Origin of the sequence: Halorubrum persicum (assembly GCF_002727125.1) — an archaeon.
Taxonomy (GTDB): Archaea; Halobacteriota; Halobacteria; order Halobacteriales; family Haloferacaceae; genus Halorubrum; species Halorubrum persicum.
Window position 1 is genome coordinate 1 of the sequence record NZ_NHOA01000033.1, and the last position, 55781, is coordinate 55781.

Sequence of the window (55781 nt, forward strand, 5' to 3'; positions counted from 1 at the left end):
AGTCTCGTGGGCTCGGCTTGCTCATTACCGGAGGAAGCGGACGAGCGCGTAAAGCCGTGTCGTCATCGCCGCTCGCCGCCGGCGCTCCGCGGGTAACCGGCGCCCGCGAGGACCGCCGCGCCCCCGATCCCCGCGCCGACGGCGTTGACGGCGGCGTCCCCCCACGCGAACGACCGCCAGGCGATCGGCGCCTGGACGAGTTCGACGCCGAAGCCGACGGCGACGGCGACGCCGATGCCGACCGCGGCCGCCGCGACCGATTCTCGTCCCGATCCGATCGCTGCTCGGGTCGCCAGCGCGGCGAGGACGGCGTACCCGACGAGGTGGAACGGGGTCGTGAACCCGATCCACGCGGGAAGCGCGACCCCCGAACCGCCGCTCCCGGACCCGACAGCCGGGACCGGGACGAGCGACGCGATGACGACGAGCGCTGCGAACGCGGCGGTGGACCGCCACGAGCCGCCGAGCCGCTTTCGACCGTGGCGGTCTCGCTTCCGCCGTGTGGCCGCGTCGTCGGAGTCGTTCACGCTTTCGGCTCGGTCCCGATCGGGTTAATCCCTTCTCGACGCCGTCGCGGCCGACCGCCCCCAGAGCATCGATCCGCCGACCGAACACGCACCGCAGCCGGGAGGAGGACCGGATCTTCCCGACGCGCTGTAACCGATCTTGGTTGCGTGACCGAATTAACAACTAACACGGTACGGCCCTAATATAATGAAAGAGCATTACATGACTGAAATGGGCGGCTACAGAGACCGAGTTGCACAGATCGATCTCGGGGATGGAACGGTCGAGTACCGCGGGATCGACGACGACGACGCCAAGAAGTACATCGGCGCGCGCGGGCTCGGCGTGAAGTACGTCTTCGACAAGGGGCCCGACGTGGACCCGCTGGGGCCGGAGAACCGACTGGCGTTCATGACCGGTCCGCTCACGGGCACCCAAACCGTGATGAGCGGTCGGATCGCCCTGGTGACGAAGTCCCCGCTGACGGGGACGGTCACCGACTCCCACCACGGCGGCTGGTCCGGGGCCCGACTCAAATGGTCCGGGCTCGACGGCCTCCTACTGGACGGCGCGAGCGACGAGCCTGTCTACCTGTTCGTCGAGGACGGCGAGGTCGAGGTACGCGACGCCGCCCACCTCTGGGGACAGGGCGTCCACGACACGATCGACCAGATCGGCGAGGAGGTCGACGGGAAGGTCGGTCGGAACGTCTCCGTGATGGCGATCGGGCAGGGCGGCGAGAACGAGGTGCGCTACGGCTGCGTCATCAACGAGGACGACCGCGCCTCGGGTCGCGGCGGCACCGGCGCCGTGATGGGCTCGAAGAACGTGAAGGCCGTCGTCGTCAAGAGCGGCACCGACATGCCGAAGCCGGCCTCCCCGGAGACGTTCCAAGAGGGGTACCAGCAGGCGATGGAGGTCATCCGCGAGTCCGACGTGACCGCGCCCAACGAGGGCGGGCTCTCGATGTACGGCACCAACGTCCTGATGAACGCGACGGAGGAGATGGACGGCCTCCCGACGAAGAACGCGAAGTACACCTCGACGGAGGCGTACCACGACGCCGAGGGCACCGACATCGAGGCGGAGCGCGTCTCCGGCGAGAACGTCCGCGAGAACATCCTCGTCGACGAGCCGACCTGTCACTCCTGTCCGGTCGCGTGTAAGAAGGAGGTCGACGTCGACGTCACGCACAAGGGCGAGGACATGAACGTCCGCACCGAGTCGTACGAGTACGAGTCCGCGTGGGCGCTCGGGCCGAACTCCGGCCACTCCGACCGCGACGAGATCGCGCTGATGCTCCAGCGCTGTAACGACCTCGGCATCGACACCATCGAGGCCGGCAACATGATGGCGATGGCGATGGAGATGAGCGAAGAGGGGAAACTCGACGACGTCGGCCACCTCGACTGGGGCGACTCCGAGACGATGATCGATCTCCTCGACGAGATCGGCCACCGCTCCTCGGACCTCGGCGACCTCCTCGCGGAGGGGCCCGAGCGCATCGCCGACGCGAAGGACGCCCACGGCAACAAGCTCTCGGTCAAGGGCCAGACGATGGCCGCCTACGACCCGCGCTGTATGAAGGGGATGGGGATCGCGTACGCGACCTCCAACCGCGGCGCCTGCCACCTGCGCGGCTACACGCCGGCCGCCGAGATTCTCGGCATTCCGGAGAAGGTCGATCCGTACGAGTGGGAGGGCAAAGGCGAGCTCACCGCCACCTTCCAGGACCTGCACGCCGTCTCCGACTCCTTCGACATCTGCAAGTTCAGCGCGTTCGCGGAGGGGATCGAGGAGTACGTGCTCCAGTACAACGGCATGACCGGCCGCGACGTCACCGAAGACGAGCTGTTCGAGGCCGGCGAACGGGTGTACAACCTCGAGCGCTACTACAACAACCTCGTCGGCTTCGACGGTGCCGACGACACCCTGCCGAACCGCTTCATCGACGGGCACCCGGACGCCGTCCCCGGCACGGGCGCCAGCGAGGGGCAGCTCTGCGAGCTCGACGAGATGAAGGCGGAGTACTACGAGACCCGCGGCTGGGTCGACGGCGTCGTCCCCGACGAGAAGCTCGAAGCGCTCGGGATCGACATCGGCCCCGGCACCGGCGTCTCCGCCGGCGACTCCGCGGCTCCCGCCGACGACTGACGACGGTCGCGTCGCCGCCGCCGCTCCGTTTCGCGCCCGTTTTTAGTATCTCGCCCCGATAGCGGAGGGTATGCCGCACGACCCGCTCTCGCCCTCCGACGCCCTTCGAACGCCCATCGGCGCGGCGTTGGCCGCCCTCTCCCTCCTCGCGCTCACGTACTCGGTCGTGATCGTCGCAGAACTCCTCCTCGGCGTGCTGATCGGCGTGGGTCTACCGGTCGGACTCTACCTCAGCTACCGGACGCTCGCCGTCTTCGACTCGATCGCCGACGCCGCCCAACGGGTGGCCGACACCCGCGAGCGCGAAGCCGACGGCGCGTCCCGGGTCGGCTCCGCGACCGAGCGCGAACCCGACTCCGACCGCGACTCCGCCCCGTCGCCGCCGTCGGACCGGGTCAGGGAGCGCGAGCGATAGGGCGCGACCGCCCGTCGATTCGGTCTCCGATTCGCTTCCCGCTCAGAACTCGAAGCCGACGGCGTCGCGGTGGGGCCGAATCGGACTCATCGGGTACGGCGGCGACGCCTCGGGGTCGTTGAACGGCCGAGGGGCCACGTCGTTCGGTCCGTCCGGGTAGAAGAGCGCCGCGAGCGTCTGGATCGCGGTCCGGCCGCTGGCGAGTTCGAACTGACCGCCGCCGTACAGGTCGATCCCCTCCGACCGACAGTGCGCGATCGTCTCGAACAGCGATTCGAGCGTCCCGAACCGGGAGGGCTTGATGTTACACCACCCCGGCTCGACGGGGAGCGATTCGAGGCTCTCGACCCCGTCGATCGGGTAGTCGAAGGAGAGTCGGTCGGCCTGCGGCTCAACGAGCGGGCGCGTCTCGGGCGTGAACCCGGGGTCCTCCACGACCGCGGCCGGGAACGCGGCGAACACGTCGCGGTACAGCTCGGGGTCGGGCTCGACGTCGACGTCCGTGTCCTCGTACCACCCTTTCAGATCGAGGATCCGGACCGCGTCGGTTTCTCTGAGCGTGACGAACGCCTCCTCCGGCCAGTCGGGCGTCGGGTCGAGCTTGAACTCCAGGTCGTCGTCGAGCGCGAGGAGCTCTTCGACCCGGTCGGTCGTCGGCGGCTCCCCGAGGCGCGTCGAGACGACGAACCGGACCGGCTCGGGCTCGATCCCGAGCCGCTCGCCGAGCGACACTCCACGCTGTCGGAGCGCGAGATCGAGCGCGGCGCTCTCGACCGCCCATCGCCTGTAGTTGCGGAAGTACGCTCGTTCGGGGGGTTTGTGCGCGAACAGGTCGATCTCGTCGAGGCGCGCCGACAGCTCGTCGATGGTCCACTCCCCCTCGATGTCGATGGGGTCGGTCCCGACCAGCGCGGCGTGGTCCTCGGTCTCGTACGTCACGTCCTCGCCGCGTCCGACGACGCCGTCGCCGGCGAGGCGGAACTCGGTGGTCGTTCGCTCGAACCCGCTCGTGGTCTCGCCGGTGTACCGGCGGCGCTCAACCGACTCGATGGTCACGGTGAGGTCCGCGATCCGCTCGTACGCGCTCATGCCCGACCCGACGGTCCGGGAGGACTTAAACGGGGGACGCCGCTGGCGGCGTCAGGCCGTCTCTCCGGATCGGCGCCGGAGCGTGGCGACCCGCGTCGCGAGCGCCCAGAACAGGGGGATCACGGTGAGCGCGACCGCGCCGGCCGCCGCGACCTGCAACACGGTCGTCGTGAACCACGGCTCGGCGTCGGCGTATGGGATCGAGGTGTGGGTCACTTCGCCGATCACCGGGACGAAGTAGTCCATCAACAGGTCGACCGTGTACCACGCGGTCGCGACGCCGACCGCCTTCAGCGGGAAGTCGGTGATCCGGTGGAGCACGAACGCCTGCACGACCATCCCGAGGTGGCTCACGAAGAGGAACGCGTACATCGCGGGGCCGGAGTTCGCGAGGAACGCCGGCCAGAAGACGACGAGGACGTACGGGGTCCAGAGCCCGAGCTTGATGTTCCCGAAGAAGGCGAGCGTCGCGAGCGTGTCGCTCGAGCGGCCGACCCCCCACGCCGCGAGCGCGAGCGCGATCAGCAGCGTCGCGCCCGGACTGTCGGGGATGAACGGCCACATCTCGACCGGAAGCTCGCGGAACTGGAACCGGTAGTACCAGAAGCCGAACGCGGTGCCGAGCAGGTTGATGGCGACGATCACCCAGATCAGCCGGAAGGCGATGTCCTCCAGCGGCTTCGGGAGCGGGGCGAGCCACCGCGGCAGCGACTCGCGGTCCGGGGGATCGCGGCCGAGCGCGCCGACGATATCCATACGGTCGGCTCGGACCGGGCGGTCAAAGCCGTGGCGGTCGCGGAGCGGACGGCCGCGAAGCGACGGCGGCCGCGGGGCGGTCGGTCGCGGAGCGGGCAACTCCGGACGAAAAGGGCTATGCGTCCCCGGCGGGAAGGCGACGGTATGCGCCCGCGAACGCTGCTCGCGCTGCTCCTCGTCGTCCCCCTCGTGGACGCGCTGTTCCTGATCGTCGTCGCGACGCGGCTGGGGTGGGCGGTCACGGTCGCGCTCGTCGTGTTGACGGCCGTCCTCGGGATGCTCCTCCTCCGCGCCGAGGGGCGCGCGACGCTCGCACGGGTTCAGCGCAAGCTGGCCCGCGGCGAGCCACCGACCGACGAACTGCTCGACGGTGGCCTCCTGATCGCCGCCGGCGCGTTCCTGCTCACGCCGGGACTCGTCACCGACGCGGTCGGCTTCCTGCTCGCGCTCCCGCTCTCGCGGGTTCCGATCCGGATGGCCCTCAAAAAATACGTGGTCATCCCGTACCTCGACAGCGAGACCAACGGCTTCACCACCGGCAACGTCTACATCGGGGGGTTCCCCGGCGGCGACGGTGACGGTGACGGCGCCGGTGCCGGGTTCACGATGGGCGGCGGCGCGTTCGGGGGGAACTTCGACGCCGACGATTTCGACGGCGACGGCTTCGACGAGGGTCAGTTCGACGGCACCGACGACTTCAACGGCCAGCGGTCCGCCGGTGACGGCGCCGGGAGCGACTCCGACGGCGACCGCTTCGACGACCCGGACCACGCGGACGACGTCGTCGACGTGGACTTCACAGTCGAAGACGAGGAGACCGATCGAACCGACTGAGGCGCCGCCGTTCGCGGGCTGTCCCCGCCGCGTGAGCCGTTTCTCCCGTGATCGAAAACCGGCTGACTGCGGTCGATTCGCGAAAGGAAACCCTTAAAATCCTACCAGCGCAACGATTGAATGCGCTCACCTGGGCCAATAGCTCAGTCAGGTTGAGCGCTCGGCTGATAACCGGGAGGTCCACGGTTCAAATCCGTGTTGGCCCACCTACAACGTCCACGGTCTTTGGCCGTGGCGTGTTAGGGGCCGGGAACTCCCCAGCCACCTAATTCGGTTGTTCTACTCCACTAGAGACTCCGCTAGCGTGTCTCGTTCGTGTAGGAATCACGTCGGTAGTCTCGGTCGCCTTCCGTCGGCGGTACCGATGTGACCTCGGAGCGGGGGTACTCAGATCTCACCGTCGCCGGAGCAACTGCGCCCAGTGTGACGCACACGCCCCGAGCGACGTCCGGTGTACTCTGGGAGACTTCGGATGGCTGTCCGCGGCTTGTGTGATAGCCGGCAGTCACCGATGCTTGTCGATCCACCCTGTCGTCGGGCTCCGTCTCTTTGAGCCCCCTCGAAGGTGAGAGTAAGCCGAACGTTTCGGAGATCCTGACGGCTGGTTCCGCGATGATTCAGCAGTTCGGTACCAGTCGTTGGTTGGGTACAGCGAGAAAATAAAAAAGCGACCGCGACGGAAACGCTAACTTAGTTACTGAAGTCGACGGTCTGCTGGAAGATCGTGTTCCCACTCGGGTCGTGGATGATGCGAACCGTCTGTTCACTGCTGTAAGTGTCCGCACTCACGTTTGCCTCCCTACTCTGTCCGGTCTGCCAACTACCCCCGTTAAACGGGGTATCTGTTCTGTTACCGGCAACGGAGACGCTCAGATCGTTGGCTTCGATCGACTGACCGCCCGTTTTCGTGAACGTGATGTTATTATTGCTCACACCGTCCACGGTGAACGACGCCTGCGGTGCAGTATCGTTCAGCGAGTCGCCGAGTCCGAGCACGAACGTCCCGATGACGGCGGCCAGGATTACGGTAATTGCGACCATGAGGATGACCCCGATAACGGGACTCACACCACGGTCGTCCTTGCTGAATAGCTTGCTTGATTTCATGTTTGAACCCAGCTGGGGCCGAGGCGCGATCCCGAATCTCTGTGGGGACGCGTCCGTCGGGTCACTGGCTAGTTTAGCTTAAGTCACTCTGATATTTATAAACGTTGACCCAAATCTCATAGGTGAAAACCCACCAACCGTATTCATCGGCGATCCGGTTACATCGGCGTAATATCTCTGCGGCCTAACTCTCGTCCGGACCTGTGAGGGGCCGAGTGTCTCCTGACTCTTCGTTCGTGTCGAGAACTCGAACCGTAGCGGTCGCTCGGAGGTGAAGGTGCTTGCGCTCACCGGCGAACGCGGGGCCCTACGATGTCGATCGGCGCCGGGATCGTCGCTCGTTGTATTCGCCTTGCTGGTGGGGCGACTCAGGCCCGAACGTCGATATCCGCGAGTTCCCGCGCGAGGTGCTCGGCGATCGACACGTCCGCCTCCTCGACGAAGCGCGCGACCTCCTCGCCGCCGGCGGTCTCGACGACGACCGTCGGGATCAGCCGGATGTCGTACTCGTCGACGCCCTCGCCCTCCTTGCCGTTCGGCCCCTTCGTCACCGGGAAGTCCTCGATCCGGTCGTCGGGGACGCCGGCCGCGTCGAGCGCCGCGCCGAAGTCCGGGAGCTGTCGTTGGCAGTCGCCACACCAGTCGCCGCCCCACACCTTGAACCGGTAGTCGTCGGCCGCGAGCGCGTCCAGTACGGCGGGGTCGATCTCGTCGGCGTCGCCGGCGTCGGGAGCGAGCGTTTCGAGGGTCATACGCCGTGGTACGCCGGCGACGCATGTAAACGCCGCGTCGGTGGCAACGGGTCGGCCCGCCCTCGCCGGACACGACTCGCCGGACACGACTCGCCGGAGTCCGCTGGGCATTTGGGTGCCGCCCCCGTGGGTCGCCCATGGACGATGACGTGTTGGACGGGCTCGGATCGCCGCTCGTGCGAGTCGACTCGCCGTCGGAGACGACCGTGGCGGCGAAGGTCGAGTCGCGCAATCCGGGCGGCTCCGCGAAGGACCGCCCGGCGCTGTACATGGTCGAGGCCGCCGAGGAGGCCGGCGAGCTGACGCCCGGCGACGGGATCGTCGAGCCCACCTCCGGCAACACGGGGATCGGGCTGGCGATGGTCGGCGCGGTGAAGGGGTACGACGTGACGCTCGTGATGCCGGACGGGAAGTCGATCGAGCGACGGCGGCTCATGCGCGCGTACGGCGCCGACGTGGATCTCGTCGACGGCGACATCTCCGACGCCAAGGACCGCGCCGACGCGCTCGAACGCGACGAGGGGATGGTCCAGCTCCGGCAGTTCGACAACCCCGCGAACCCGCTGGCCCACTACGAGACCACCGGCCCGGAGATTCTCGATCAGGTGGCCGACCGCACCGTCGACGCCCTCGTCGCGGGCGTCGGCACCGGCGGCACGCTCACCGGGATCGGGCGGCGGCTCCGCGAGGCGTTTCCCGACGTGCGGATCGACGCGGTCGAGCCGAGCGACAACGCCGTCATCTCCGGCGGCGAGCCCGGTGTCGACGAGTTCCAGGGGATGGGTCCGGGGTTCGTCTCGCCGAACCTCGACACCGACCTGATCGACCACGTGCACACGGTCGACATCGAGAGCGCCGAGACCGAGTGTCGCCGGCTCGCCCGCGAGGAGGGGCTGCTCGTCGGCCAGTCCTCCGGCGCCTCCAACCTCGCGGCCAAAAACGTCGCCGCCGAACTCCGGGAGTCGGGCGCGTTCGCCGGTGATGAGCCGCTCGTCGTCACCGTCTTCTGGGACAGCGGCGAGCGCTATCTCACCGCCGGTACCTTCGACGAATAGGCGCCACTCCACCGTCTTAGCCCCCCGTCAGTGACCGATCGCGAGGTGGCTCTGTAGAGTTGTACAACATTTATCTGTTGACAGGTGTCACTCCGGATGTGGATTCCGTCGCGTCGCCCTCCGCCCCGACGGGTGGGATCGAACGCCTGTCGGCTTGCACTCCCCCTGCCGCAGCGCTCCGCGCTCGCGGTCCGTCGCCGCCGTTTCACCATCAGTATCAATGTCACCGCGCCCTCCTGCCGACGATACGGACGAACCGTCATCAGACGAGGACCAATCCGATCGGCCGCCGACCGATCTGACGCAGCGGACTCCGGCTCGGTCGTGGGTTCTGCTCGGTGTCGTCGGACTCGTCATCATCGCGATCGGGTGGTTCTTTCGACCGTGGCTTCACGGCCTCGTCTACACCCTGTACACCACGCCGCTGTTGCTGCTCGGCGTCGCTGCTGGCGCCCTCGCCGCGTGGGCCACCGCACGGTCGGGCGATCGGATTGCGACCGTCGTCAACGCAGTCGCCAGCGACGAGCAGACGATTACGCCGCTCCGTGTCGGGATGGTCACCTTCGTGCTCGTGGCGTTCGCGCTGCTGCCCGTCGCAAACGCGGTGGCCGGCGTGACCCTGAGCGACCAGACGATGGGAGAAACGGCCACCGTTGAGCGACTCGACAACGTCGATGCGGACAACCCGCGGATCGTCACGCGGGCGGTCGCGGATCGGTACGCCTCGAACACGCTCAACCGACCACAGTACCGGGTCGGCGAGACCGACATCAGCGTGGTGAACGGCACGCCCTACTGGGCGGCCCCGCTCGCCCCGGATGGACTGTTCAACATGATCACGAAGGGGCAGCCCGGGACCGTTCTCGTCGACATGACGACACAGGGAGCGAACGTGCGGTCCGTCGACGGCGAACTCGAAACCGGCGTCGGAACCATCTTCTACCGGAACTACCGGTGGGAGCTCCTCAAATCGCAGTCGTACCTCGTCGACTACGGCGACCCTAAGATGGTCGTTCACGACGGCACCCAGTACATCGTCGTCCCCTACTCCGAGCCGCAGTTCCACCTGACGCCGCTTCCGCACTCCACGCCGCGGTGGGGCGGCGTCGCCGTCATCGATCCGAGCGGCTCGATCGATACCCTCTCACCGAGCGAGGCGGCGGACACCCCCGTTCTCGACGACCAGCAGCTGTTCCCGGAAGACCTCGCGCTCCGAGCGGTCGGAGCGACGAAGTACCGCAACGGGATCGTCAACACCTACACGAGCCACGAGGACGAGATCGAGATCGCACCGCTGCCCGGCGACGAGAACGACCAGCCGTTCTTCGTCCTCTCCGAGTCGGGCCCGCAGTACGTCGTCGCCGTCGAGCCCTACGGCGATGCGCAGGGTCTCCAGGAGCTGTGGACGATCGACGGGCAAACGGGCGACTTCGAGCGGTACGTGCCGAGTGACTCGCTGTTCGGTCCGCAGCGAGCGGCGGACCTCGTGCGGCAGTCGGCGCCCCAGACGGACTGGGACCGGTTCGACCCGGCCGAACCGATCCTCACGGTCATCGACGACCGAGAGTACTGGCAGGTGCGCGTCGTCCCCGAAGACAACAGCGGGATCGCGTACGTCGCGTTCGTCGACGCCCGGTCCGGCGATGTCGACTCGTTCGCCGAAACCGACGCGATCACCGCGTTCCTCAGCGGCGAGACGCCCGCCGAGACCCAAACCGAAGCGGGACCGAACGGAACGGATGCGAAGGTCCCCGCGGTCGTCGTCCGACGCGTCGCTGCAAACGGAACGGTGATCGAGACCATGGAGGTGTACGACGACGAATCGGTCGAGGTCCGGACGCCGACGAACGCGTCAGCGTCTGGTACCGGGAACGCCACCACCCGAGCGGTCGCGGGTTAGGCCGCGGCGCGTGGCTCGCCGATTGACGGCGGGTACGCCGTCTCCGAGCACTCAACGGCCCTCGACGACACACCTGATCCGGACGTTGATTACTCTCCGTCCCCCAGATCGGTCGTGAGAACCCATCCCGAATCGTTCTCCGGTGCGCCCGGCCCCGGAGCCGACGCCGACGCGAGCGACCGCCGGTTCGACGGGCCGTGGCTGCGGTTCCTCGCGGTCGCCGCCGCCGGCTGGACGCTCCTCTACGCGATCGACTGGGCGTTGCTCTCGGCAGGCACCCCGACGGGCGCCGCCGTCGCGTTCGCCCACGGCTACCTCCTCGCGCCGCTCGCGACCGCCGCGATCCTCCTCGACGCCCTGTCGCTCGACGAGCGCGGCGTCGCCGACCTCGGGCTCTTCAAATGGCTGTACGCGCTGGTCGCGCTGCTCGCGCCGCCGGTCGCGATCGTCTACTACGCGCACCGCGAGTGGCTGAAGCCGGGGGACCCGTCCCTGCTCGGAGGGCCGTGATGGCGGAGGACGTGGCCGTCGGCACGGTCCGCGACCTCGTCACCGCCTCCGAGAGCGGTGCGCCTCCCGAACTCCGGGACACGGTCGAGGTCCGCCCCCACGGGATCGCGGGAGACCGCTACCACCGCGGTGGGGGCACCTTCCAGCTCGACGCCTGCGCGGTCACGCTCGTCGCCGCCGAGGCGCTCGATGCGGTGCGCGAGGAGACCGGCATCGACGTCTCCGACGGGCGCCACCGACGCAACGTCGTCGTTGCGGGGTTCGGCGCCGGAATGGACGACCTGCTGGACGCGACCGTCGCGGTCGGCGAGGCGCTCCTCCGCCCGACCCGCCGGCGCCCGCCCTGTGCCCACGTCGAGGAGCTAGCGGGTGCGGACGGGCTCGCCGCGGCGCTCAAACGGCGCGGCGGGCTCTGCTGTGACGTGCTCGAACCCGGTCGCGTCGCGGTCGGCGATCGGGTCGAACTGCGGGAGGCCGACCCCCGGACCGCGGGCGCAGCGATCGCGGAGCGACTGCAGTCGCGCTCGGCGGACGGGACCCGCTCCGCCGATTCGGACGAGTCGACCCGTTCCGACCCGCACGGGGAGTAGGCGCCGGCGTCACCGGCCGGAACCGAAAGCATTGAGCCCGGACCGGCCGGACGAAACGACAGTGACGGTCGGATGAGCTGGCAGTACCGGCACACGGTGCTGTCGCTGTGTATGCTCGCCTTCCTCGTGACGTACTTCGCCCGGCTGGCTATCAGCCCCGTCGTCCCGCTGATCGTCGACGACTTCGCGGTGTCGAACACCGCCATCGGAGTCGCGCTCTCGGGGATGTGGCTGGCGTACGGCGCGGCCCAGTTCCCGAGCGGCGTGCTCGCGGACCGACACGGCGAGCGACTCGTGATCCTGGTCGCCGTCGGCGGCACCGCGGCGATGAGCGTCGTGCTCGCGCTCGCGCCCGTCTTCCCCGCGTTCGTGCTGGCGGCGGTGCTGTTGGGGCTCGTCGCCGGACTCCACTACGCGGTGGCGACGACGCTGCTCTCCCGGACCTTCGACGACCTCGGGACCGCGATCGGGCTCCACTCGGTCGGCGGCCCCCTCGCCGGGCTCGTGGCCCCCGTCGCCGCCGCGTGGGTCGGGGTCCGGTTCGGGTGGCGCCCCGCGGTCGCGCTGGCCGCGCTGGTCGGCGTGCCGGTGTTCCTGCTGTTCGCGTGGCGCGTGCGCCCGACGGAGCCGCGGCGCCCGGACCAGCCGATGCGGGAGCGGTTCGCGCTCGCGCCGCTCGTCGAACTCCTCTCGCGCCCCAGCGTCCTCCTCCCGCTGTTCGTCGCGATGACCGGGACGTACGTGGTCCAAGGCGTGATGTCCTTTCTCCCGACGTTCCTCGTCGAGTTCCGCGGCTACTCGCCGTCGCTCGCCGCCGGGGTGTTTTCGGCGTTCTTCGTCGTCCGCGCCGTCGCGCAGGTCGGGCTCGGACGGCTGTCGGACCGGGCGGGCCGCGACGTCGCTATCGGCTCGGCGATGCTGGCGGGCGCGGTCGGGATCGCCGCCTTCGTCTTCGGTCCGGGACTCGCCGGCGTCGCGGTCGCGGTGCTGCTGGCCGGCTCCGGCGCCAGCTTCTTCTCGGCGATCGATCCGCGGTTCATGGACGCGCTGAGCGACGCGGAGCGCGGCGCCGGGTTCGGGCTCGTCCGGACGGTTTACACCGTGATCGGCTCCGCGGGCTCGTTCGGGGTCGGGCTCGCCGCCGACCTGTTCGGGTGGGGCGTCTCCTTCGGGATCTTGGCGGTGTTGTTCGGGACCACGTTCGCCGCGCTCGTCGCGAACTGGGCGCTCGGGACGGGATACTGACCCGGTACGCGCCGGTCTGAGCGCCGGTACGCGACCGGCCTGAATGTCGGGACACCCCCGGCCGAACACCCGTGCGACGGCGTCGCACGCGACCCGAAACTACGAGTCGATCCGGGACGAATCCCGGCTGTGCACGACTACCACGTCCATTCGAACTACTCGGACGGCGCGTTTCTCCGCCGGATGGTGGACGCCGCCGCCGAGGCGGGAGTCGACGGGGTTGGGATCGCCGACCACTGCAACGTCTCGCCCGACCCGAGCGCGGAGCGGTTCAAGCGCGCGCTCGGCTTCAACCTCGACCTGACGTACGAGCGGCGGCGCGAGGCGATCGAGGCGCTCCGCGGGGACCCCGCCGTCGAGGTCGACGTGTTCGACGCCGTGGAGATGGACTACGATCCGGACCACGAGGCGGCGATCGCCGACTTCCTCGGCGAGGCCGGGTTCGACTACGCGATCGGGAGCGTCCACGACCTCGACGGCGCGAACGTCCACACGCGCTCGCACTTCGCCGACAAGCCGGCGGGGGAACGGCGGGCGCTCGTCGACCGGTACTTCGAGAAGCTGGTCGCGCTGGTCGACGCCGAGCTGTTCGCGATCGCCGCGCACCCGGACCTGATCGAGCGCAATCCCCACCTCCGCGGGTTCGCGACCGAAGACCACTACGCGGCGGTCGTCGAGGCGTTCCGCGACTCGCGGACCGTTCCGGAGATCAACGCCGGCCGCCTGCTCGACGACTACGGTGAGTTCCACCCGGCGCCCGCCTTCCTCGACCGGCTCGCCGACGCCGGCCTCCGGGTGAGCGTCGGAACCGACAGCCACGACCCGGATGTCATCGCGCCCCGGATCGACGAGATCGAAGCGGAACTCGATCGCCGCGGGCTCGACCCCGTGCGGGTGGACGAGGTAGCCGCGGACTGAGCGACGCCTGGGGTTACGCGTCGGTGGTCTCGCCCGGGTGTGCTCGATGGGTGACCGGCCCGCCTGCGCCCGCCCGATCAGTGAACCGTCCGGTCGTCGTCGGTGTCGATCTCCTCGATCGGGTCGGCGTTGCCGAAGTCGGGCGTCGGGCCGTCACCCGGATCCGCCCACTCGACCGCGTTCCGGAGCACCTGCCGCACGTCGTCGTCGTGGTAGATCGGGTACGTCTCGTGTCCGGGGCGGAAGTAGAACACCCGCCCGTTCCCGCGACGGTAACAGCAGCCGGAACGGAACACCTCGCCCCCGGCGAACCAGGAGTTGAACACGAGCGTGTCCGGCGCTGGAACGTCGAACCGCTCGCCGTACATCTCCGTCTCGCCGAGTTCGATGTACTCGCCGATCCCGTCGGCGATCGGGTGACTCGGCTCGACCGCCCACAGTCGCTCGGTCTCGGCGGCCTCCCGCCACTTGAGCGAGCAGCTGGTGCCCATCAGCCGCCTGAAGACCTTCGAGTAGTGTGCTGAGTGGAGCACCAACAGGCCCATGCCGTCGAGGACCCGCTCGTGGACGCGATCGACGACCGCGTCGCGCACCTCGTCGTGGGCCGCGTGCCCCCACCACGTGAGCACGTCCGTGTCGTCCAGCACGTCCTGGGTGAGCCCGTGGTCCGGCCCCGCGTCGAGTGTCGCGGTGCGGACCTCGTGACCGGCCCCGCGGAGCGCGTCCGCGATGACCGCGTGGATCCCGTCGGGGTACACGTCGGCGACCGCGTCGCTCTCGCGTTCGTGCCGATACTCGTTCCAGACCGTGACGCGTGCCATGCGTTCGCTCCCCGCCGAACCGACTTGTAGGCTCGTATCGGCGCCGAACGACCGGAACACCCGCGGCGGGCCGGTGATCGAGAACGCGGGCCCTCAGAGGCGACCCCTCGGGGGCCGGTGGTGTCGGCTTCGTCGGCTCCCTTCGTCGTCCGCGTCGCTCGCCCCGGCTGTCACGTCACTCTCGCCTCGTCACCCCCGCCCGGTCACTCCTCCGGCCACTTGATCGAACACCCTCGCGAGGGGCGGTCGGGGATGTCGACGGCCTCGCCGGCGAGCACGGCGTCGACGGCGTCGCGGACGTAGTACTCGGTCGGCTCGTCGTCCGGGTTCAGCGCGTCGTCGAGGCGGCCGTGATACCGAAGCCGGAACGCGTCCCCGTCGCGGCCGAACAGGAACGGGTCGGGGGTACACACCGCGCCGTACGCGTCCGCGACCTCGCCCGTCTCGTCGCGGAGGTACGCGTCGTACGCGATCGTCCCGTCGGCGACGCGGTCGCGCATCGCCTCGAAGGAGTCGTCGGGGTACTCGTCGGCGTCGTTCGGATTGATTCCAACGACCGCCAGATCCTCGTACTCGGTCGCCAGATCGTTGAGGAGGTCGAACTTCGCCTGCGCGTACGGGCAGTGGTTACACGTGAACACCACGAGCAGGGCGTCCGCGTCGAACGAGTCGAGCGTGTACGTCTCGCCGTCGGTGCCGGGTAGCTCGAACGGCGGCGCGGCGTCGCCGCGATCGAGGTCCGAGTCGGATTCCGTTGCGACCATACGCGCCCCTTCGGGTGCCGGCCGCAAAACCGTTCCGCGGAACCGTTCCGCGAGGCCGACTCCCTGAGGTGTTCAGCGGCCTGCCCCGCCCCACCGTGCGGCGGCTCCCGCCGCGATGTGGGCGACGACGACAGCGCTCAGCACGCATCCCGCGACGACGGCGCACACCGCGATCGCGAGAGACCACTCTCGGAGCACCCGGCCCGTCGACCGGATCGCGGCGAGGGTCGCGACCGCGAGGAGCGCGCCGAGGGTGACGCCCGGGATGAGCACCGGGGACGAGGGTCCCTGCGGCGCAGAGCCGGTTCGATCGCGTCCCGCTCCTCGTCGGGAGCGGGAGCGTTCCCGAGCGTCCGGTCCCCGCCGTCGCTCCGGCGCGTATCGCCCCCGGTCTGCCGGATCGTCTCGCGGTCGCATGGGGCGGGTGGCCGCGGCATCGGTCCTAAATCGTCACCTCGTCGCGTTCGGACCACCCCGCGCCCGCCCGAAACCGGCCTGAGTCGTCGTCACGATCGCGGCACCCGACGCCCGGCCGCCGACGGTTCGCGATCACCGGTGACTCGTGGGTTTTAGGGTGGGGAACTCGTACCACGGGTATGTCCACCCGGGAGCCGTCATACCGAACGCTCCGGCTGCTGTGCGCGAATGCGGTCGGCATGGCCGGGTTTCTGCTCGCGTTCGCCGTCGCCGGGGAGTTCGCCGTCGCGCTCGTCGCGGCGCTTCTCATGGCGGCGATCGGGTACGCCGCGTCCAGCGCCGTCGTCGCGTACGCGTCGGCGTGACGGACGAGGCGCGAAATCTAAAATGGAAATAATTACTATATCACCTATTCGATGCGTAAACGGATGACGACACGGGACGGTCACAGGACGGACGCGCTCGCGGCGGACCTACAGTCAGATCCGGTGCGGGTGCTGCTCGTCGCCGATCGCCCGGAGGTGGGGGACCGTGCGGCGACGGCCATCGAAACTCACGCCGACCGGTTCGCGGTGACGACAGCCGCCGACGCGGCCGAGGGCCTCAGTGTCATCGACTCGGGCGAAGTCGACTGCGTCGTCAGCGGCTACGACCTGCCTGGAATGGACGGCGTGGAGTTCCTCAGAACCGTCCGGGACCGAGTCGGCGACCTCCCGTTTCTGCTGTTCACGGCCCACGGATCGGAGGCCGTCGCGAGCGAGGCGATCGCCGCGGGCGTCGACGAGTACCTGCCGGTGGGCGGTGGCACCGACGGCTCCGCCGACCCTGCCCCTCTCGACACCAGCGATCTCGAGCACGCCGACGGCCCTTACGCGACGCTCGCCTCCCGCATCGCCCGCGCCGTCTCTCGATCGCACACCGAGCGCCGGGTGACCGAGCACCTCGATCGGATGACGGACGCGTTCTGCGGCATCGACGAGTCGTGGCGGCTCACGTATCTCAACGAGCGGGCGGCGGAACTGGTCGAGCGCGACGCCGAGGACCTGCTCGGGGACCGGATCTGGGACCGCTTCCGGGCGCTCCGCGGGACCGAGGTCGAATCGCAGTTCCGCGACGCGATGGCGTCCGGCGAGCCGACCACCTTCGAGTTTCACTTCCCCGGGCCGGACCTCGATCTCGCGATCGACGCGTACCCCTCCGACACCGGCCTGTCGGTGTACTTCCGCGACGTGACCGAGGAACGCGAGCGCGAGCGCGAGCTCCAGGAGCTCTCCGAGCGGTTCCGACTCGCGGTGGAGGGCGCCGACGTCGGGGTCTGGGACTGGGACATCAGGAGCGGCGAGGTGCGGTTCGACGAGCGGTGGGCCGGCATGTTGGGATACGACCGGTCCGAGATCGCCTTCGAGCTCTCGGAGTGGGAAGAGCGTGTCCACCCCGACGACCTCGAGGAGACGTGGGCGGCGCTCGAGGAGCACTTCTCCGAGGAGACGGCGTATTATCAGTGCGACCATCGGATGGAAGCGAAATCTGGCGACTGGAAGTGGATCCGCGACCGCGGGCGCGTCGTCGAGCGCACCGACGACGGGGAGCCGGTTCGCGCCGTCGGGATCCACATCGACGTGACCGAGGAGAAGGAGCGAGAGCGCGACTTGGAGCGCTACCGGCGGATCGTCGACGAGCTCCCCAACTCCGTGGCCCTGTACGACGCCGACCGGCGATTCGCGGTCGTCAACGACCGACTGACGAGGGTGTACGAGACAACTCGCGAGGAGCTCATCGGTCGGCCGAGTCCCCTGTTACAGCAGCTCCGCGAGGACCGAGACGACGACCCGTTCGCGGAGCTGGTCGCGGGAGAGCGCGAGGCGCTGTCCGGAACGGTCGAACTCGACATTCCCGAGCGCTCCGACGCGATCATCGACTTCTCGCTGCGCCGGCTTGCCATCAACGGTGAGTTCGACGGCGTGATCAGCATCACCCGCGACGTGACCGTGGAGCGCCGTCGCCAGCGAGAGCTCGAACGAACCTCCGCGCGGCTGGAGGCCCTCTACGAGGACTCGCCGGACATGATCGACATCCACGACGAGGCGGGCGAGATCGTCGACGCGAACCCGGTGATGGCGGCCGAACTGGGCTACGACCGCGAGGAGATCGTGGGAATGGACGTCTGGGATATCGACGCGGAGCTGGACCAGTCGGAGGGTGTCGACCTCTGGCAGTCCATCGAGATGGGCGAGACGCGCCGGACAGAGACGACGTTCCGACGGGCCGACGACACCACGTTCCCGGTCGAGGTCCAAGTTCGCCGCGTCGACGTTCAGGGCGAGGATCGCTTCCTCGCCACCAGCCGCGACATCTCGGAGCGGAAGGCGTACGAACGCCGGATCGAACGCGAAAACGAGCGGCTCGACGAGTTCGCGAGCATCGTCTCGCACGACCTCCGAAACCCGCTCAACGTGCTCTCCGGATACCTCCGGCTCGCCCGCGAGACCGGCGACGAGTCGTACTTCGACCGCTGTGGGACCGCGCTCGACGAGATGGAGCGGCTGATCGAGGACGTGCTCACGCTCGCCCGACAGGGCGACACCGTCGGCTCGGTCGATCCGGTCCCTCTCGCCGAACTGGCGACCCGACACGCGAACGACGTGCTCGGATCCATCGACGGCTCCGAGAGCGGCGGAGACGGATCTGCGGGGGCGATCGAGGTCGTCGTCGAGACCGAGGGAGAGGTGCTCGCGGACCCCGGGCGGACCAAGCGACTGCTCCAGAACCTCTTCCGAAACGTGGCCGAACACGGCGGGGACCGCGTCGTCGTCGGCGACCTTCCGGACGGGTTCTACATCGAAGACGACGGCCCCGGGGTCCCCGAAGACCGGCGCGAGGAGGTGTTCGAGAGCGGCCACACCACCTCCGAGTCGGGGACCGGATTCGGACTCGCCATCGTCGAGCGCATCGCGGAGGCCCACGGCTGGGACGTGACGCTGACCGAGGGTGACGACGGGGGCGCACGCTTCGAGTTCACGGGCGTCGACCGACCCTGAGGACGCTCCGCGGCGCGGTTCTGCGGCTCTCGAGTCGGCGTCGTCGATGCAAAAAAATTGTCGACCTGCTGCGTCGTTCGCGCCGCCGGCTCAGAACGCGCCGGTGTAGACGCTGATGTCGGCGTGGAGCTCGTCGCGCAGCGCGGTGTGGACGTGACAGATGCCCTCGGCGCGCTCGGCGATGTCGGCCGCGGTCTCCTCGTCGAGGTCGGCCTCGACGTGGACGTCGAAGGCGATGGACTCCAGGTCGTCGTCGTCGTCGAGCGCTGCGCTCGCGTCGATCTGGACCTTGCCGAGCTCCTCCTCGCCGCGCTGGCTCCCGCCGACTCGGAACGCGGGGAGGTAACAGGAGGCGTACGTCGCGACGAGCGCGGCGTTCGGGTTCGGCCCCGTCTCGTCGGTCGCGTCGATCTGCATGTCGAACTCGCCGACCTGACTCGTGCAGGCGTACCCTTCCTCGGAAACGGTGGATGTCTCGATGTCTGCCATGGTCGTCTTCCGGTTCGGTCTCGCGAGGATAAAGGTTACCGGCATCGGCACGCCGGGCGCGCTCTGCCCGGCGCGCTCGGTCGGCCGCTCGGTCAGTCGTCGCCGCGCACGTCCGCCGCCGGTCCCGTCGCGCCGCGGAGGTCAGCCTCGATCGCCTCGAGCGTTCGGCCCCTCGTCTCGGGGACGGTCCGGTAGGTGAAGAGCAGGGCGACGACGCTGCACGCGCCGAACAGCCAGAACGTCGCCGGGGTACCGATTCCGTCGAGCAGCACGGGGAACGACAGCGCCACGGCGAGGTTCGCGAGCCAGTTGGCGACGGTCACGAGCCCCATCGCGCTCCCCCGGACCGCGAGCGGGTAGATCTCGGAGATGAGGAGCCAGAACACCGGCCCGAGTCCGATCGCAAAGAACGCGACGAACGACACGAGCGTGAGCGTCGCGAGCCAACCGACCCCGCCGGTGGGGTCGGCGAACTGGAAGACGAGGCCCGCGACGGCCAGCGACCCGATCATCCCTCCGGTCCCGACGAGCAGGAGGGGGCGCCGTCCGACGCGGTCGACGAGGAGGATGGCGACGACCGTCATCGCGACGTTGACGGTGCCGATGAACACCGACGCGAGGATGGACTGCGAGCTTCCGAACGCGGTCGATTCGAGGATCGTCGGCGCGTAGTACATCACTGCGTTGATCCCGGTGATCTGCTGGAAGATCGCGAGCCCGAGTCCGACGACCAGGGCCGGGCGTATCCACGGGCTGAGGAGGTCGCGGACGCCGTTCCCGGACTGCGCCTCGACGGTCGACTCGATCTCGGAGAGCTCCGACTCGATATCGCCGTCCCGCGTGCGGCGAAGCACGGCACGGGCCTCGTCGGTTCGCCCCTCCTCGTAGAGCCACCGGGGGCTCTCGGGCATCCGGAGCATCCCGACGGCGAGCACGACGGCGGGGATCATCCCAGCGCCGAGCATGATCCGCCAGGACCCGGAGCCGGAGAAGGCGTAGTTGACGAAGTATGACGAGAGAATCCCCACGGTGACCATCAGCTGGTTCAGCGACGTGAGTCCGCCGCGGACGGACGGGGGTGCGATCTCGGAGATGTACAGGGGGCCGACGATCGACGCGAAGCCGATGGCGACCCCGTCGATCATCCGCCCCGCGACGAGCACTTCGACCGTCGGCGCGACCGCCATCAGGAACGAACCGACGAAGAACACCCCGGCCGAGAGGAGGATGAACCGCTTGCGACCGATGCGGTCGGACAGCTGTCCGCCGACGGCCGCGCCGGCGGCCGCCCCGACCATCGCGCCGCTGACGACGATTCCCTCCACCAATGGCGTCAGCTCGAAGGCGGTGTCGATGAAGAGGATGGCTCCGGAGATGATCCCCGTGTCGAACCCGAACAGAAGACCGTTGAGCGCTGCGAGCGCGGAGACGACGTACACGAACCGTCCGCCCTCCCCGCGGATCACAGCCCGCATATCTGCGGTTGACATGGCGTACCAATCCGACGGTAACCGTCTTTTATTTAGAAGGCTTCTGATTTATTATTAATTTAAAAATGTTTGATTGTTATATGCCAGTCGAGGTGAAAATGAATCTACTACGCGCTGAATAATATTTATTCGAACTCGAATAGTATTCTACACTCGCGAGTCCGCGGCGACGCAACCGCGGATCGAAGGCCCGAGTGCCGCGGCTCGCCGGGTAGGTCGTTCGGTTATAAAAACGACCGCTGTCGCGTGCCGTGGCGACTACTCCAGTACGTACGTCTCGTCGCCGTCGAGGACGACGGGCTCCGCCGCGGCGCCGGCCGCCTTCACCTCGTTGACGAACTCCCGCGTCTCGATCTCGATCGGCGGGAACGTGTCGTAATGCATCGGGAACACCACGTCGGCGCCCACCCAGTCGGCGGCGATGCCGGCCCCCGCGGGCCCCATCGTGAAGTGGTCGCCGGTCGGGAGCGCGGCGGCGTCGGGTTCGAGGTACGGCGCGATCACGTCGACCATCTCGGACATCAGCGACGTGTCGCCGGCGTGGTAGAACGTCGTGCAGTCGGGGTCCGACTCCTGCGTCGGCTTCTTGTCGCCGATCACGAAGCCGGCGGGCATTCCCGCGGAGTAGTCGGGGTCGTTCTCGATCCCGTTCGAGTGGTCGGCGCGGACCATCGTCACCCACGCGTCGCCGCACTCGACGGTGCCGCCGATGTTCATCCCGCCGGCGGGAACCGTGTGCTCGTGGCCGAACTCCTCCTGGACGTAGGCGGTCAGTTCCGGCGTGGCGACCACCGTCGCCTCCGGAAACGCCGCGGCGTCGGCGATGTGGTCGCTGTGGCCGTGAGTCAAGAGGAGGTAGTCGGGGTCGAGCTCCCCGGGGTCGACGTCGGTCATCGGGTTGTCGAAGAACGGATCGATCAGGAGCTCCGTGTCATCGACGACGACGTGCCACGTCGAGTGGCCGTGCCAGGTGAGTTCCATGGTACGCGTAGCACGTCTCGGCGAGTCATAATAAAAGCCGACGCCGCGGTCACCCCGCCCGCTGGGAGAGGAGTTAACCCCCCGCCGTTCGAATCGGTCGCCGATGCCCTCCACGCGGAACGATCCCCCGCCAGGGACCGACCGATGTCGCGAGTGCGATCGGGCGGTCGCCCCCGACGCGAACTTCTGCCCGGGCTGTGGCGCCGACCTGCGTGCCGCGGATTCCCGAGACGACGCCCCGTCGGCGTACTGCGCGGCGTGCGGCGCCCCCGTCGCGGCGGACGACGAGTTCTGCGCGAACTGCGGCGCGCCGTGCGGGGACGCCGAAGTCCCGACCGGCGAGGCGGCGGCGAGCGGCGACGACACGGACTCGGAGGCCCGGCGAGCCTTCCGCGCCCGGGTCCGCGACCACCTCGACGCCGGCTGGGAGCTCACCGAGGACCACGGCGACCGAGTCGTGCTCGTCGACCGGGACATCGGATCGATCCCGGTCCACATCCTCCTGCTCGTGACGACCGGCGGCGTCGGGAACCTGCTGTACGGCTGGTACCACTACGCCGAGCTGGCGGAGACGCGCCGGCTCAGCGTCTCCGACGGTCCGATCCCCGACGGGGAACTGCCGACGCGCGGCGACGACGACCCGCTCGTCACGCTCTCCGGATACCTCTTGGGCGGCATTCTCCTGCTGATCGGGCTGGGTATCGCCGCCGTCGGGGCCGAAGCGGGAGCGACCGCCGGAGCGCTGTTCGGGCTCGGCTTCGCCGCGATCGGGCTGGCGCTGACGCCGCCCGCGGAGCGGCGACTGGAGCGCCGCCACGGCCTCTCCCGGTTCGGGCGGGTCCGCACCGTCGACCACCGGATCACCCCCGCGACGGAGCGGACGGCGGCGCCCTGCGTCGTCTGCGGCGAGGCGTTCGAGCGCGGGGTCGTCCGCCGGCGCCGCGACGAGACGGTCGTGGCGGGCGTCCCGATTCGGACCCACTCCATCAGCCACAACCTCTACTGCGCCGACTGCGCCCTCGCGGAACTGTTCGGCGACGGGAGCGACGCCGCGACGCTGGAAGGGGTCGTCGCCGACTCGGAGTCGTCCGGCGAGAGAGAGTCGGAATCGCCCGGCGAGACGGGGTCGGAGTCGCCCGGCGAGACCGGATCTGAGTCGCTGGATCGCGCCGAGTAACCCGCCCCGTTTGCCTCACCGGGAACGCTTTTGCGGCGGCCGCTCTATCGTCGGCGCATGCATCACGTTCGATTCCGCGACCCGGCCGGCTCGATCCGCGAGGGAACCTACGATTCCGAGACCGACACCGTCGCCTTCGCGGGCGAGGAGTACGCGCTGGACGATCCCGCGATCGACGTGCTTCCGCCCACTGAGCCGACGAAGATCGTCTGTATCGGCCGCAACTACGCCGACCACGCCGACGAACTGGGCAACGAGGTACCGGACCGCCCGCTCCTCTTCTTGAAGCCGCCGAACGCGCTGGCGAGCCACGGCGACGAGATCACGGTGCCCGCGGGGAAAGACCGGATCGACTGGGAGGCCGAGATCGCGGTCGTGATCGGCGAGCAGTGCAAGGACGTCGACGCCGCCGACGCGATGGACGTCGTGGCCGGCTTCACCTGCATGAACGACGTGTCGAACCGCGACGACCAGAATCAGGAGCAGAACTGGGTGCGCGGCAAGGCGTTCGACGGCGCCGCGCCGCTCGGCCCGGTGCTGGCGACCCCCGACGAGGTCCCGGACGACGCGAGCGTCGAACTCCGCGTCAACGGCGAGACGAAGCAGTCGAGCGACCGCGCGCACCTCATGTTCGACGTGCCGACGCTGATCGAGGAGATCACGACCTACCTCACCCTGGAGGCGGGCGACGTGATCTCGACCGGCACGCCCGAGGGCGTCGGCGCCCTGTCGGACGGCGACACCGTCGCGGTCGAGGTCGAGGGCGTCGGGACGCTCGAACACGACGTGCGCGTTCCCTGAGCCCGCGAGGGACGGGCCTGCCGCCGTTGTGCGTCTTCTCCCCCTGTTTGTGCGCTTCCCTCCCGCTCTCCTCTGTCTCGTCTCCGCTCGTTCCGGTCGAGCGTCCGCGCTCCCTGTCGCCCGATCGCACACCGTGTTTCCGGTGAACGATCGGTTCGGCCACTCTTAAGAGCGCCGCGCCCGGATCGACGCCCATGCAACCACGGGATCTCTCCGATCACTCGCCGTACGTGCCCGGCCGGGGCGTCGAGGAGGTCGCCCGCGACCGCGGGATCGACCCCGACGACCTCATCAAGCTCTCCTCGAACGAGAACCCCCTCGGCCCGAGCCCGGCGGCCGTCGAGGCGATCCGCGAGCACGCCGACCGCGTCCACCAGTATCCGAAGTCATCGCACACCGACCTCACCGCGAAGCTGGCCGAGAAGTGGGACGTGTCGACCGAGCAGGTGTGGGTCTCGCCCGGCGCCGACGGCTCGATCGACTACCTCTCGCGGGCCGCGTTGGAGCCCGGCGACGAGGTGCTCGTCCCGGAACCCGGCTTCGCCTACTACGCGATGTCCGCCCGCTATCACCACTGCGAGGTCTCGGAGTACGCCCTTTCCCCCGACGACGGGTTCGCCCAGGACGCCGAGACGGTGCTGACCGCCTACGGCGGCGAGCGGATCGTCTACCTCACGTCGCCGCACAACCCCTCGGGCTCGACGATGCCGCTCGACGAGGTACGGGCGATCGCTGACGCGACCGCCGAGGAGACGCTCGTCGTCGTCGACGAGGCGTACGGGGAGTTCGCCGAGGTCGACAGCGCGATCCCGCTCGTCGACGAACGCGACGACGTGGCGGTGCTCCGGACCTTCTCGAAGGCGTACGGACTCGCCGGGCTCCGAATCGGCTACAGCGTCGTTCCCGAGGCATGGGGGGAGGCGTACGCCCGGGTGAACACCCCGTTCGCGGCGAGCGAACTCGCCTGCCGGGCCGCGCTCGCCGCCCTCGACGACGAGGGGCACGTCGCGGAGTCGGTCGAGACCGCGCGCTGGGCCCGCGAGTACATCGCCGACGAGCTGGACGCCCCGACCGTCGAGTCGGCGGGGAACTTCGTGCTCGCCGAGGTGGGCGACGCGGAGCGCGTCGCCGACGCGGCCCAGGAGCGCGGCGTGATCATCCGCGACTGCACCTCCTTCGGGCTCCCGGACCACGTCCGGATCTCGACCGGCACGCGCGAGGGGACCCGCGAGGCCGTCGACCGACTCAACGAGACGCTCGCCGACCTCGGGCTGGGTGTCCGGGCGTGAGCGATGAGCCAGCCGACGCCGGAGACGGCCGGCCGACCCGCGTCGCGGTCACCGGCACTCCCGGCACCGGCAAGTCGACGGCGACCGACCTGCTCGCCGACGAGTACGACGTGATCCACCTCAACGAGCGCATCAAGGGCGACGAGTCGCTCTGGACCGAGCGCGACGCCGACCGCGACACGCTCGTCGCCGACCTCGACGCGGTCCGCGAACACCTCGGCGACTGGACGGGCGTCCTCGACTCCCACCTCGCCCACCGGTTCGATGTCGATCGCGTGGTCGTCCTGCGCTGTCACCCCGAGGCGATCGAGGCGCGGCTCCGCGAGCGCGGCGAGTCCGCCGCGACCGCCGAGGAAAACGCGGAGAGCGAGGCGCTCGACGTGATCCTCTCGGAGGCGGTCGCCGAACACGGGACGGAGAGCGTCTACGAGATCGACACGACCGGCCGCGACCCCGAAGCGGTGGCCGACGCGATCCGCGCGGCGATCGAGGGTGAGCGCGAGCCGAGCGCGGGAACCGTCGACTTCATGGATTATATATGAGCCCGCCGCGACGGTCGGATCGATAGATGACACTCGACCAGTACCGCTCCGTCGCGGACCGCCTGCTCGGCCCGTGGGTGCGCGCCGCGGCGCGGCTCGGGCTCTCCCCGGACCAGGTGAGCGTCATCGCGTTCGGCGTCGCGATCGCCGCGGCCGGCGCGTTCGCGGTCGGTGAGCCCGTCTTTTACCTCGCCGGAGCGGTCTGCGTCCTCCTCAACGGCTGGCTCGATCTCGTCGACGGCGCGCTCGCGCGCCACCTGGAGATCTCCTCCGACGGCGGCGACCTCCTCGATCACGTGCTCGACCGCTACGCCGACATCGCGGTGATCGCCGGGTTCACCGTCGGAGTGGACGCGTACGCTCTCGGCTTCGCGGCGGTGACCGGCGTGCTGATGACCTCGTACATGGGCACGCAGATCCAGGCGGTCGGCATCGGCCGCGAGTACGGCGGGCTGCTCGGGCGCGCCGACCGGCTCGCGCTGATGGGGATCGTCGGCGTCGTCGCCGCGGTCTACTCGGCGCCGATCGTCGCCGGCCTCACCGTCGTCGGCCTCCTGCTCGCGCTGTTCGCGGCCGTCGGTCACCTCACCGCGGTCCAGCGGTTCCTCGGCGCGTGGAGCGACTTATAACGCTTCGCGCCGGCGTCGCCCCGCTCCGAGAGCGAGCGCAGAGGAGAGACTCCGCCCGCACACGCCGGCCACCGGCGAGGGAACGCTTAAAAGCGTCCGGGCGGAACGGGTGCGTATGCCCACCTTCGAGCTGAACCTGTCCGACGACGTATACGCGGAGTTTCAGCAGCTCGCCGAACAGGAGTTCGTGTCCGAGGAGCAGGCCGCCGAGGACCTGATCGCGTCCGGCATCGAGGCGTACAACGTGAGCGTCGTTGACGACGAGCCCCGCGACGAGATGCTCGACGGCGCCGAGAACAACATGTTCGACACGGCGGAGGACCCGGGAAGCCTCGAAGACGACCGACTGTAGTCGAGATCTCCTCGCGAACTGAAGCCTGTTGCGCGGACGACCACCACGCTAGTAGCCGAGCCGCAGCACCCGGTTCGCGAGCAGCGTTACCAGCCCGACTCCCATCACGCCGGCGAGCAGCCCGAACGCGACCGGCCACCCGGCGGCGTCGGAGACGGCCCCGACGACGACGCTCCCCGACGCGCCGACGACCATGTAGGCGGTCCGGACGAGCCCGAAGCCGGCGCCGCGCTCCGCGTCCGAGAGGAGGTCCATGAACCGCGACTGCAGCGGCGCGCCCCACGACATCGCGAGCCCCACGAACCCGACGCCGGCGACGGTGACGGGGACGCCGAACCCGAACTCCGCCGCCGCGACGAGCAGGCCGTAGCCGACGACGCCCGCGGCCATCGTCGCCATCACGGTCGCGTCGCGGCCGATCCGGTCGGACACCGACCCCGTCACCGGCTGCGTCGCGCCGTGGACGAGGAAGTACAGCGAGAACAGCAGCGCAGACAGCCCCGTCGACAGTCCCGTCCCGAACTCGAGGAACGACGGGAGGAAGGAGGCGGTCGCCTGCCACGTGAACGCGCCCATCGTCGCCAGCGCGGTCGTGTAGAGGATCCCGGGCCGGGAGAGCAGCTCCGCGAGGGGTCCGAGCGCGAACCGCTCGCGCACGGGCTGGTCGGGTCTGAGCGGCTCGGTGGGGCGCACCCGCCACGCGAACAGCGCGAACACGGGGACCGCGGCGGCGACGCCGAGCGCGATCCCGGCGCGCCAGCCGTACCGCGATCCGACGACCGCGGCCAGCGGCGGGGCGGCGAGCCCCGCGATCGGCCCCCCGGCGACGTGGACGCCGATGGCCCGGCCGATGTCGTCGAACTGCCGCGTGAGGAAGGTGGTCGCCACCGAGTAGTGGAGGCCGGCGCCCGCGCCCAGCACCACGGCGAAGGCGATGAACGCGACGATCGACGGCGAGAGGGCGATGAGCAGGGAGGCGACCGCGGTGGCGCCGACGGCGGTCAGGATGACGGCGCGCTCGCCGTACCGGTCGCCGAGCACGCCGGAGGGGAACTGCGAGAGCGCGTACGCCACCCACATTCCGGACAGCCCGAGGCCGACGGTCGCGTTCGTGACCCCGAACGCGACGCGTATCTGCGGGATCAGCGGGCTGATCACCAGCCGCGCGACCATCGTCGCGGTGAACGCGAGCGTACAGAGGGCGAGCGCGGTGTGTTTGTACCGCCAGTTCACGGTCGCCGTTCACGACCCGGGTCAAAGCGGGTTCCGGTCGCGGCCAGCCGAACCGGGTGTGGTGTGTGCGTACTCATCGCGGCGTCCGGTGACGCCCCTCAGACCTCGAACTCGATCGGGTACTCCGTGAAGTTCTCGTAGCCGTCCTCGGTGACGACGACGATGTCCTCGATCCGGACGCCGCCCACGTCCGGGTCGTAGAGCCCGGGCTCGACGGTGATCACGTGGCCGGGCTCCAGCTCTTCCCCGCCGCTCGCGAGCCGCGGCGCCTCGTGTACGTCGAGCCCGACCCCGTGGCCGGTGGAGTGGATGAACCCCGTCTCGGTCTCGGGGTCGGTCCGAAACGTCGGCTCGCCGGCGTCCTCGTACACCTCACACGCCGCCGCGTGCACGTCTCCGCCGGTCGCGCCCGGCTCGACCGCGTCGAGCGCGGCGTCGAGCGCCCGCTCGGTGAGGTCGTACCACTCGCGGAGCGTCTCGCCCGGCTCGCCGACGCAGAACGTTCGGGTCATGTCGGCGTTGTACTTGGTCGCCTTCGACCGCGGGAAGATGTCCACGATGATCGCCTCGTGCGCTCGGAGCGGCCCCGACCCGCGGTCGTGGGGGTCCGCGGCCTGCGCGCCGCCGGCGACGATCGTCTGGTCGAGCGCGCACCCGTGCCGCAGCAGCGTCACCTCGATCTCCTCGGTCACCCGCTCGCTGGTGAGCGGCTCGCCCTCGTGGAGGAGCACCCCGGCCTCCGCGTCGTCACCCGCGCCGGCCACGTCGGCGCCGGCGATCAGGGCCTCGGCCGCCCGCATCGCCGCCTCGTTGGCGCGCTGGGCCTCGCGGATCGCGTCGACCTCCTCGTCGGTCTTGACCGCCCGGACCTCCCGAAGTCGGTCGTCGGCGTCGACGGCGACCTCGATCCCGCGCTCGCGGAGGGCGTCCGCGGTGCCGACCGGGCCGCGCGGCGGCATCGAGACGGACTCCACGCCCTTGTCGCGGACGAACCGGGCGTACATGTCGTTGCGGGCCTCGCGACCGCCGTACTCGTAGTCGTAGTCGGCGTGGCGCTCGACCGTGTCGGCGGCCGCCTCCTTGCGAGCGCGACCGTACTCCAGTCCGCCGACGAGAACGTGGATCTCTCCGTCGGCGTACAGCGTGAGGAAGGGGTCGGGACCGGTGAACCCGGAGAGGTACAGCTGGTTGGCGTCGTCCTGTGAGGCGTCGATCAGGTAGCCGTCCGTCTCGAGGTCGGCGAGCCGGTCGGCGAGCCGCGCGCGGTTCATACGTCACCTGCTCGGGCGACCCCCAAATCCGTTGTCCTCGCGGCACTCCCCTCGGCGGTCGCGGCGGCGATCAAGACGGTGGTCGAGGCGGGATTCGAGCCGGCGCTCGCTCCGAGAAATAGTTAAATAGGGGCTGTCGCCGATCGCCGATCGGATCCGGTCGTCGTTAAGGTTGGCCGAAAAAAGGTCAATAATTGCCGAATAGCGCCTCCTGAACTCCTCTTTCGGTGCTTCTCCGATCTACAATGAGGCCGAGGATTTAAATATTTCCGGCACTTACTTGACGATGAGGAAAACCAACCGAGACGCGTCTCTCGGTCCCCTCGTTCCCTCCACTTAATCTCACCAATGAGCGAAAACGTTCGAACGTATACGGCGGAGCACGCCGACGAGACCGAGACCGAGACCGAGACCGAGACCGAGTCGGCCGACGAGGAGCTGCGCTGCCCGGAGTGCGGCGGCCAGCTCGCGACCGACACGGAGCACGGCGAGACCGTCTGTGTCGACTGCGGCCTCGTCGTCGAGGAAGACGAGATCGACCGCGGCCCGGAGTGGCGCGCGTTCGACTCCAAGGAGAAGGACAACAAGTCGCGCGTGGGCGCCCCGACGACGAACATGATGCACGACAAGGGGCTCTCGACGAACATCGGCTGGCAGGACAAGGACGCCTACGGCAAGTCCCTGTCCAGCCGCCAGCGCGAGAAGATGCAGCGGCTCCGCACCTGGAACGAGCGGTTCCGCACCCGTGACTCGAAGGAGCGCAACCTGAAGCAGGCGCTCGGCGAGATCGACCGCATGGCCTCGGCGCTCGGCCTCCCGGACAACGTCCGCGAGACCGCCTCGGTCATCTACCGCCGCGCGCTCGACGAGGACCTCCTCCCCGGCCGCTCCATCGAGGGCGTCTCGACCGCGTCGCTGTACGCCGCGGCCCGGCAGGCCGGAACGCCGCGAAGTCTCGACGAGATTTCGGCGGTCTCGCGCGTCGAGAAGGACGAGATCGCCCGGACGTACCGCTACGTCGTCCGCGAGCTCAAACTGGAGATCCAGCCCGCCGACCCCGAGAGCTACGTCCCCCGGTTCGCCTCCGACCTGGGGCTCTCCGACGAGGCGGAGCGCCGGGCGCGCTCCCTGCTCAACACGGCGAAGTCACAGGGGATCCACTCGGGCAAATCGCCCGTGGGACTCGCGGCCGCCGCCGTCTACGCCGCCTCCCTGCTCGTCAACGAGAAGGTGACGCAGAGCGAGGTCAGCGACGTCGCGAACATCAGCGAGGTCACCATCCGGAACCGCTACCACGAGCTGTTGGAGGCCGAGGACGGCGTCGCGCTGGAGTAAGCCAGAGGGAGCGACCGGTCGACCGAAGGATTGGTCGGCCGAAGAACTGGCCGACCGAACGACGCCGCCGGTATCCGCCGCTTTTCCGAACGCCCAAACCGTCGCGAGCCGAGCCACCGGTATGGAGACCACTCGCCATTTCACGGCGACGACGTACGTCGTCAACGACGGCGCGACCGCCCTCCACGCGCACGAGCGGCTCGGGATCCGCCTCCCGCCGGGCGGGCACGTCGACCGCGGCGAGCTCCCGCACGAGGCCGCGCTCCGGGAGGTCCGCGAGGAGACGGGACTTGAGGCGGAGCTCGTCGCGACCGAGTCGTCGATCGAGGGGCCGAACACGCGCGGGCTCCCCGAGCCCGCCCACCTCATGCTCCACGACATCAACGTCCATGAGGACGGTTCCGTCGGCCACCAGCACGTCGACCACCTCTACTACGCCCGAGTCGACTCGCGCGCGATCGCGCCGAACGGCGGCGACGAGGTCGATCCCGAGAACTGGCGCTGGTACACTCCGACGGAGTTGGCCGAGAGCGACCTCCAACGCGACGTGATCGAACTCGGCCGCGAGGCGATCGCCGCGGTCGACGGAGCGTAGCCGAGCGCCGGAGTCGCCTCGGGTTACCCCCGGACCGCCCGGCGGGCACCGTCAGACGGCCGTCTCACGCTCCGGAAGGTATTTGGGTCGTTGCAGGCGACGTAAACGCAAGAATGGACGCAGAGCGCAGAGCGGAGATAACCGGGTGGGACGCCCGGGAGTTCTCGGACGGCTTCGAGGGTCTCAGGCGTCTCGTCGACCGGGGGTTCTCCGGCGCGGTGACGAACGGCGCGGGGTGGCTGTTCGTGTTCGAGGGCCGCGTCGTCGGCACCGCCGACGCCGACCTCGACGCGTTCGCGGACGCCTCGGGAACGATTTATAAAGCACCCGACGAGGCTCTCCCGGTCCTGTTCGCCATGCAGGAGCGGGGTGGAGAGCCGCGAGCGCAGTACTACACGAACGACACGCCGCTCTCGGAGGCCGACCGAAAGCTCTCGCAGGGCGGATTCACCGGCTACGTCGAACTGTCGGAGAACGTGCTCTCGGGCGACTACTACGTCACCTACACCGCGGGCGAGTCGATGGCCGCGGCGTACGTCGGCAACTCGCGCCGGCTCGAAACCGGCGAGGACGCCTTCGAGCTGGCCGACGACGAGGTCGGGATCTACACCGTCTACGAGGTCGACCTCGACGTACAGGAGATCCCCGAACCCAGTACCTCCGGTGGCGCGGGCGCCGTGGCCGCGGAGCCGACCGCCGACGCGGAGACAGCCGCCGATGAGGACAACGGCGACGACCACGCCGAACGCGGGGCCGATGGGGATCGCACCGGCGAGGGCCGCCCCGACGAGGACCGCATCAGCGGGGATCGAACCGACGAGGGCCGCACCAGCGAGGATCGAACCGACGAGGGCCGAACCGCCGGCGACGCGACACCCGGCAGTGAGGCCGATGAGGAGCCCTCCGACGAACGGACCGTTGACGAGCGGACTGCCGGCGGGACGGCTTCCGACGAGAGAGCCGCCGGTGGGCCGACCACCGACGGCGAGACGACCGCTGACGGCGAGACGACCGCTGACGGCGAGACGACCGCTGACCGCGAGGCGGAGCCGACATCCCGCGGATCCACGAAGCGATCCGACGAAGCGCCGCCGTCGGCACAGAGGCGGGCGAACGAGACGAACGGGACCGGCGGTGGCGCGGACACGGTCGAGCGGCCGGCGGCCGAGAGCGGAAACGGGGGCTCCTCCGGTACGGAGGCGCCGAGTAGCGGTCCTGCTGCGACCGACGCACCCGATTCTGCGGGATCTCCCCCGAACGACGACGTGTTCTCCGAGGAGGAGCAGTGGCGCGAACAGAAGTCGATCCCCGCGCTCGACCCGTCCGAAGCGAGCGATCCGCCGGGTGGTCGAGGCCGAAGCGGGCCCGACCCGAACGGAAGCGGACGGACCCAGAGTGAACCTGACGACCGGCGTCGATCCGGGGCAAGCGACCGAAGCAGGGGCGCCGGCGCCGCCGCTGACGACGATCGGTCTCCAGAGCCGCGCTCCACCGATCGGGACCGATCGAATCGCTCGGCCGTCTCACAGCGCGCTTCGAACGCGGGCGCAGGCGAGCGCGGCTCGCCCGACGAGCGGCTCGAACAGCTCCGCGACGAGCTCGAAGCCGCCGAGAAGAAGCAGGCGTCGCTGGCGGCGGAACGCGACAGACTCGCCACCGACCGCGACGAGATCGCCGCCGAGCGGGACGAGCTCGCGAGCGAGGTCGATCGGCTGGAGTCGGAGCTGTCGACGGCTCGCGAGGAGCGCGACCGGCTGGAGTCGGAGCTGTCGACGGTCCGCGACCGGCTTCCCGAGAGCGACCGGACGCTCTCCCCGGCGGAGGCGCGGAGCGGAACGAACCTCTTCGTCAGGTACGAGTCGAAGGGCGGCGCGACGCTCGAAGACGCCCACGACGGGGCGGTCGACCGCGACGCGCTCCGCGAGAACCTGCGGATCGAACACCACACCAGCTTCGAGACGGACGGGCTCGCCGTCGACGGTCGCCCGTACGAAGCGTTCCTGGAGGACACCATCGAGTACGGCTTCACCCGGTGGCTCGTCGAGGACCTCCCCTTCGAGGTGAGCAGCACCGGCAACCAGAGCGTGCTCCGCGACCTCTACGACGCCATCCCGGAGGTCGACCGCGCGGAGATCGGCGGCTCCGTGTCGATCGCGATCAGAGAGGGCGGGGAGGAGACGCGCGAGCAGCGCTCGTTCGACCTGGTGTTGCGCGACCGGATGGGGAACCCGCTGTTCGTCGCCGACCTCAACGACAGCCGCGACCCGACCGCCGAGGGGACGTTGGAGTCGCTGGTCGAGAATGGCCGCGACATCGCCGGATCGAACGAGCAGTTCGCCGCGGCGTTCGCGGTGACGGAGAGCTTCTTCGAGCCGGGCGCGCTCGAGACCGCGAGCGACGCGGTCGGCGGCGGGCTGTTCAGCCGCTCGAAGCGCGCGAGCTTCGTGAAACTCTCCCGCAAGCGCGGGTACCACCTCTGTCTGGTCGAGGCGCGCGACGGCGGCTTCCACATGACGGTCCCGGACCTGTAGCTGACGGGGCGGACGACACACTCGACCGACGTGCGATCGAAACGCGCCCGAACAAACCTCAAGCGGGCGTCAAACGCGACCTAAACGCTGTTTTGGCTGCCGTCACAACGCGGTTCGTCGCCGCCTTGTGTGCGGTCGAATCGGTTCAGTTCTCGAGCTCTGCGGCGTCGTCGATCCGCATGGAGCCGAGCTTGTCGACAGTCTCGTCGAGCTTCTCGTCGAGCTCGTCGACGAACTCGTGGGTCCGCTCGGTCGTGATCGCTCCCTGGCTGGACGGCTCGATGAGGTTCTCCTCCTCGAGCACGCGCAGCGAGTAGCGGACCTTGTGATGGGGGTACCCCGTCTCGTTCGACATCTTCACGATGCCGATCGGCTCGTTTTCGATGACCATCCGCAGGACTTGGAGGTGACGTTCCAGCATGTCTACCTCCTTCTCTAGTCGATCTATCATGGCACATGTTAACTCGTCATGCCCCTGTTTAAAAGTTGCTGTCGGAGGGCGTCCGAAATCGCTCGACTCGACGCTTTGACGTGGGAGTAGTTAACGCGTTCGATCGCACGGCTCGGTCGCCGTCGGCTTCGCTACCGCCCACTATCGGGAGGGTACCTACACGAACGACGATAGAGACACGCACACGCCGCGGATCTAATGCACGTTCGTGATGTGTTCTCGGCGTTGGACCGTAATCGGTTTTACCTCCCGCCCAGAATCACCGGGTCGTATGACACTCACCATCGTCGGCTCTCAGCTGGGAGACGAGGGCAAGGGCGCGCTCGTCGACCGGTGGGGAGGGGACGCGGACGTTGTAGTCCGTTATCAGGGCGGCGACAACGCCGGCCACACCGTCGTCGAAGGCGGCGTCGAGTACAAGCTGTCGCTCGTCCCGAGCGGCGCGGTTCGGGGCACGACCGGTATCCTCGGCAACGGATGCGTCGTCAACCCGAAGACGCTGTTCACCGAGATCGACGACCTTCGAGAGCGCGGGCTCGACCCGGACGTGCGGGTCGCCCGTCGGGCGCACGTGATCCTCCCGTACCACCGCGTGCTGGACGGGATCGAAGAGGAGGTCAAGGCGGACGACGATGCCGGCGACGCGGTCGGCACGACCGGTCGCGGCATCGGTCCGACCTACGAGGATAAGGCCGGTCGCCGGGGGATCCGGATCGCGGACCTGCTCGACCCCGACGTGCTCCGCGAGAAGCTCGAATACGCGGTCCCGCAGAAGCGCGCGCTCGTCGAGGAGGTGTACGGTCTCGACCTCGACGACGACCGGGCCGAGGCGTTCGACGTCGACGCGCTCCACGAGGAGTTCGCCGCGATCGGCGAGCGGCTCGCCGACGAGGGGATGACCGTCAACTGCTCCGACTACCTCCACCGCCGCCACGAGGCGGGCGACGAGATCCTCTTCGAGGGCGCGCAGGGCACCCACATCGACATCGACCACGGCAACTACCCGTTCGTCACCTCCTCGAACCCGACCGCCGGCGCCGCGTCGGTCGGCTCCGGGCTCGGCGTCACCACGGTGGGCGACGGCGAAGTCGTCGGCATCGTGAAGGCGTACCTCTCGCGGGTCGGCGAGGGGCCGCTCCCGACCGAACTCGACGGCGACGCCGACGAAGAGGCGCTCGCCGACGACATCCGCGAGAAGGGTGGCGAGTTCGGGACGGTCACCGGTCGCCCGCGCCGGATCGGCTGGCTCGACCTCCCCATGCTCCGGCACGCCGCGCGCGTCTCCGGCTTCACGGGCGTCGCGGTCAACCACGTCGACGTGCTCGCCGGGTTAGACGAGCTGAAGGTGTGTACGGGGTACGAACTCAACGGGAACGAACTCGACACCGTCCCCACCACGACCGACCGGTGGGAGCGGTGCGAGCCCGTTTACGAGACGCTCGACACGTGGGAGCCGTTCGACTCGGCCGCGGTCGCCGAGAACGGATACGACGCGCTCCCCGAGGCGGCCCGCGAGTACCTTGAGTTCGTCGCCGACGAGATCGACACCCCGATCTACGCGGTCGGCGTCGGTCCCGACCGCGAGGAGACGGTCGAGCTGACGAACCCGTTCGACGAGTAGAACGTTCGCGCGTCTACGGTGCGGACTTCGTGCGGCTATTCCTGCGGATCGATCTCGTTCAGTGCGGCCATATCCTCGTCGGTCAGCGACAGGTCCGCGGCCGCGAGGTTCGATTCGAGATGGTCGACGCTCGACGTGCCCGGGATCGGGAGCGTCACGTCGGAGTGGTCGAGCAGCCACGCCAGGGCGACCTGTCGGGTCGTCGCGTCGCGGCGGTCGGCGACCTCACCGAGCGTGTCGGGGGTCTCGTCGTCGACCGCGTACATCGGCCCCCACGGGATGAACCCCACGTCGTTGCGCTCGCAGGCCCGCAACACGTCCTCGTCGTCGCGGTGGCCGACGTTGTACTGGTTCTGGACGGTGGCGATGTCGACGATCTCGGTGGCGGTCTCTAACTGCTCGACGGTGACGTTCGAGAGCCCGACGTGGGCGATCTGCCCGGCGTCTTTCATCTCCGCGAACGCGTGGACCGACTCCTCGAAGTCGGTGTCCGGGTCGGGGCGGTGGTACTGGTACAGGTCGATCGTGTCGGTCCCGAGTCGGTCGAGGCTACACAGCACCTGATTCTTCAGGAAGTCGGGGTCGCCGTGGGGGAGCCAGTCGCCCTCACGGTTGCGAAGCAGGCCGGCCTTCGAGGCGACGACGGCGTCGTCCGGATCACCGAGCGCCTCGCCGATCAGGCGCTCCGAGACGCCCGGCCCGTAGGAGTCGGCGGTGTCAATGAAGTCGACACCGAGTTCGACGGCGCGCTGGAGAACCTTTTCGGCCTCGTCCTCGTCGTCGGGTCGTCCGATGATGTCCTCGCCCGTGATCCGCATCGCGCCGAAGCCGAGGCGGTTGACGGTCAGATCGCCGCCGATGTCGAACGTGCCGCTCCGGCCGGTGGTGTCTGAAGCCATGGTCGAACGTTCGCGTGCCACGCGGAAAGCCGTGGGGATGGCGGAAGGGCGTGCTTCGAAGGTCGCGTTCCGATGTCGTACCGAGTCGCCTGTCTTGCGTGCGTCGCTACTCATAAACCGCCCCCGCGTGATCGTGAGGTATGGACGCCGAGCGCGAGGTACTCGACGTGTTGGCGCGGAACGCCCGCGAGGACATCGACGACATCGCGGCCCAGACGGGCCTCGACGCGGACGCGGTAGCGGACGCGATCGACGAGCTGGAGGTGAACAACGTGGTCCACGGCTATCAGGCCGTCGTCGATTGGGACCGCGTCGACGAGGGGAAGATCCGGGCGATCGTGGAGATAAACGTCGAGCTCGACCGCGAGACCGGCTACGAGCAGGTCGCCGACCGGATCGCGAAGTTCCCCGCGGTCGACGCCCTCCACCTCGTCTCCGGCGACTACGACTTCGCCGTCGAGGTGCTCGGCGAGACGATGCAGGACGTCTCGCGGTTCATCTCCGAGCAGGTCGCGCCCATGCCCGAGGTCACCCAGACGGTGACCCACTACATCATGGAGACCTACAAGGACGGCGGGATCCGGTTCGAAGACGGCGACGACGACGACCGCCTCTCCGTCTCCCCATGAGGCTGTCCGACCGAGCCCGCGACCTCCCCGAGTCGGGGATCCGGAAGTTCTTCGAACTCGCGGAGGCGCGGGACGACGTGATCTCGCTGGGGGTCGGCGAGCCCGACTTCTCGGCGCCGTGGGCCGCCCGGACCGCCGCGATCGATTCGCTCGAGCGCGGGAAGACCTCCTACACCTCGAACCGCGGAATGGCCGAGCTCCGCGAGCGGATCGCGACCCATCACGAGCGGTACGACCAGACGTACGACCCGGCCGAGGAGGTGCTCGTCACGACCGGCGCGAGCGAGGCGGTCGATCTGGCGTTCCGCGCGCTCGTCGACCCGGGCGACACGGTCGCGGTCCACGAGCCGACGTACATCTCCTACGGCCCGGGGATCGAACTCGCCGGCGGCGAACAGTTGACGGTCCCGACCCGCCCGGAGGACGACTTCGCGCTCACGCGGGAGTCGCTCGAGGCGGCGGGCGCCGCGGAGGCCGACCTGCTCGTCTGCTGTTACCCGAACAACCCGACGGGCGCGACGATGACCGAAGAGGAGTACGCCGAGGTCGCCGCATTCTGCCGCGACAACGACCTCCGCGTGATCGCCGACGAGATCTACTCCGCGCTCACCTACGGCGCCGACCACGCTTCGATCGCGACCCAGCCGGGGATGCGCGAGCGGACGGTGGTCGTCAACGGGTTCTCGAAGGCGTACGCGATGACCGGTCTTCGACTGGGGTACGCGCTGGGCCCCATGGACGCGATCGACGCGATGAACCGGATCCACCAGTACACGATGCTGTCGGCCCCGACGACGCCGCAGTACGCGGCGATCGAGGCGCTCGATCGCTGCGACGACGAGGTGGCCGAGATGGTCGACGAGTACAACCGCCGGCGTCGACTGGTCGTCTCTCGGTTCAACGAGATGGGCCTCGACACCTTCGAGCCGGGCGGCGCGTTCTACGCGTTCCCCGACTGCGGCGGCGACGACGAAGTCTTCGCCGAGGAGCTGCTGGAGGCGCAGGGCGTCGCGGTCGTCCCCGGCTCCGTCTTCGGCGAGGGCGGCGAGGGCCATCTCCGGGTGTCGTACGCGACCTCGATGCGCGAACTGAAGGAGGCGACCGACCGGATCGCGACGTTCGTCGAGAACCGCTGAGGCGCCGTTCGCCGACACGTAAACGGACAACTCCTCGCCAATTGTCTTTCGTTCGCTAACGATTATCACGCATTATCCTGATACTTCGTGTATGGAGTTCCAGCTAACGGACGAGCAGAAGCACCTGCGAGACGAGGTTCGCCGGTTCGCGGACGAGGAGATCCGACCGGTCGCGACCGAGTACGACGTGAACGAGGAGTACCCACACGAGGTGATGGAGAAGGCGGCCGACATGGGGCTGCTCGCGCCGCACGTGCCGGTCGAGTACGGCGGAGTCGGCTACTCCTCGCTGGAGAACGCGATCCTCACCGAAGAGCTGTTCGCCGCCGATCCCGGGATCGGCCTCTGCGTCTCCAGTGCCGGCTTCGGCGCCGAGGCGCTGATGGAGTTCGGCACCGAGGACCAGAAGGAGCGCGTCCTCCCCGAGGTGACCGCCGGGGACGCGGTGATGGGTTCGGCCATCTCGGAGCCGCAGGCCGGCTCCGACGTGACGTCGGTCGCCACCCGCGCCGAGAAGGACGGCGACGAGTGGGTGATCAACGGCTCGAAGATGTGGATCACGAACGGCACCGTCGCCGACTACTTCGTCGTCGTCTGCGAGACCGACCCGGAGATCGACGACCGCTACTCCGGCTACTCGCAGATCCTCGTCGAGGGCGACCGCGACGGGCTCACTCGCGACAAGATCACCGGAAAGCTCGGGATCCGCGCGAGCGACACCGCCGAGCTGCGGTTCGACGACGTCAGGGTGCCGGAGGAGAACCTGATCGGCCAGCGCGGAATGGGCTTTCTCCAGCTCATGCAGTTCTTCGACGAGACCCGCACCGCGGTCGCCGCGCAAGGGGTCGGGATCGCCCGCGGCGCGGCCGAGCGCGCGCTGGAGTACGCCGAGGAGCGCGAGCAGTTCGACCGCCCGATCAGCGACTTCCAGGCGATCAAACACAAGCTCGCCGAGATGCACACGAACACCGAGGCGGCGCGCTGGCTCACCTACCGCTCGGCGTGGGCGGTCGACAACGAGTCGGGCGACCTGACCGCGCTCGCGTCGATGGCGAAGGAGTTCGCCTCCCGGACCGCCGTCGAGGTCGCCGACGAGGCGGTCCAGATCCACGGCGGCGCCGGCTTCGTCAACGATCACGATGTCGAGCGGCTCTACCGCGACGCGAAGATCACCCAGATATACGAGGGGACCACGGAGATCCAGAAGAACATCATCGCCCGTGAACTGCTAGGCGAGGGGGTGTGAGCCCCGTTTCACGGGGCGGCTGGTTGCCGATACCCCCGATCGGTGGCTAAAAAGTTTCGGCAACGAACAATGAGGCATGAGCAACGCTAACGCGGCGGAGCGTCTGAAGCGTCAACGAGACGACCTGCGACTGTTGAATCAGGTGATGCGTCACGACATCAGGAACGACCTGCAGCTCGTGGAGGCGTACGCGGAGCTGCTCGACGACCACGTCGACGAGGAGGGCGAGGAGTACCTCTCGGTGATCAAAGAGAGCGCACGCAACGCCGTCGGGCTGACGACGTCCGCGCGCGACCTCGCGCAGGTGATGCTCCGTGACGAGGCCGAGCCGACGAGCGTCTCGCTCAGTCGGGAACTCTCCCAGCAGGTCGAGGAGGTGCGGTCCGCCTACCCGGGAGCGGTCGTGACGGTCGAGGGGTCGTTCCCGGAGTGCGAGGTCGTCGGCGACGAGATGCTCGGGTCGGTGTTCCGAAACGTCCTCCGGAACGCGATCCAGCACAACGACGAGACCCCCGCGGAAGTGGTGGTGTCCGCCGTCGAACGCGACGGCGAGGTCGCGGTGCGCATCGCCGACAACGGTCCGGGGATCCCCGAAGACCACCGCGAAGAGGTGTTCGGGAAAGGCGAGAAAGGGCTCGACAGCCCGGGTGCGGGGATCGGGCTCTACCTCGTGCGATCGCTCGTCGACCTGTACGGCGGCGACGTGTGGATCGAGGACAACGAGCCGAAGGGCACCGTGTTCGTCATCACGCTCCCGGTGGCCGAGTGACGAGGAATCGCATCGCTCCGGCCACGCCGGGAGCGCTCACTCTTCGTCGTACTCCATCGCGACCGAGTTGATGCAGAACCGCTTGCCGGTGGGTTCGGGCCCGTCGTCGAACACGTGCCCGAGGTGTGAGTCGCAGTTCGCACACCGGACCTCGGTGCGGCGCATCCCGTGGCTGGTGTCGACCGTCGTCGTCACCGACTCCTCCTCGGCGGCGTAGAAGGCGGGCCAGCCGCAGCCGGACTCGTACTTCGTCTCGGCGTCGAAGAGGACCGTTCCGCAGGCGGCACAGCGGTACTCCCCGTCGTCGGGGTGGTGGTCGACGTACTCCCCGGAGAACTTCGCCTCCGTGCCGCTCTCGCGGAGCACGCGGTACTCCTCCTCGGAGAGCCGTTCGCGCCACTCCGCGTCGGTCAGGGCTTTCGGGTCGGCCTGCTCCCGATCGTCGGTTTCGCTCATGCCCTGCGTACGAGCCCCACGCTCAAGGCGGTTGCGGCGGTCGCGACGGCAGCCCCACGCCCCGCGCCCGCAAACCGTATTCGGGTGGCCGCTCATCGGTGACCATGGCACGCGAGGTCACGCACGAGGAGAACGGACCGACGATACTCGACGAGTCCGACACCGGCGACGACGGGAAGATATACGTCTGCCGGTGCGGGCTCTCCGATTCGAAGCCGCTCTGTGACGGCTCGCACAATGCGACCGCGGACGAGGAGGACGGGGTCGTGTACAAGTACGACGGCGACGACCCGGACGGCGAGCGCCGCGCGATCGACGAGATCGTGTACGAGCGGGAGTAGCGTCTCGGATCGGCTCCGGCGAGGCCCTTACAACACGCCCATGTCGTTGAGCCGCTCGGGCAGATAGGTGTCGGTGACGAAGTCGAGCCCGCGGCTCGCGAGCGACTGCTGTTCGGACTTCTTCCCGATGTCGAGCTGGAGCTCGATCTGCTCCTCCCAGTAGTCGGTCTGGAACCGCGGGTCCTCGAGCTCCGATTCGAGGGCGTTCACGTCCGAGTCGGAGAGCGGGTCCGAGGGCAGGTCGTACTCGACGATGTCCTCCGGCTGGATGCCGATGAACCGCGCCTCGGGGGTCGCGAGGTACTTCGAGAGGTGGGCGGACTTGATCGAGCCGTACGCGACGGAGCCGTAGATCCGGTAGGACCACGGGTCGCCGTCGGTGAACACCACGACCGGGAGGTCGAGCTCGTCGCGGAAGCGCTTCGTCAGCCGGCGCGTGGCGCGGGCGGGCTGTCCGCCGAGGTGAACGACCAGCGCGTCGTGCTCCTCGTCGAACCCGTTTTCGACCAGCCGGTCGCGCATCCCGCCGGTCTCGACGCAGAGGACGAACTCGGCGTCGTTGTCGAGGAACTCGATGGTGTCCGGGTTGTTCGGGATCTGGTAGCCGCCCTGCCCCACGTCGAGCTGACAGTGGATCTCGCGTTCACCGCGGTTGGTCTGCTCGCGGAGGAGCAGCGGTCCCATCACCTTCGCGCCCGACTCCTCCGGGCGCATGTGGAAGTCCTCGCGGGTGACGCCGGTGACGATCTCCAAGTCCTCGACGAGGTCGTTCGACTCGTCCTGTGAGTTGAACTGCGCCTCGTCGTTGTTCCACGACTCGGAGAGGTAGTACAGCTCACGCAGCGTCGACGAGCGGTCGTCGTCGAGCTGGTTCGCGAGGAACTCGATCGTGTAGGCGGCCTTGAGCAGCTTGCGCGCGCCCCGGACCGAGTTGGCGCTGCGCGTCGAGGTGCGGTCGCCGTAGGTCCAGACGCCGCTCTCCTCGTCGTACTCGATGTTGCTCTTCGTCCGCGTCGGGAGCGTCATCTCCGGAATGTCGCCGGCGGCGAACTGGTCGTAGAAGTCCGCGGCCAGGTCGATCAGTTCGTCTCGTGCGTCGCTTTCTGTCGTCATTTACGCGTTCACCGTGAGTTTCTCCGTCTCCACGCCGCCGACGCTGACCTCGAACTCGGGGTCACCGTCGACCGCGTACGTCAGTTCCCGCTCGTCGCCCGAGGGCACCTCGGGTTTCCACTGCACGAACCACTCGCCGTCCATGTCCACGACCGTCCCCTCCGAGAGGTCGGTCGGCTCCGCGGAGACGATGTCCGTGATCTCCACCTGCTCGTTCACGTCCGAGTGATTCTCGACGACGAGCGACACCGTCTCGCCGTTCACCTCGCGCTCGACGCTGACGTTGTTCATGATCCGCGCGAGCGCGCCGTCGATGTCGGGTCGCGGGCGCCCCGTGACCTCCGAGACCTTGTCGGCCATCTCCGGGAGGATCTTGCCGAGCACGTCCTGTTTCTCCCGGCGCTGCTGCATCGAGCGCCGCTTGTTGAGGTACGACTTCAGCTCGCGGGCCGCCTCGCGCACCGCCAGCTCGATCTCGTCTTCGATCGCGGGGACGTTCGCGAGCGCGTCCTTCGACTCGCTCGTGAACGGGACGTTCGTGGAGGCGACGTGGATGCTGATGACGGCCGGGCCGTTCGGGAGCCCCGACCCGCCGGGCTGGTCGAGCCCGTAGTTGCGCCACCCGATGTTCTTGATCACGTCGGTCGTGGCACAGGCGCCGCGCTGGTAGACGAGCGGGACCCGGTTCGCGAACCGGAGCAGCTCGACCGACCCCTCGGCCGGGATCTCGCCGCCGTAGGCGATGCCGGCCTCGACGATGAAGGGGTCGCCGCCGTGGACCTCGGCGTCGCGGGTCGCCGCCGCGTAGAAGTCGGCGTCGTACTCCTTGCGCAGCCCGGCCTCGACGAGCTCGGCCGTGATCGGCGCGAGGCAGTCGGTCGGCGGCGCGAGGATGTCTGTCGTCCGCATCGCCTCCAGCAGGTCGGCCGCGGCGTCGCGGCTCCCCGCGATCGCCGCCACCTTCGGCGGGTCGTCCGGGACCGTGCGCGCCCGCGACCAGAACGCCTCGACGACGTTCTCGCGGGCGGTCTCGCCGAAGGTCGCGTCGTGCTGCTCGGCGACGAACGAGGCCGCGTCCGCGACGAGGCGTTCGAGGTCGTCCGAGGTGATCCGGAAGGCGTCGCCGTCGAGGTTCCCGAACCGGCGCGCGAGCGCCTCGGCCATCGCCCGGACCGCGGCGTCGTCCTTCCGCGTCGACGTGGCGTCGTCGACGAGGGCGTACGCGTCGGCGACGAGCGGCGACTCGGTCGCGCGGCCGTTCTCGTCGTCGCTCGTCTCGCCGTCCGTCTCCTCGCCGTCTCCGGCTCCGGTGATCGCTCGCCACGCGGCGTTGACGGCGTTCGCGCGGACGGTCTCCCCGAACGTCTTGCCCGTGTCGTCCGCGACCGTGTCCGCGACGTTGTCGACGATCGCCGCGAGTTCGGACCGGGAGAGCCGGTCGCTGCTCGCCACCGTCTCGGCGACGCCCTCGGAGAAGGCGGTCGTCGCCTCCTCCCCCTTGTTCGCGACGGCGTCCGCGACGGCGCCCGCCACGTCGCGCTCGTCGTGGGCCCGCGGGGGCGACCACGCGAGCTCCCGGCCGTAGTACACGTCGCGGAAGTTGTCGATCACGTTGTCCGCGGTCTTCTTGCCGACCCGCGTGAACTCCCCCTGCAGGAACCCGGAGACCGAGTACGACTCGGTCGCCTCGAGCATCTTGATCAGCGCGCCCAGCTCCACGCCGTGGGGGTGCGGGCGGATCTCCTCCGTCTCCGCCGGCAGCTCGTCGGTCGCGCGCTCGAACTTCATCGGCTCGTCGAGCCCGGGCTCGCGCAGCTCGAGCCGCGCGTGCGGGTTGACGACCGCGGTGTGTTTCACGTAGTCGTGGAGCTGCTGGCGGGCGCGCATGTTCGCCTCCATCTCCAGTTCGATCCGGGTACCGTGAGGGCGGTCCCACGTCGTCTCCTCGTCGGCCTTGATCTCCGGCTCGTTCGTGTCGGTGTCGATGATGAGCTCGAAGTACTGCGCCCGCGACTGCCCCTTCGGGCGCGAGGTGATCTTGGCGGGCTGGCCCGACGTGAGCTGGGAGTACAGCACCGCCGCCGAGATCCCGATCCCCTGCTGGCCGCGCGACTGCTCGCGCGCGTGGAACCGGCTGCCGTACAGGAGCTTCCCGAACACCTTCGGGAGCTGTTCTTTCGTGATGCCCGGCCCGTTGTCCTCGATGACGAGCCGGTAGTAGTCGCCCACCTCCTCGATCTCGATGTAGATGTCGGGGAGGACGCCGGCCTCCTCGGTCGCGTCGAGGGCGTTGTCGACCGCCTCCTTGACGGCGGTGACGAGCCCACGGGCGCCCGAGTCGAACCCGAGCATGTGTTTGTTCTTCTCGAAGAACTCGGCGATGGAGATCTCGCGCTGGCCCTCGGCCAGCTCCTCCGCGATCCCCTCCTCGTCGCCGATCGTCGACTGGAAGGACGTCATTCGGTGTCTGTCCCTATCCCCGATGCAGGTAAAAACGCACCGGCAGCGGGGCGAAAGTGAATTCCCGGTGGAGCGACCGTCTCGAAGTCGATCATGCAACTCGTTGAGACGGCCACCCCGCGATGGGGACCGGGCTCGAACTGATTTCATACGTTCAGCAACCAAAAGAATCGGATATTTTCATATGAGTTGAATATAATGCCCCTCGTGCACCGTTAACAAGCAACACTCGCCGGAACCTCGATGACGAGGAGGAACGCACATGGATGACGACCATTCGACCCCGAGAGCGAACAGCGCGACTGATCGACCGCGGCGACGGTTCCTCGAGACCGCGGCGGTGACGGTTTCGGCTCTCGCCGCCTCCGGGACGGCCGCCGCCGTCCCCGGCCGAGGCAAGGGAGGCGGCGGCGGAGCGGGGAGCGGCGGCTTCCCGCCGAGCGGGATCACGGCGTACGGCGACGAGGTCGACCTCGGAGCGGGGTCGGTGCGGACGTTCACCACCGAAACGCCGTCGGGGGTCCCGAAGTACCACGGCGTCGAGTTCGACCGGTCGGCCCTGGACGGACTCCCGGACGCCGACGAGCTCGCCGGCGCGCCCGACGAGTACCCGGATAAGTACGGTCCGACCGGCGAGGCGCTGACCGTTCACAGGAAGGCGTCGCTGGAGTTCTTCGTCCCCTTCCCCGACGCGTCGAACACCCCGTTCACGTTCCTCGGGCTGAACTGGAACCCGGAGGGACACCCCGGCGGCGCGGGCGCGTGGCTGACGCCGCACTTCGACATTCACTTCCACACGCTGGAGCCGGCGACGATCGACGCGATCGAGGGGCCGGCCCTCCCGCCGTACGACGAGGTCGTCGAACGGGACGAAAAGGGGCGCCCGACCGCGATCGAGACCGCGCTGGACCGATCGCAGATCCCGTCGGGGTACCAGCGCTCGCCGCCGGTCGCGGCAGGGGAACGGTACATCACCGACATGGGGGAGCACGCGGCGCCGGCCGACGCGCCCGAACTCCCGGACGGACCGGGCGAACCGGGCGATCCGTCGGCGTTCTCGAACACGCTCATCCAGGGGTTCGTGGACGTCGGCGACGGGGACGATCCGCGGCTGGCGTTCGTCGAGCCGATGATCACCCGCGAGTTCTTCCGAAACCACTCCGGCACCGAACGGTACGACGTGCCACAGCCGGAGACGTACCCGTACGACGGCCCCCAGTACCACCCGACCGGCTACAGCGTCCGCGATGTCCCGAGCAGGGACGCGATCGTCGTCGCCGTGCAGGACTTCGACGCGGTCTGATCGCCGCCGCTGTCGCCGGCGCCCGAACGTCTCCTCGGGCCCCCCGTTCAGCTCTCCCCGGCGACAGCTTTCTCCCCGTGACGCCCCTCCGTCCGACCATGTCAGGATGGACCACCGAAGCGATGCCGCGACTGGACGGGAACACGGTGGTCGTCACCGGCGCGAACAGCGGGCTCGGCTACGAGGGGACGCGCGCCTTCGCCGCGAAGGGCGCCACCGTGGTGATGGCGTGCCGGAGCGTCGAGCGCGCCGAGGCCGCGGCCGACGAGCTCCGCGCCGAGGCCGGCGGCGAGGTCGACGGCGACCTCGACGTGCGCGAGTGCGACCTCGCTTCGCTCGACTCGGTGGCGGAGTTCGCCGAGGGCCTGCGAGCGGAGTACGACGCGGTCGACGTCCTCTGTAACAACGCCGGCGTGATGGCGATCCCCCGAAGCGAGACCGATGACGGCTTCGAGACGCAGTTCGGCGTCAACCACCTCGGCCATTTCGCGCTCACCGGACGGCTGTTCCCGCTGTTAACAGACGCCGAGGGTGTCGGCGGCGACGCGCGCGTCGTCACGCAGTCGTCGGGCGCGCACGAGAGCGGCGAGATGGACTTCTCGGACCTCAACTGGGAGGAGTCGTACGGCAAGTGGAAGGCGTACGGTCGGAGCAAGCTCGCGAACCTCCTGTTCGCCTACGAGCTCCAGCGCCGGATCGACGCCGCGACCCGGGAGGGCGACGCCGACCCCGGCGTCCGCAGCGTCGCCTGTCACCCGGGGTACGCCGACACCAACCTCCAGCTGCGCACCGCCGCGGAGAGCGGCAGCCGGCTCATGACGGTCGGGATGCGGCTGGCGAACGCGGTGCTCGGACAGGACGCCGCGACGGGCGCCCTCCCGATGCTGTACGCGGCCACCGCCGACGTCGACGGCGGTGCCTACGTCGAGCCCGGCGGCCTCATGAACATGCGCGGGGCGCCGACGCTCGGCCGCTCCAACGACGCCTCCTACGACCGCGAGGACGCGCGCCGGCTCTGGGAGTACTCGACCGAGGCGACCGGCGTCGAGTATCCACTGTAACTGGCCGCAGCGAACTAGTGGAGCGTCCCCTCCCGCACGCGGTCGTCGTGCGCGAACAGCGCGTACCCCACGTCGACGGGCCGGGCGTCCGTCTCCCCGGCGATCTCGCGGATCGGCTCGATCATCGCGACGTAGTCCGCGGCGTCGAAGCGCTCCTTCCGCCCGTCGAGGTAGCCGAGTCGCTCCAGCGAGGCCCACACGCGGGTGTCGACGACCGCGTGGCGGTCGCCGTCGAGCGCGGCCAGCACGCACGACGCGGTCGGGGCCTGAAACCCCGACAACCCGGTGAGAAGGCGGATCGCCGAGAAGTCACCGTCGACCGCGCGGGCGTTGCGGGTCACCTCCCGACAGCGAGCCTCGGGGTTCCGTTCGACGTGATACGCGCTCCGCGTGGACGACTCGTAGGCGATCTCGTACAGCTGCTCGCGCGTCAGGAACCCCTGCGATCGGTAGCGCTCGCCGAACGCGGCGAGGCGCTCGGGGAGCACGCCCTGCGTCTCCGCGTACCGGTCGAGGTTCTCGGCGACGAACGCGTCAAGGTCGGAGGCGTCCATATCCGATCTCGCCGCTCGCCGACCAAAATCCCGGCGCCGCCGCTACGGCGTGTCATATACGCGAGACGCGTTTCGAGAGCTGTCCGCGTCGAACCGACGACGGTTACAGTCGGGTGAGGTTCGCCGCGCGGGGGCCCTTCTCGGACTCCTCGATCTCGAACTCTACTTCCTGTCCTTCCTCGAGGTCTGGGCCGCCGACGTCTTCCATGTGGAAGAACACGTCGTCGTCAGCGTCGTCAGTCTCGATGAATCCATAGCCGCCGGTGTCGTTGAAGAAGTCGACCTTGCCTGTCGCCATCGCGTCTGGACCAACTCCAGACTAACTGATAAGTGTTGTGTGCCACCGACACCCGGCGTGCGTCCCGGCTCAGTGCCCGCCTCAGATCACTGCTGTGCTCTCGCCATCTCCAGAGAGATGAAGAAGCCGAAGTACGCCGGGACCCCGGCGAGCATGAGCATGTACAACACCCACTGCGGCGCGGCCGAAAACAGGAAGTCGTACAGCAGCGACACGACCGTCACCCAGACGACGGCGAACGCGAGATCCTGTACCATCCCGGTGCCGTTCCCCCGAACGTGGGACCGGACTCGGTCGGCGAGGCTCTTGTCCGCATCGGCGTCGTCGATCTGATCGGTGTCGGTCATGGGTGAACGTCCGCGTCGAAATACGTTGGTGTTCCGGAACGGGTCAGTGCCGGCGCGCCCCCGTGTCGGAGCGCGCCCGGCGGTGATTCACTCCTCGTCGAGGTAGTCGACGACGAGGACGGGGACGTGTGTCGAACGCAGCGTGCGTTCGGTGACGCTCCCGAGGAGCGCCCTCCGGACCCCGGCGCGGCCGTGACTCCCCATCACGATCAGGTCGATGTCGTTGTCCTCGGCGTAGTCGGCGATCACCTTGTGCGGGCGACCGCCCGAGATGTGTTCGACGATCTCGACGCCGCGCTCGGCGCCGCGCTCGGCGACCACGCCGGTCGCCTCGTCCGCCTGCTCTTTCAGCTCTCCCATCTCGTCGAACCGACCCTGTTTGAGCCGGTCGACCTGTTCGGTCCCGAGACTGAAGTTCACGGAGTCGATGTCGACCACGTACAGCGCGTGGACCTCGGCGTCGTACTTCTCCGCGAGGTCGAGCGCGTGGTCGACCGCGGCCTCTGCGACGTCGCTTCCGTCCGTGGGGACAAGAATGCGCTCGTACATTATCGCTCCTCCTCCGCGGTTTCGTCGTCAGCTGCGCGGCCCCCGTCGGTGGCCGCGTCGTCAGCTGCGCGGCCCCCGTCGGTCACAACGTCCTCACCGCCGTCCGCGGCGACGACGTCCTCGGCAGTCTCTTGTTGCCCCATCGGCTCGGGGCTGTGACACTGCCGCACGATCCGCTTCGTTTCGAGGGACGGTTCGTCGGTCGCCAACGAGACGGCGATGGTCACCAGGAACACGATCGGTAGCGTGATGAGCGCCGACCCGATGGCGGGCATCCACTGCGCCAGTCCCGCCGACAGCGGCGCCTCGAGCGACCCGATGTACGTCGGGACGATCTGGTTGATCATCGGGATCGACCAGAGGGTCAGCCCGGTCGTCATGCCGGCGAGCGCTCCCTGCCGGTTGGCGTTCTCCCACCACATGCCGAGGAAGAACATCGGGAACAGCACGGAGCCGGCGAGCGAGAAGGCGTACCCGACGAGCGCGGCGATCGAGGACGCGGGGTTGAGCGCGGCCAGGGTGGTCAGCGCGCCCAGCGCGACGATCGAGAGGCGGCCGACGAGGATCTGCTGGCGCTGCGTCGCGTCCTCGTTGATGATGTTCGTGTAGATGTCGTGGCTGATCGCCGAGGAGCCGGCGATGAACAGCCCGGCGACCGTCGCGATCGCCGCGGCGATACCGCCCGCCGCGACGATGCCGACGAACCAGTCCGGCAGCCCCGACAGCTGCGCCGCCAGCACGACGATGACCTCGCTGGCCGCGCCCGTCATTCCGGGATCGCCGTAGGTCGGGCTGACCGTCTGCGAGTAGAGGTCGGTGCCGAACGCCGCGAATGCGGGGGCACTCCAGTACAGGATACAGATGAAGAACAGCCCCCAGACCGTCGACCAGCGGGCCGTCCGTTCGCTTTCGACCGTGTAGAACCGGACGAGCACGTGCGGCAGCCCGCAGGTGCCGACGATCAGCGAGAACGTCGTGGCGACCCAGAGGTAGTAGCTCGACGAGGCGAATGGTTCGGAGAACTCGCTGCCGAGCTGGCTGATCAGCGCGCCGTACTCGAGCTGCGGCAGCACCGTGGAGTAGCCGTTGGTGTAGCCGACGACGAACAGCCCGACGACGAACGCGAGGATGAGGATCACGTACTGGACCGCCTGGTTCTTCGTGGCGCCCAGCATCCCGGACAGCGTCAGGTAGCCGACGGTGACGACCATCATCGCGACGACCATCACCTGGTACCCGTCTAAGCCGGGGATGAGGCCCCCGTAATCACCGAAGATGTACAGGCCGACGAGCGCCATCCCCTTCGCCTGCCCGATTGCGTAGACGAAGCCGATGAGGAACGTCGTCACCGCCGCGATGGCGCGCGCGGTGTCGGAGTTGAACCGGTCGCCGACGAAGTCCGGCGCCGTGTACTTCCCGAACCGACGCAGCTGCGCGGCGAGGAAGATAAGCAGGATGAAGTATCCCGTCGTCCAGCCGACGACGTACACCAGCCCGTAGAACCCCGCGAGCGCGATCGATGCCGCCATTCCGAGGTACGAGGCGGCCGACATCCAGTTCGCCCCGATCGCCATCCCGTTCTCGACGTTCCCGATGGATCGACCGGCGACCCACATGTTCTCGGTGTCGGCGACGCGGAAGACGAACCCGATAGTGAGGAACAGCCCCAGCATCGCGATCACGAGGATCGACGGTGCCAGCTTGAACGAGATGTCGAGAGCCTCCGGAAGGAGGTCGCTCTGCAGGAGGAGTGAGCTTCCCATCATTCGTCTGCCCCTCCGTCGGCCGCGGCGACCTCAGCACCGCTCGTGGTCTCCGTGGCGGCGCCGTGTTCGATACCGTACTTCTCGTCGAGCGCGTCCCGCTTACGGGAGTACCAGAACGAGAGGATCAGTGCGCTGGTCGGGGCGCCGAACGCGACGAGGAAGTAGTGGAGCGGGAACTGCAGGATCGGCATCGAGTTCGTCATCGTATCGGGCGCGATCCGCGTCAGGGTCACCGGTCCCCACACTGCGATGACCCAGATGGCGAATCCCGTCCAGACGATACGGAGGTGATCGCGCATGTACGGCGTGCTCGGATTCAGGATGTTCACCTCCGCTCCGAGGTAGTCGGTGTCGTTGTGCTTCTGTGCCGCGCCTGTGGCGACGCCGCCGTCGGTGGCCGCGTCGTTCGCTTCGCGGCCCCCATCGGTCGCCGCGTCGTCGGCTGCGCGGCCACCGTCAGTGACCGCGTCGTTCGCTTCGCGGCCCCCATCGGTCGCCGCGTCGTCGGCTGCGCGGCCACCGTCAGTGACCGCGTCGTCCGAGCTTCGTGAGCTATTGTCTGTCATGTGTTGTGGTGTGTGTTGTCGTGGTGTGTTTATGCGATTTTATCGTGATATTTATTCGCGGTGTCGAGCGCGTCGTCTCTCGTCTAGTGTCTCGAAAACGGTGGTGTGGCGGTCAGTCGTTCTCCGCCTTCCGCTGGATCTCCTCGACGATCTCCGGGTTCCGGAGGGTGCTGGTGTTCCCCAGCTCCTTTCCGTCGGCGATGTTCTCGAGCAGGCGGCGCATGATCTTCCCGGAGCGCGTCTTCGGCAGGTCGGGCGTGAACACGACCTGCTCTGGCCGGGCGATCGGGCCGATGGCGTCCTCGACGCCCGCGACGATCGCGTTGCGGAGCTCGTCGTCGCCCTCGTACCCGTCCTCGGTGGTCACGTAGGTGTAGACGGCCTCACCCTTGATGTCGTGGTTGCCGCCGACGACGGCGGCCTCGGCGACCCCTTCGACGCCGACGATCGCCGACTCGATCTCCATGGTCCCGAGCCGGTGGCCCGAGACGTTGAGCACGTCGTCGACGCGTCCGAGGACGGTGATGTAGCCGTCGTCGTCGATCTTCGCCCCGTCCTCGGGGAAGTACACCCAGTCGTCGGGGTCGTCGCTGTCGGTGTCGGAGTACTCCGCCCAGTACTCCTCGATGTAGCGCTCGTCGTTGTTGTACAGCGTCCGGAGCATGCCGGGCCACGGCTTCTGTACCGTGAGGTAGCCGGCCTTTCCGGGATCGACCTCGTCGCCGAGCGTGTCGAGGATCTGTACGTCGAGCCCCGGGATCGGCGGCCCGGCCGCCCCGGGCTTCATGTCCTTCACCCCGGGCAGCGTCGTTACCATCATCCCGCCGGTCTCGGTCTGCCACCAGGTGTCGACGATCGGGCACTCCTTGTTCCCGATGTGCTGGTAGTACCACTTCCACGCGCGGGGGTTGATCGGCTCGCCGACCGTGCCGAGCAGCCGGAGCGAGGAGAGGTCGTGTCGGTCCGGGAACTCCGCGCCCCACTTCATGAACGCCCGGATCGCGGTGGGCGCCGTGTACAGCTGGGTCGCCTCGTGGTCTTCGACGATCTCCCAGAGTCGGTCGCGCTCGGGGTGATCGGGCGTCCCCTCGTACATCACCGTCGTCGTCCCGAGCGCGAGCGGCCCGTAGACGATGTACGAGTGCCCCGTGATCCAGCCGATGTCGGCCGAACAGAAGTACGTGTCATCCGGCTTGATGTCGAGGACCGACCGCGAGGTCCACGACACCCACGAGAGGTAGCCGCCGGTGGTGTGTTTCACTCCCTTCGGCTTCCCGGTCGTCCCCGAGGTGTACATGAGGAACAGCATGTCCTCGGCGTCGCGCATGACCGGCTCGACCTGGGCGCCCTCGTGGTCCGCGACGAGGTCGTCGTAGTCGAGCTGGTCGTCGCCGAGGTCGTGACCGAAGCCGTCGCCGTTCGGACCGAGCCGGTCGACGACGACCGTGGTCGTGTCGTGCTCGACGCCCGCGAGCCCCTCGTTGGCCTTGTCCAGGTGGTCGAGGGGGTCGCCGCGGCGGTAGTAGCCGTCGCAGGTGACGAGATACTCCGAGTCCGCGGAGTTCATGCGGGTCGCGAGCGCGTCCGCCGAGAACCCGGCGAAGACGACGCTGTGGGGCGCGCCGATGCGGGCGCACGCCAGCATCGCGATCGGCAGCTCCGGAATCATCGGCATGTACATCGTCACCACGTCGTCCTCTTCGACGCCCTGCGCTCGGAGCGCGGCCGCGAACTCGTTCACTTCGCGGTGCAGCTCCTCGTAGGTGTAGGTCCGATCCTCCTCGTCGACGGGCTCGCCGACCCACTCGATCGCGGCCTCGTCGCCGCGGTCCTCGAGGTGTCGGTCGAGGCAGTTAGCCGACGCGTTCAGCTCGCCGCCCGTGAACCACTCATAGAAGGGAGGGTTGCTGTCGTCGAGCACCTGGTCGTACTCCGTCTCCCAGTCGAGCAGATCGGCGGCCGCCTCCCAGCACTGCGGCCAGTTCTCGTCGAACTCGTCGTAGACGCCGGGATCGGACACGTTCGCCTGCTCGACGAACGACTCCGGCGGCTCGAACACCTCCTGCTCTTCCAACCTCGCTTCCAGTTGACCGTCTCCCTCTGTCATGGTACGGGCATACCCAACCGATCTCACCATATAAACGCTGGCGCTAAATACGAAAAATCGTGAAGGATTCAGGGCGTGATTCGGCGCATCTCGGTCGTTTCACTCCTGTGTCGGGTGCCGGGCGCGCCGGGCGTCCTCGAAGAGCTCGTCGAGCAGCCTGCGCTGCGCCTTTCGGAGGTGATTGTGGAACGTCGGCGAGGAGACGCCCATGGCGTCGGCCACTTCCTCGGCTGTGCTCCCCCGCGGCCAGTCGAAGTATCCGCCGTGGTACGCGGCCGACAGCGCGGCCCACTGCCGGTCCGTGAACCGGTCCGTGACCCCCTCCCGCAGCGAGTCCTCGCTCCGCGGCGACCGCGGGACCGACTCCTTGCTGGCGAGCCGCGCGTCGGCGAACGCGGCCCGGAACCCGTCGGCGACGGGCCGAACGTCGGCCCCCTCCGGGAGGTCCGCGACGACCCGTACCAGTCCGTCCTCGGCGGTCGCGTCGCGGACGGTCGCGCCGTGCTCGGTGAGCGTCCGGACCGCGGAGCCGCCCTCCACGCGGGCGGACACGTCGCAGCCGTCCTCACGCGTCTCGATCACGCGGAGGTCCGAGACGCCTGACGCGTCGGCGGCCACGTCGGCGAGCGCCTGGGGGTGCGCCCCCTCGACGGAGAGGTAAAAGCGAGAGGCGTCGTCGTCGACCGCCACCGTCGAGGCCAGCTCGATCCGACAGCCGAGCGCCGCGCTCGCTCGGGCGAGGAACGCCCCGTCGTCGCCGGTGTGGAACTCCACCTCGGTCACCGCGTCGGAGTGGAGCAGGTTTCGCCACCGCCCCGCGGTCACGGCCCAGCCGAGACACCGACCGAGTGCCGCGATCTCGCGCCGTTCGACCGGCGAGACGGGTGAGACGGCGGAGGCGGACGATCCCTCGTCGGCGACGACACACAGCGTGCCGTGAGTCACGTCGCGGTAGCGGACGGGAACCGCGACTGCCGGCCGGCCGGCGGTCGCGGTCGCCCCCTCGGTCGCGACCGGCTCCCCCGCCTCGGCCGCGTCTCGGCACAGGCCGTCGCCGCCGACGCCGCGGTCGACCAGCGACTCCCGGTCGACGCCGGCGACGCCCGCGATCTCGACGCGATCGCGGTCCTCCATCCCGCGGATGACCCACGCCTCGGCCCAGCGGTCGGACGCGACCACGCCGCCGGGGACCGCCGTGAGGGGCGTCGACCGGTCGTCTCCGCTCGCGAGCGCCTCGAACCCCTCGAGGGCGGTCGGCGCTGCGTCCGCGGTGGGCCCGTCCGACGAGTCGGCCCGACGGCCGGCGATCGCCGAGGCGATCGCGTCCCCGTCGAGGGGTCCGAGGTAGCCGTCGAGCGTCGCCATCGTCTCCCAACCGCCGGCCTCGCGGACCGCGTGGGGGTCCACGCCGCGGTCGACGAGGAGCCGCCGCGCGAAGGTCCGCCGGAGGTCGCGGGGTGTCGCGTCGGGATCGACCGCCCCGTCGGTTCGCGCGGCGGCGCGCTCCGCGGTCTCGCTCACGATCATCTGGACCCGCCGGGGGGACACGTCGACGAACGGCTCCGACTCGTCGAGGTCCGCGCTCTCCGCGTACCGTCGCAGCTCAGCCGCCAGCGACGCCGGAATCGTCGTCTCGCGGTCGATCTCGCTCCGGTCTCTCGACGGAGGCTTCGCCTCGCCCTCGCCGCCCGCGGCCCCGGTTCCCGTGTCGTCAGCCGGGACGGCGAGGAGAGCGAGGTCCGCGTCGCTCTCCGTCTCTCGGAGGTGTCGCGGGGCGACGCGGGTGATCTCGCCGGTCCGGAGTCCGGCTTCGCCGCCGAGGCGGACGACCAGCGCGGCGCGGTACGTCTCCGCCGCGGTCACGAGCGCGTCGTACGCGTCGGCGTCCAACCCCTCTACCATACGTTTCGTATTCACACAGAGACACGAAGTAAATCTTTTGCTGAGAACGGACGATTTGCGGGTTTTGGCGGTCGCGCCGAGGTTGGGAGCGATCTACCGGCCGTGTCACGCCGCGAGAGCCGTCGAAACCGTTTCGCGTTTTCGAAGAAAGCCGAAACGAAACCGGCACCGAACGGCGAACCGGGAGCACACCGCCCGTTACTCCCCGCGAACCGCCGACTCGATCTCGCCGACGACCTCGGGATTGCGGAGCGCGCTCACGTCGCCGAACTCGTCGCCGCGCGCGATGTCCTCCAGCAGGCGCCGCATGATCTTTCCGGAGCGCGTCTTCGGCAGGTCGGGCGTAAACACGACCCGGTCGGGGCGCGCCACGTCGCCGACCGCTTGCGCCAGTCGCTCGCCGATCGCGTCGCGGATCGACTCGTCCGGGTCGACGTCGCCCCGAGTCGTCACGTACGCGACGATCTGTCCGTCGCCGTCGCCGACGACCGCGGCCTCGGTGACGCCCTCGGCCTCGACGATGGCCGACTCCAGCTCCCCGGTGTTGAACCGGCGGGTGCGGACGTTGATCACGTCGTCGACCCGGCCGAGGATCGTCACGTAGCCGTCCTCGTCGACGG

At 68.9% G+C, this 55781-nt stretch carries 55 protein-coding genes and 1 tRNA gene (1 of these 56 running past the window's edge); 29 read left to right on the forward strand and 27 right to left on the reverse strand.

The genetic code is table 11. The features are described 5' to 3' along the window. Nucleotides 1-62: 62 nt before the first annotated feature. Nucleotides 63-527, reverse strand: coding sequence for a VanZ family protein (locus DJ69_RS05035; protein WP_099254594.1), 465 nt, complete (start codon nucleotides 525-527; stop codon nucleotides 63-65). A 202-nt stretch (nucleotides 528-729) separates the two neighbouring features. Between DJ69_RS05035 and DJ69_RS05040 the strand changes: the two genes are divergently transcribed. Then, nucleotides 730-2661, forward strand: a complete 1932-nt coding sequence (locus tag DJ69_RS05040; RefSeq protein ID WP_099254656.1) for an aldehyde ferredoxin oxidoreductase family protein — start codon at nucleotides 730-732, stop codon at nucleotides 2659-2661. Between the two features lie 70 nt (nucleotides 2662-2731). Beyond that, complete coding sequence (locus tag DJ69_RS05045; protein ID WP_099254595.1) at nucleotides 2732-3076, forward strand: hypothetical protein; 345 nt, start codon at nucleotides 2732-2734, stop codon at nucleotides 3074-3076. 42 nt (nucleotides 3077-3118) lie between these two features. On the opposite strand, the gene DJ69_RS05050 is transcribed toward DJ69_RS05045, so the two are convergent. Together DJ69_RS05050 and DJ69_RS05055 are read right to left on the reverse strand one after the other, a co-directional pair. Further along, nucleotides 3119-4165 carry a hypothetical protein gene (locus tag DJ69_RS05050; protein ID WP_099254596.1) on the reverse strand — a complete coding sequence of 349 codons (1047 nt, stop codon included), beginning with the start codon at nucleotides 4163-4165 and terminating at the stop codon, nucleotides 3119-3121. A gap of 51 nt (nucleotides 4166-4216) precedes the next feature. Beyond that, nucleotides 4217-4921, reverse strand: coding sequence for a DUF1405 domain-containing protein (locus DJ69_RS05055; protein WP_099254597.1), 705 nt, complete (start codon nucleotides 4919-4921; stop codon nucleotides 4217-4219). Between the two features lie 144 nt (nucleotides 4922-5065). Between DJ69_RS05055 and DJ69_RS05060 the strand changes: the two genes are divergently transcribed. Beyond that, a complete protein-coding gene (locus DJ69_RS05060; RefSeq protein WP_099254598.1) occupies nucleotides 5066-5755 on the forward strand; it encodes an FxsA family protein in 690 nt (229 codons plus the stop codon). A 132-nt stretch (nucleotides 5756-5887) separates the two neighbouring features. Beyond that, nucleotides 5888-5961: transfer RNA gene (locus DJ69_RS05065), tRNA-Ile, on the forward strand. Nucleotides 5962-6445: 484 nt separating this feature from the next. On the opposite strand, the gene DJ69_RS05070 is transcribed toward DJ69_RS05065, so the two are convergent. After that, nucleotides 6446-6862, reverse strand: coding sequence for a type IV pilin (locus DJ69_RS05070; protein WP_099254599.1), 417 nt, complete (start codon nucleotides 6860-6862; stop codon nucleotides 6446-6448). Nucleotides 6863-7230: 368 nt separating this feature from the next. Beyond that, the gene (locus tag DJ69_RS05075) at nucleotides 7231-7614 is read right to left on the reverse strand and encodes a TlpA family protein disulfide reductase (RefSeq protein WP_099254600.1); all 384 of its coding nucleotides are present in this window, start codon (nucleotides 7612-7614) and stop codon (nucleotides 7231-7233) included. Nucleotides 7615-7751: 137 nt separating this feature from the next. Between DJ69_RS05075 and DJ69_RS05080 the strand changes: the two genes are divergently transcribed. The 6 genes from DJ69_RS05080 (at nucleotide 7752) to DJ69_RS05105 (ending at nucleotide 13832) form a co-directional block, all read left to right on the forward strand. Continuing rightward, nucleotides 7752-8669, forward strand: a complete 918-nt coding sequence (locus DJ69_RS05080) for a PLP-dependent cysteine synthase family protein (RefSeq protein ID WP_099254601.1) — start codon at nucleotides 7752-7754, stop codon at nucleotides 8667-8669. Between the two features lie 220 nt (nucleotides 8670-8889). Next, nucleotides 8890-10569: a hypothetical protein gene (locus DJ69_RS05085; protein ID WP_099254602.1), complete on the forward strand. Its 1680-nt coding sequence runs from the start codon at nucleotides 8890-8892 to the stop codon at nucleotides 10567-10569. A 114-nt stretch (nucleotides 10570-10683) separates the two neighbouring features. Further along, nucleotides 10684-11079 carry a hypothetical protein gene (locus DJ69_RS05090; RefSeq protein ID WP_099254603.1) on the forward strand — a complete coding sequence of 132 codons (396 nt, stop codon included), beginning with the start codon at nucleotides 10684-10686 and terminating at the stop codon, nucleotides 11077-11079. Beyond that, on the forward strand, nucleotides 11079-11669 hold the full coding sequence (locus DJ69_RS05095) for an MOSC domain-containing protein (protein ID WP_099254604.1): 591 nt from the start codon (nucleotides 11079-11081) through the stop codon (nucleotides 11667-11669). The genes DJ69_RS05090 and DJ69_RS05095 overlap by 1 nt, the downstream gene beginning before the upstream one ends. Before the next feature lie 72 nt (nucleotides 11670-11741). Next, nucleotides 11742-12914, forward strand: coding sequence for an MFS transporter (locus tag DJ69_RS05100; RefSeq protein WP_099254605.1), 1173 nt, complete (start codon nucleotides 11742-11744; stop codon nucleotides 12912-12914). A gap of 129 nt (nucleotides 12915-13043) precedes the next feature. After that, the gene (locus tag DJ69_RS05105) at nucleotides 13044-13832 is read left to right on the forward strand and encodes a PHP domain-containing protein (RefSeq protein ID WP_099254606.1); all 789 of its coding nucleotides are present in this window, start codon (nucleotides 13044-13046) and stop codon (nucleotides 13830-13832) included. Between the two features lie 77 nt (nucleotides 13833-13909). Here the strand turns inward: DJ69_RS05105 and DJ69_RS05110 are convergent, their stop codons facing one another. From DJ69_RS05110 to DJ69_RS17780, 3 genes are all read right to left on the reverse strand, one after another. Continuing rightward, nucleotides 13910-14653 (reverse strand): ThuA domain-containing protein, encoded by a 744-nt coding sequence (locus tag DJ69_RS05110; protein ID WP_099254607.1) that lies wholly within the window; start codon nucleotides 14651-14653, stop codon nucleotides 13910-13912. A 203-nt stretch (nucleotides 14654-14856) separates the two neighbouring features. Next, entirely contained in the window at nucleotides 14857-15417 is a 561-nt protein-coding gene (locus DJ69_RS05115) for a thioredoxin family protein (protein ID WP_099254608.1), read from the reverse strand. A gap of 72 nt (nucleotides 15418-15489) precedes the next feature. Beyond that, a complete protein-coding gene (locus tag DJ69_RS17780) occupies nucleotides 15490-15834 on the reverse strand; it encodes a hypothetical protein (RefSeq protein ID WP_144050388.1) in 345 nt (114 codons plus the stop codon). Nucleotides 15835-16013: 179 nt separating this feature from the next. Between DJ69_RS17780 and DJ69_RS05125 the strand changes: the two genes are divergently transcribed. Together DJ69_RS05125 and DJ69_RS05130 are read left to right on the forward strand one after the other, a co-directional pair. Next, nucleotides 16014-16199: a hypothetical protein gene (locus DJ69_RS05125; protein ID WP_099254610.1), complete on the forward strand. Its 186-nt coding sequence runs from the start codon at nucleotides 16014-16016 to the stop codon at nucleotides 16197-16199. 63 nt (nucleotides 16200-16262) lie between these two features. Beyond that, complete coding sequence (locus DJ69_RS05130; protein WP_099254611.1) at nucleotides 16263-18872, forward strand: PAS domain S-box protein; 2610 nt, start codon at nucleotides 16263-16265, stop codon at nucleotides 18870-18872. Between the two features lie 90 nt (nucleotides 18873-18962). Here the strand turns inward: DJ69_RS05130 and DJ69_RS05135 are convergent, their stop codons facing one another. The 3 genes from DJ69_RS05135 to DJ69_RS05145 all read right to left on the reverse strand — a co-directional run bounded on the left by DJ69_RS05135 (nucleotide 18963) and on the right by DJ69_RS05145 (nucleotide 21832). Then, nucleotides 18963-19361 carry an OsmC family protein gene (locus DJ69_RS05135; RefSeq protein WP_099254612.1) on the reverse strand — a complete coding sequence of 133 codons (399 nt, stop codon included), beginning with the start codon at nucleotides 19359-19361 and terminating at the stop codon, nucleotides 18963-18965. Between the two features lie 92 nt (nucleotides 19362-19453). Beyond that, entirely contained in the window at nucleotides 19454-20851 is a 1398-nt protein-coding gene (locus DJ69_RS05140; RefSeq protein ID WP_099254613.1) for a sugar porter family MFS transporter, read from the reverse strand. Between the two features lie 258 nt (nucleotides 20852-21109). Then, on the reverse strand, nucleotides 21110-21832 hold the full coding sequence (locus tag DJ69_RS05145) for a metal-dependent hydrolase (protein WP_099254614.1): 723 nt from the start codon (nucleotides 21830-21832) through the stop codon (nucleotides 21110-21112). A 103-nt stretch (nucleotides 21833-21935) separates the two neighbouring features. Here DJ69_RS05145 and DJ69_RS05150 point away from each other — a divergent pair, with 103 nt between their 5' ends. The 6 genes from DJ69_RS05150 to DJ69_RS05175 all read left to right on the forward strand — a co-directional run bounded on the left by DJ69_RS05150 (nucleotide 21936) and on the right by DJ69_RS05175 (nucleotide 26622). Next, nucleotides 21936-23009: a zinc ribbon domain-containing protein gene (locus DJ69_RS05150; RefSeq protein WP_099254615.1), complete on the forward strand. Its 1074-nt coding sequence runs from the start codon at nucleotides 21936-21938 to the stop codon at nucleotides 23007-23009. Between the two features lie 57 nt (nucleotides 23010-23066). Further along, nucleotides 23067-23810: a fumarylacetoacetate hydrolase family protein gene (locus tag DJ69_RS05155; RefSeq protein ID WP_099254616.1), complete on the forward strand. Its 744-nt coding sequence runs from the start codon at nucleotides 23067-23069 to the stop codon at nucleotides 23808-23810. A 194-nt stretch (nucleotides 23811-24004) separates the two neighbouring features. Continuing rightward, nucleotides 24005-25099 (forward strand): histidinol-phosphate transaminase, encoded by a 1095-nt coding sequence (gene hisC / locus DJ69_RS05160; RefSeq protein ID WP_099254617.1) that lies wholly within the window; start codon nucleotides 24005-24007, stop codon nucleotides 25097-25099. Further along, the gene (locus tag DJ69_RS05165) at nucleotides 25096-25641 is read left to right on the forward strand and encodes an adenylate kinase family protein (RefSeq protein ID WP_099254618.1); all 546 of its coding nucleotides are present in this window, start codon (nucleotides 25096-25098) and stop codon (nucleotides 25639-25641) included. The genes hisC and DJ69_RS05165 overlap by 4 nt, the downstream gene beginning before the upstream one ends. 26 nt (nucleotides 25642-25667) lie before the next feature. Then, the gene (locus DJ69_RS05170) at nucleotides 25668-26270 is read left to right on the forward strand and encodes a CDP-alcohol phosphatidyltransferase family protein (RefSeq protein ID WP_099254619.1); all 603 of its coding nucleotides are present in this window, start codon (nucleotides 25668-25670) and stop codon (nucleotides 26268-26270) included. Between the two features lie 115 nt (nucleotides 26271-26385). Continuing rightward, nucleotides 26386-26622, forward strand: a complete 237-nt coding sequence (locus tag DJ69_RS05175; protein WP_004045847.1) for a hypothetical protein — start codon at nucleotides 26386-26388, stop codon at nucleotides 26620-26622. A gap of 48 nt (nucleotides 26623-26670) precedes the next feature. Here the strand turns inward: DJ69_RS05175 and DJ69_RS05180 are convergent, their stop codons facing one another. Then, on the reverse strand, nucleotides 26671-27855 hold the full coding sequence (locus tag DJ69_RS05180) for an MFS transporter (protein WP_099254620.1): 1185 nt from the start codon (nucleotides 27853-27855) through the stop codon (nucleotides 26671-26673). Between the two features lie 98 nt (nucleotides 27856-27953). Beyond that, entirely contained in the window at nucleotides 27954-29126 is a 1173-nt protein-coding gene (locus tag DJ69_RS05185; protein WP_099254621.1) for a M24 family metallopeptidase, read from the reverse strand. Nucleotides 29127-29474: 348 nt separating this feature from the next. Between DJ69_RS05185 and DJ69_RS05190 the strand changes: the two genes are divergently transcribed. From DJ69_RS05190 to DJ69_RS05200, 3 genes are all read left to right on the forward strand, one after another. Further along, nucleotides 29475-30461 (forward strand): transcription initiation factor IIB, encoded by a 987-nt coding sequence (locus DJ69_RS05190; RefSeq protein WP_099254622.1) that lies wholly within the window; start codon nucleotides 29475-29477, stop codon nucleotides 30459-30461. A 121-nt stretch (nucleotides 30462-30582) separates the two neighbouring features. Continuing rightward, the gene (locus tag DJ69_RS05195) at nucleotides 30583-31056 is read left to right on the forward strand and encodes an NUDIX hydrolase (RefSeq protein ID WP_099254623.1); all 474 of its coding nucleotides are present in this window, start codon (nucleotides 30583-30585) and stop codon (nucleotides 31054-31056) included. A gap of 113 nt (nucleotides 31057-31169) precedes the next feature. Beyond that, nucleotides 31170-33587, forward strand: a complete 2418-nt coding sequence (locus tag DJ69_RS05200) for a DUF7527 domain-containing protein (protein ID WP_099254624.1) — start codon at nucleotides 31170-31172, stop codon at nucleotides 33585-33587. A 145-nt stretch (nucleotides 33588-33732) separates the two neighbouring features. On the opposite strand, the gene DJ69_RS05205 is transcribed toward DJ69_RS05200, so the two are convergent. Further along, a complete protein-coding gene (locus tag DJ69_RS05205; protein ID WP_004045854.1) occupies nucleotides 33733-34038 on the reverse strand; it encodes a hypothetical protein in 306 nt (101 codons plus the stop codon). A gap of 271 nt (nucleotides 34039-34309) precedes the next feature. Between DJ69_RS05205 and DJ69_RS05210 the strand changes: the two genes are divergently transcribed. Further along, nucleotides 34310-35659: an adenylosuccinate synthase gene (locus DJ69_RS05210; protein ID WP_099254625.1), complete on the forward strand. Its 1350-nt coding sequence runs from the start codon at nucleotides 34310-34312 to the stop codon at nucleotides 35657-35659. A 35-nt stretch (nucleotides 35660-35694) separates the two neighbouring features. Here DJ69_RS05210 and DJ69_RS05215 read toward each other — a convergent pair whose 3' ends face one another. After that, on the reverse strand, nucleotides 35695-36558 hold the full coding sequence (locus DJ69_RS05215; protein WP_099254626.1) for an aldo/keto reductase: 864 nt from the start codon (nucleotides 36556-36558) through the stop codon (nucleotides 35695-35697). 140 nt (nucleotides 36559-36698) lie between these two features. Here DJ69_RS05215 and DJ69_RS05220 point away from each other — a divergent pair, with 140 nt between their 5' ends. The 4 genes from DJ69_RS05220 to DJ69_RS05235 all read left to right on the forward strand — a co-directional run bounded on the left by DJ69_RS05220 (nucleotide 36699) and on the right by DJ69_RS05235 (nucleotide 40338). Then, entirely contained in the window at nucleotides 36699-37187 is a 489-nt protein-coding gene (locus DJ69_RS05220) for an Lrp/AsnC family transcriptional regulator (RefSeq protein WP_099254627.1), read from the forward strand. Next, nucleotides 37184-38323 carry a pyridoxal phosphate-dependent aminotransferase gene (locus tag DJ69_RS05225; protein ID WP_099254628.1) on the forward strand — a complete coding sequence of 380 codons (1140 nt, stop codon included), beginning with the start codon at nucleotides 37184-37186 and terminating at the stop codon, nucleotides 38321-38323. Before DJ69_RS05220 ends, DJ69_RS05225 begins: the two co-directional genes overlap by 4 nt. Before the next feature lie 91 nt (nucleotides 38324-38414). Further along, nucleotides 38415-39569, forward strand: coding sequence for an acyl-CoA dehydrogenase family protein (locus tag DJ69_RS05230; RefSeq protein WP_099254629.1), 1155 nt, complete (start codon nucleotides 38415-38417; stop codon nucleotides 39567-39569). A gap of 76 nt (nucleotides 39570-39645) precedes the next feature. Beyond that, complete coding sequence (locus DJ69_RS05235; protein WP_099254630.1) at nucleotides 39646-40338, forward strand: sensor histidine kinase; 693 nt, start codon at nucleotides 39646-39648, stop codon at nucleotides 40336-40338. A gap of 36 nt (nucleotides 40339-40374) precedes the next feature. On the opposite strand, the gene msrB is transcribed toward DJ69_RS05235, so the two are convergent. After that, entirely contained in the window at nucleotides 40375-40794 is a 420-nt protein-coding gene (gene msrB / locus DJ69_RS05240) for a peptide-methionine (R)-S-oxide reductase MsrB (RefSeq protein ID WP_099254631.1), read from the reverse strand. Nucleotides 40795-40898: 104 nt separating this feature from the next. On the opposite strand from msrB, the gene DJ69_RS05245 reads away from it, so the two are divergent. Further along, nucleotides 40899-41135, forward strand: a complete 237-nt coding sequence (locus tag DJ69_RS05245; protein ID WP_099254632.1) for a CDGSH iron-sulfur domain-containing protein — start codon at nucleotides 40899-40901, stop codon at nucleotides 41133-41135. A 27-nt stretch (nucleotides 41136-41162) separates the two neighbouring features. Here the strand turns inward: DJ69_RS05245 and DJ69_RS05250 are convergent, their stop codons facing one another. Together DJ69_RS05250 and DJ69_RS05255 are read right to left on the reverse strand one after the other, a co-directional pair. Then, the gene (locus DJ69_RS05250) at nucleotides 41163-42248 is read right to left on the reverse strand and encodes a DNA topoisomerase IV subunit A (RefSeq protein WP_099254633.1); all 1086 of its coding nucleotides are present in this window, start codon (nucleotides 42246-42248) and stop codon (nucleotides 41163-41165) included. Further along, nucleotides 42249-44708: a DNA topoisomerase VI subunit B gene (locus DJ69_RS05255; RefSeq protein WP_099254634.1), complete on the reverse strand. Its 2460-nt coding sequence runs from the start codon at nucleotides 44706-44708 to the stop codon at nucleotides 42249-42251. Between the two features lie 262 nt (nucleotides 44709-44970). Between DJ69_RS05255 and DJ69_RS05260 the strand changes: the two genes are divergently transcribed. Both DJ69_RS05260 and DJ69_RS05265 read left to right on the forward strand, forming a co-directional pair. After that, the gene (locus DJ69_RS05260; protein ID WP_245851524.1) at nucleotides 44971-46011 is read left to right on the forward strand and encodes a hypothetical protein; all 1041 of its coding nucleotides are present in this window, start codon (nucleotides 44971-44973) and stop codon (nucleotides 46009-46011) included. Nucleotides 46012-46109: 98 nt separating this feature from the next. Further along, nucleotides 46110-47072 carry an oxidoreductase gene (locus DJ69_RS05265; RefSeq protein ID WP_099254635.1) on the forward strand — a complete coding sequence of 321 codons (963 nt, stop codon included), beginning with the start codon at nucleotides 46110-46112 and terminating at the stop codon, nucleotides 47070-47072. Between the two features lie 14 nt (nucleotides 47073-47086). Here DJ69_RS05265 and DJ69_RS05270 read toward each other — a convergent pair whose 3' ends face one another. The 9 genes from DJ69_RS05270 to acs (DJ69_RS05310) form a co-directional block, all read right to left on the reverse strand. Further along, complete coding sequence (locus tag DJ69_RS05270; RefSeq protein WP_099254636.1) at nucleotides 47087-47626, reverse strand: hypothetical protein; 540 nt, start codon at nucleotides 47624-47626, stop codon at nucleotides 47087-47089. Between the two features lie 103 nt (nucleotides 47627-47729). Further along, nucleotides 47730-47924, reverse strand: coding sequence for a cold-shock protein (locus tag DJ69_RS05275; protein WP_099254637.1), 195 nt, complete (start codon nucleotides 47922-47924; stop codon nucleotides 47730-47732). Between the two features lie 86 nt (nucleotides 47925-48010). After that, nucleotides 48011-48271: a hypothetical protein gene (locus tag DJ69_RS05280; protein WP_099254638.1), complete on the reverse strand. Its 261-nt coding sequence runs from the start codon at nucleotides 48269-48271 to the stop codon at nucleotides 48011-48013. Between the two features lie 87 nt (nucleotides 48272-48358). Beyond that, the gene (locus DJ69_RS05285; protein WP_099254639.1) at nucleotides 48359-48820 is read right to left on the reverse strand and encodes a universal stress protein; all 462 of its coding nucleotides are present in this window, start codon (nucleotides 48818-48820) and stop codon (nucleotides 48359-48361) included. Next, nucleotides 48820-50586, reverse strand: a complete 1767-nt coding sequence (locus tag DJ69_RS05290; protein ID WP_099254640.1) for a VC_2705 family sodium/solute symporter — start codon at nucleotides 50584-50586, stop codon at nucleotides 48820-48822. Before DJ69_RS05290 ends, DJ69_RS05285 begins: the two co-directional genes overlap by 1 nt. Then, the gene (locus DJ69_RS05295; protein ID WP_099254641.1) at nucleotides 50583-51152 is read right to left on the reverse strand and encodes a DUF4212 domain-containing protein; all 570 of its coding nucleotides are present in this window, start codon (nucleotides 51150-51152) and stop codon (nucleotides 50583-50585) included. Before DJ69_RS05295 ends, DJ69_RS05290 begins: the two co-directional genes overlap by 4 nt. A 112-nt stretch (nucleotides 51153-51264) precedes the next feature. After that, a complete protein-coding gene (acs, locus tag DJ69_RS05300) occupies nucleotides 51265-53259 on the reverse strand; it encodes an acetate--CoA ligase (RefSeq protein ID WP_099254642.1) in 1995 nt (664 codons plus the stop codon). 99 nt (nucleotides 53260-53358) lie between these two features. Continuing rightward, nucleotides 53359-55161 (reverse strand): bacterio-opsin activator domain-containing protein, encoded by a 1803-nt coding sequence (locus DJ69_RS05305; RefSeq protein WP_099254643.1) that lies wholly within the window; start codon nucleotides 55159-55161, stop codon nucleotides 53359-53361. 198 nt (nucleotides 55162-55359) lie between these two features. Then, nucleotides 55360-55781, reverse strand: the end of a protein-coding gene (gene acs / locus DJ69_RS05310; RefSeq protein WP_099254644.1) for an acetate--CoA ligase. Its footprint extends 1540 nt past the window's final position; the window shows 422 of its 1962 coding nt (coding positions 1541-1962); the start codon falls outside the window, past its right edge — the gene reads right to left on this strand; the stop codon is at nucleotides 55360-55362.

Bases quoted from the DNA above. Each gene is read 5' to 3' on its own strand.
- DJ69_RS05040 (WP_099254656.1), top strand. From the start codon at position 730: ATGACTGAAATGGGCGGCTACAGAGACCGAGTTGCACAGATCGATCTC.
- DJ69_RS05045 (WP_099254595.1), top strand. From the start codon at position 2,732: ATGCCGCACGACCCGCTCTCGCCCTCCGACGCCCTTCGAACGCCCATC.
- DJ69_RS05050 (WP_099254596.1), bottom strand. From the start codon at position 4,165: ATGAGCGCGTACGAGCGGATCGCGGACCTCACCGTGACCATCGAGTCG.
- DJ69_RS05055 (WP_099254597.1), bottom strand. From the start codon at position 4,921: ATGGATATCGTCGGCGCGCTCGGCCGCGATCCCCCGGACCGCGAGTCG.
- DJ69_RS05060 (WP_099254598.1), top strand. From the start codon at position 5,066: ATGCGCCCGCGAACGCTGCTCGCGCTGCTCCTCGTCGTCCCCCTCGTG.
- DJ69_RS05070 (WP_099254599.1), bottom strand. From the start codon at position 6,862: ATGAAATCAAGCAAGCTATTCAGCAAGGACGACCGTGGTGTGAGTCCC.
- DJ69_RS05075 (WP_099254600.1), bottom strand. From the start codon at position 7,614: ATGACCCTCGAAACGCTCGCTCCCGACGCCGGCGACGCCGACGAGATC.
- DJ69_RS05080 (WP_099254601.1), top strand. From the start codon at position 7,752: ATGGACGATGACGTGTTGGACGGGCTCGGATCGCCGCTCGTGCGAGTC.
- DJ69_RS05085 (WP_099254602.1), top strand. From the start codon at position 8,890: ATGTCACCGCGCCCTCCTGCCGACGATACGGACGAACCGTCATCAGAC.
- DJ69_RS05095 (WP_099254604.1), top strand. From the start codon at position 11,079: ATGGCGGAGGACGTGGCCGTCGGCACGGTCCGCGACCTCGTCACCGCC.
- DJ69_RS05100 (WP_099254605.1), top strand. From the start codon at position 11,742: ATGAGCTGGCAGTACCGGCACACGGTGCTGTCGCTGTGTATGCTCGCC.
- DJ69_RS05110 (WP_099254607.1), bottom strand. From the start codon at position 14,653: ATGGCACGCGTCACGGTCTGGAACGAGTATCGGCACGAACGCGAGAGC.
- DJ69_RS05115 (WP_099254608.1), bottom strand. From the start codon at position 15,417: ATGGTCGCAACGGAATCCGACTCGGACCTCGATCGCGGCGACGCCGCG.
- DJ69_RS17780 (WP_144050388.1), bottom strand. From the start codon at position 15,834: ATGCGACCGCGAGACGATCCGGCAGACCGGGGGCGATACGCGCCGGAG.
- DJ69_RS05125 (WP_099254610.1), top strand. From the start codon at position 16,014: ATGTCCACCCGGGAGCCGTCATACCGAACGCTCCGGCTGCTGTGCGCG.
- DJ69_RS05130 (WP_099254611.1), top strand. From the start codon at position 16,263: ATGACGACACGGGACGGTCACAGGACGGACGCGCTCGCGGCGGACCTA.
- DJ69_RS05135 (WP_099254612.1), bottom strand. From the start codon at position 19,361: ATGGCAGACATCGAGACATCCACCGTTTCCGAGGAAGGGTACGCCTGC.
- DJ69_RS05140 (WP_099254613.1), bottom strand. From the start codon at position 20,851: ATGTCAACCGCAGATATGCGGGCTGTGATCCGCGGGGAGGGCGGACGG.
- DJ69_RS05145 (WP_099254614.1), bottom strand. From the start codon at position 21,832: ATGGAACTCACCTGGCACGGCCACTCGACGTGGCACGTCGTCGTCGAT.
- DJ69_RS05150 (WP_099254615.1), top strand. From the start codon at position 21,936: ATGCCCTCCACGCGGAACGATCCCCCGCCAGGGACCGACCGATGTCGC.
- DJ69_RS05155 (WP_099254616.1), top strand. From the start codon at position 23,067: ATGCATCACGTTCGATTCCGCGACCCGGCCGGCTCGATCCGCGAGGGA.
- hisC (WP_099254617.1), top strand. From the start codon at position 24,005: ATGCAACCACGGGATCTCTCCGATCACTCGCCGTACGTGCCCGGCCGG.
- DJ69_RS05170 (WP_099254619.1), top strand. From the start codon at position 25,668: ATGACACTCGACCAGTACCGCTCCGTCGCGGACCGCCTGCTCGGCCCG.
- DJ69_RS05175 (WP_004045847.1), top strand. From the start codon at position 26,386: ATGCCCACCTTCGAGCTGAACCTGTCCGACGACGTATACGCGGAGTTT.
- DJ69_RS05185 (WP_099254621.1), bottom strand. From the start codon at position 29,126: ATGAACCGCGCGCGGCTCGCCGACCGGCTCGCCGACCTCGAGACGGAC.
- DJ69_RS05190 (WP_099254622.1), top strand. From the start codon at position 29,475: ATGAGCGAAAACGTTCGAACGTATACGGCGGAGCACGCCGACGAGACC.
- DJ69_RS05195 (WP_099254623.1), top strand. From the start codon at position 30,583: ATGGAGACCACTCGCCATTTCACGGCGACGACGTACGTCGTCAACGAC.
- DJ69_RS05200 (WP_099254624.1), top strand. From the start codon at position 31,170: ATGGACGCAGAGCGCAGAGCGGAGATAACCGGGTGGGACGCCCGGGAG.
- DJ69_RS05205 (WP_004045854.1), bottom strand. From the start codon at position 34,038: ATGATAGATCGACTAGAGAAGGAGGTAGACATGCTGGAACGTCACCTC.
- DJ69_RS05210 (WP_099254625.1), top strand. From the start codon at position 34,310: ATGACACTCACCATCGTCGGCTCTCAGCTGGGAGACGAGGGCAAGGGC.
- DJ69_RS05215 (WP_099254626.1), bottom strand. From the start codon at position 36,558: ATGGCTTCAGACACCACCGGCCGGAGCGGCACGTTCGACATCGGCGGC.
- DJ69_RS05220 (WP_099254627.1), top strand. From the start codon at position 36,699: ATGGACGCCGAGCGCGAGGTACTCGACGTGTTGGCGCGGAACGCCCGC.
- DJ69_RS05225 (WP_099254628.1), top strand. From the start codon at position 37,184: ATGAGGCTGTCCGACCGAGCCCGCGACCTCCCCGAGTCGGGGATCCGG.
- DJ69_RS05230 (WP_099254629.1), top strand. From the start codon at position 38,415: ATGGAGTTCCAGCTAACGGACGAGCAGAAGCACCTGCGAGACGAGGTT.
- DJ69_RS05235 (WP_099254630.1), top strand. From the start codon at position 39,646: ATGAGCAACGCTAACGCGGCGGAGCGTCTGAAGCGTCAACGAGACGAC.
- msrB (WP_099254631.1), bottom strand. From the start codon at position 40,794: ATGAGCGAAACCGACGATCGGGAGCAGGCCGACCCGAAAGCCCTGACC.
- DJ69_RS05245 (WP_099254632.1), top strand. From the start codon at position 40,899: ATGGCACGCGAGGTCACGCACGAGGAGAACGGACCGACGATACTCGAC.
- DJ69_RS05250 (WP_099254633.1), bottom strand. From the start codon at position 42,248: ATGACGACAGAAAGCGACGCACGAGACGAACTGATCGACCTGGCCGCG.
- DJ69_RS05255 (WP_099254634.1), bottom strand. From the start codon at position 44,708: ATGACGTCCTTCCAGTCGACGATCGGCGACGAGGAGGGGATCGCGGAG.
- DJ69_RS05260 (WP_245851524.1), top strand. From the start codon at position 44,971: ATGGATGACGACCATTCGACCCCGAGAGCGAACAGCGCGACTGATCGA.
- DJ69_RS05265 (WP_099254635.1), top strand. From the start codon at position 46,110: ATGTCAGGATGGACCACCGAAGCGATGCCGCGACTGGACGGGAACACG.
- DJ69_RS05270 (WP_099254636.1), bottom strand. From the start codon at position 47,626: ATGGACGCCTCCGACCTTGACGCGTTCGTCGCCGAGAACCTCGACCGG.
- DJ69_RS05275 (WP_099254637.1), bottom strand. From the start codon at position 47,924: ATGGCGACAGGCAAGGTCGACTTCTTCAACGACACCGGCGGCTATGGA.
- DJ69_RS05280 (WP_099254638.1), bottom strand. From the start codon at position 48,271: ATGACCGACACCGATCAGATCGACGACGCCGATGCGGACAAGAGCCTC.
- DJ69_RS05285 (WP_099254639.1), bottom strand. From the start codon at position 48,820: ATGTACGAGCGCATTCTTGTCCCCACGGACGGAAGCGACGTCGCAGAG.
- DJ69_RS05290 (WP_099254640.1), bottom strand. From the start codon at position 50,586: ATGATGGGAAGCTCACTCCTCCTGCAGAGCGACCTCCTTCCGGAGGCT.
- DJ69_RS05295 (WP_099254641.1), bottom strand. From the start codon at position 51,152: ATGACAGACAATAGCTCACGAAGCTCGGACGACGCGGTCACTGACGGT.
- acs (WP_099254642.1), bottom strand. From the start codon at position 53,259: ATGACAGAGGGAGACGGTCAACTGGAAGCGAGGTTGGAAGAGCAGGAG.
- DJ69_RS05305 (WP_099254643.1), bottom strand. From the start codon at position 55,161: ATGGTAGAGGGGTTGGACGCCGACGCGTACGACGCGCTCGTGACCGCG.